Here is a 49,993-nt window from a genome sequence, read left to right as displayed (position 1 = left end):
ATATGCTATTTTGTATTTAGTTACTTGTTTCTCAATTCTACCGTCTGAATAACTATCAGATATTTCAGAAACGAGAGCCATTATAGCCAGGTTATGTTTTGCAGGATTATTACTACAATTACTAAAAAGGCTGCTTAACAATAAAAAAGTAAAATAATTTAAGTAATTCATAATTAATGTCCAAATCGAGATAAAGGCCAAGCTCTGCTCCTTGCGGTAACTGGGCCAGAAGTTTTGACATTTGTCTTATTATTTTGAATTATTGTCCTCCGTTCTTTAACAGATAATTCCATTTGAGCATACTCAGTAGTACTCACGTCGGTTGCAGAATTCAATAAAAGTTCAGCACTTTGCCCAGTACCAAGGTCTCCAGCCGGAGTAATATTTTGATGTTGAACACCTGAAATCCAATAATAGTTAGAATACCCATACCTCCCAATAGATACTTTTTCATAACTCTGAAACAATAACTGATTGCCGTTAATCTTATAACAAGTCCAATTTATGTTATGCACCTCATTACCTGCAGTATCTATCGAAAGCAATGTATTAGAGCCATCAGAATCGTCTACCTCTCCCCAAGCAAATGTTGGTTCTGGCTCATTTACACCCCCACCACCACTGCCGCCATCATCACTACAGGTTGTATAAGATATATCTCAGAAAGAATTTCTATTACATTACCCCATGAATCGTATGTATAGGTAGTCAAATACCAATCAATGCAAACAGGCTCACTAGGGACAAGCATTGTTTTGCCTTTTGGAACTTTAGAGACTACGTCCTTACTTTTTGATAATGATTTCAATTCTCTGTTTTTCAACCCTACAATAAATGCAGCTTCCACGTCAGAAGTAGATGGTGTATTATTAAGATATCCGTTTTTCTCATTAAAAATAATAAGCGAGTTATAAATGTTATTGGTTTTATATACCAATAGCATATAACTCCCTGGTGCATCGTACTTATTACTCATTACTACATTGGTTGGTATACCAACTACTTCTTTACCATCACTAAATATATAAACTTTCGCCTTGTTCCATATATATTCAGTAGTTACATTTTCTGTTTTTTCCTTACTGGATTTAAATGAAGTTTTAGAATTTGCAGTTAATTTAAGATACCAATCCTTCGCATCTTCTAAAGGGTTTTCCTTTGTTGATTCCTTCTTGCAAGATAATGCAAAAAGCGAAATAAAGGATACTATTATGAGCATCCTAAATAAATGTAGTCTTTTCATAGTTTGATGGTTTAAGTTAAATAAAGAGTTATTAATGGCTCTTTATTTAATTGGTTAATTATCTTATACTAAGATTGAAAAATAGTTATGAAAAACCTAGCACCAAATGAGATATTTTTCTAAAAAATTTTTTTAGAAAAATAAAGCTATGTATGGAACAAAAATCATAATGGTAAGAGAATCAGGAGCTATTTTGTTTATTGGCTGGTGTATTCACCTGCCGAAATACGCTAAATGTTTCGGTTGGTATCTTCCCGACGGATAGTACAAAATCACCTGCTACGGCATTACGATAACTTATATTAGTATAACAATGGTGTTAGTTATTTCTTCGTATCGGCATAACCAAATACTTTTTGCAATAAGCTAGTGCTACGAGCACTAATGTTATCTCTAATTTTTAATTCTTCTTGTGCAACTTGTATAAACATACCATCAATTGCTTTTTGTGCAACGTAAGCAGATAAATCTGTGTTCACTGGTTTTACTAATGGTAATTTATTGTAGGCTAATGCTGCATCACTCCAATATCTGGTAGCGCCAACTTTACTTAAACTTGAAGTAATTACAGGTCTAAATTTTTCCATGAGCTGTGCTGTAGTTACGCGTTTAAAATATTGAGTTGCGGCGTCTTTATTCCCTAATAAAATGTTGGTTGCATCAGCAATCGTCATTTGTTTAATGGCAGATAAAAAAATCGATTTTGCTTCTTTCGCGGCATCTTCTGCGGCACGGTTAATACTTAGAATTACATTATCTGCCAGCGAATTTAAACCTACACTTCTTAGCGTTTTTTCTACTTTTTGCGCCTCTGGCGGAAACAGAATTTTAACTGCCAAATTCCCTAAGAAACCGTCTTTAGCAGAAAGTTGATCTGCACCTTGTGAAGTTCCAATCTCTAAAGCTTGCTTAATGCCTTGTCCAATTTCTAAGGTTGTTGGTGTACCACCTGTTGGTATCTGCTTTAAAATGTTGCCAATTTTATTCTGACTTTGTACATCGCAACTGCTCAAACAAATTACCACTAGTGCACAAATGTATAGGCTGATTTTTTTCATCTTTTCTATAAGTTAATTTCTATAGAGACGGATTACCTAAATCAGCGTTTATTTGATGATTTGTTCGCTACCGTTTTCTACTTCAACAATACTAAGCAAATCCTTTGCCATTAATTGGGCAGATTTTGCCAATCGTAAAAATTCCGAACGATAGCCTTCTTTGTCTTTGCCCATAGCGCCTTCTGCTAATGTAATTACTTGTGCAAAGCTGCTATTTTGTTTATACTCAGATTGACGGAGTAACATACCGAACTCGGCAATCGCAGCGGCAAATCTAAAGTTCACACTTGTGTTTGCACTCGGATTATCGTTAATGGCTTTTTGCATGCTTTTACTGGTATTTTGGTCTGGCAATTTATAGCGCAGTTTAATGGTTAACATTTCATCGCCAGTGTAAGTACTTGCAGATTTAGCCGTTTTTTGATACTTCAAGTCATCAACTTTGTTTGCAAAAGAACTTTTTACACCAACTGGGATAATTTCATATAATGCAGTTACGGTATGTCCGGAACCCATTTCGCCAGCATCTTTTTTGTCATCATTAAAATCTTCATCCTTTAACATTCTGTTTTCGTAACCAATTAATCGGTAGGCTTGTACTTTTGCAGGATTAAATTCTATTTGCAACTTCACATCTTTGGCTACTGTAAATAACGTTCCACCAAATTCGTTGACCAATACTTTTCTGGCTTCATTAATATTATCGATATAAGCGTAGTTTCCATTGCCTTTATTGGCTAGAATTTCCATTTTACTGTCTTTGTAATTACCCATTCCGTAGCCTAAAACGGTTAAAAATATTCCACTTTTACGTTTTTCTTCTATTAAGCGTTCCATTTCATTATCGCTACTTATACCCACATTAAAATCGCCGTCAGTAGCTAAAATTATTCTGTTGTTTCCGCCTTTTATAAAGTTTTCGCCTGCAACTTTGTAGGCTAGTTGCAAACCAGCTCCACCAGCGGTAGAACCACCAGCACTTAATTTGTTTAATGCATCTTTTATACTTGCTTTTGCATCACCACTGGTAGAAGGCAATACTAAGCCAGATTGACCAGCGTACACTACAATAGCAACTTTGTCTTTATCTCGCAGTTGATCTGTTAATAATTTTAGAGATGAAATTAATAACGGTAATTTATTGGCGCTACTCATTGACCCTGAAACGTCTATTAAAAATACAAGGTTAGATGCTGGAAGATTATCTGTAGCAATGGTTTTTGCTTTTAGTCCAATTTGTACTAATCTATGCTGAGGATTCCATGGAGCTGGCGCTAATTCTGTTTGAATATTTACAGGATCATTGCCAGTTGGTTGCGCATAGTTGTAATCGAAATAATTAATCATTTCTTCAATACGAACGGCATCTTTTGGTGGCAAAGTTCCGTTATTGATAAACCGACGAACATTGCTGTATGATGCAGCATCTACATCGATAGAAAAAGTAGAGAGCGCTTCTTTTAAAGGGTTTTTGAAACCGTTTTCGGTTATTCCAGCATAGCTCTCGGTATCATAATTAGGCGCACTCATTACTTGCATCCCTGCCACTTTTCCTTGTAGACCGTATGCTTTTTGTTTAGCGGCAGAGGCGTTATTGTATGCCACTTCTTTTTGCTGAGCTTGTCCTGCACTAACTACAATAACTTCACTTAATGTTTGGGCATCAGCTTTAAGTGTAATTGTTAAATTATTGCTTTTTCCTAATTTGAAGGTTTGTGTTTCGAAGCCGATATAAGAAACCACTAATTTGATATCAGTTTCTGGTATGCTGATAGAAAATTTACCATTTTTATCTGTGCTTGCTGTTGTGTTGCTGGGCAAGCTTTTTAGGTATACACCAGGAATTGGAAGGTTATCATCGTTGCTAATTACAACACCTGTAATAGTTCTAGTAGTGGTAGCTTTAAATCCGACTAGGATAAGAAGTGCTAAAATGGGTACTATAAATTTTTTCATGAGTTTTGGTTTTAATAGGAGATGTAAGGTTTATCAGATTTCCATATTCTTATCGGAAAATATTTTTTATACTTGAACAACATTTAGCCGAATACCCAATTTGAAGTTTATAAAAAACACAGCTAAGATTAATGAACAAGATGATTCTGCGCTTATTTCCGCTTATAAAAAAAGTGGTGATTTAGCGGTATTGGGTACGCTTTACAACAAATACATGCATTTGGTTTTTGGGGTTTGCTTTAATTATTTTAAGGATGAAGAGCAAAGTAAGGATGCGGTAATGCAAATTTTTGAAGAGTTGGTAACAAAGTTGAAAATGCATGAAGTCCAAAACTTTAAGAGTTGGTTACATGTGTTGGCTCGTAATCATTGTTTAATGGCATTGCGTAAGTCTGCAAAAAATCCAACGGTTGCGATGGAAGATAATTTTGTGGAAAATGGTGATTTTGTGCATCTTGATATCGACGACGCAAAAGAAACGCAGTTAACTGTGATGGAAAAGTGCATGGAAACCTTACCTGAAGAGCAACGTAAAAGTGTAGATTTGTTTTATTTACAAGAGAAATGTTATAAGGAAGTTGCCGAGATAACGGGATATGATATGCTTAAAGTGAAGAGTTATATCCAAAATGGGAAGAGAAATTTGAAAATTTGTATAGAGAAAAACAGTGAGCTATAACGAGTGGTTAGATATTGATGTGTTGGAAGATTACCTTGATGGTAAACTTGATGCTAAAACTATGTATAAGGTAGAGCGACTTTCGCTTGAAGATCCTTTTGTGGCTGAGGCATTGGCGGGATTAAGTCAATCACCCAGACGAAGTCAATCTTTATCACTACTACAAAAACAATTACAAGAACGTATTGCACAAAAACCTATTGAGAAAAAACGTTGGACAATTACTTCACAACGTTTAAGTATAGGTGCTGCAGCTGCGGTATTATTTGTGACTGCAAGTGTTTTATTTTGGATGAAGGAAAGTTCTCAACCTAAAATAAATAGCAACTCACCAAAAAATGTGCAAATTAAAATTGAACCACAAGTTAAGCCTAATCCAGCAATTAAGCCTACTGCACCACTTAGTTTGGATGCCGATAAAGCCGTTGTTGTTGCAAAAGTAAATTCTAAATCGAAAAATAATATTCCAGCAGTTGCTGCAAAACCAACTGTTACCGTAGCAGCTGCTGCAGCAGAACAACCTATTTTAGGTGGAGAGGTTGCACAAGCAGAAGCTAGACAAGAGAGTATTGCTAAAGTTATGGCTGCCGAGAAAAAGGAACAGGAAAGTAAGATGGTTGTGGCTTCTGCTCTGGCTGGAAAAGTTGCGGGTGTGCAAGTAAATGCTACTACTAAATCAATTAATGGAAAGGTTGTTTCGCAAGAAGACGGATTACCTATACCTGGAGCTACTGTTAGATTAGCGAATGGTAAAGCAAGTACAACTACAAATGCTAAAGGAGAGTTTACACTTCCAATAGATAGTGCTAGTAAGAATAATCAAGTAGCTGTTGCTTATTTAGGTTTTGTTACTAAGAATGTTTCAGCTAATGCAAATCAAAATCTTAATGTGATATTAGAACCGGATTCTAAGGCTTTAAGTGAAGTGGTGGTTACCAGTTCTGGTGCTAGACAGGCGAAAAGATCATCTGTTGCTAACGTAAAATCAACGCCTTTACCAGAAGGTGGATGGGAAAATTTTGAGCAATACCTTAAAAATAATAATCGATTAGTTAAAGAAGGAGTATCGGATAAATCGGTAACCCTCAAATTCGAAATTTTAAATGGACGGCCTAATCGTATTAAAATAGTACAAGGTTTAACTAAGGCAGAAAATGCGGAAGCTATTCGTTTAGTTAATGATGGACCAAATTGGCTTGTGCCTGCACAAGTATCGGCAACCACACAGATAGTTGTTAAATTCTAAACTATTAATTTCAAATCTATAACATGTATAAAGTTCCTTATTTCGAAGAAAAGGATGCTGCTAAAATATTGACATTTATGCAAGCGCACTCCTTTATTACATTAATTGGTTACGATGGTGTTTTTCCAGTTGCGACACAAATTCCAGTTCATGTGTATCAAGATGAGAAAGGTACTCGACTAGTTGGGCATGTTATGAAAAAGACAGATCATTATGTAGCATATGCTAAAAATGAAAATGTATTGGCGCTTTTTACTGGTGCACATGCGTATGTAAGTGCTTCGGTTTATGAAAATCCGGCAGTTGCCTCAACTTGGAATTACAGTTCTGTACACGCCAAAGGGAGAATCCGATTAATGAATACGGATGAAACTAGAGAGGTTATAAAACACTTAACCAATAGTTACGAAGATCCAGCAGAAAGTCCAGCTGCTTTTCATAAAATGGATGAAGAATACATTGAGAAAAACCTAAAAGCAATTAGTGGTTTTGAAATACGTGTGGATGAAATTAATAGTGTATTTAAATTAAGCCAAAACCATTCAGCAGCAAATAAGGCAAAAATTATTGAGCATTTATCAGAAAGCAATGACCAAAATGCTACTATAGTTGCCCAACAAATGAAAGAGAATGGCTAATGTATAAAAGCACTTAACAGGTAATAAACAAGTGCAGCTAAAACTGCAGATACTGGAATAGTTAGTACCCAAGCCCAAATCAGTTTTACTGTTACTCCCCATTTAACTGCAGAAACACCTTTTGTTAAACCAGAACCGATAATGGAACCAGTAATAGTATGTGTTGTACTTACTGGGATTTTAAAGTGTTCGGTAAAATATAAGGTTAATGCGCCAGCAGTTTCGGCTGTTACACCTTCAAATGGAGTTACTTTAGTGATTTTGGAACCCATTGTTTTTACAATTTTCCAACCACCGCTTAAAGTACCAGCAGCAATTGCACCATAACATGCCAATGGTATCCAAGTTGGCATTTGACCTGCTATTTCTTCTCCATTAGGGCCTTTTGATGGTAATGCAACATGTAGCCAAGTAGGCAAACTTTCCATAGCAACTCCACTCGTATGAATATAAACGACAACTGCTGCTGCGATAATACCCATTACTTTTTGTGAATCGTTACCACCGTGTCCTAAACTAAAGGATGCAGACGATAACAATTGCATTTTTCTTAACCACGCGGTAGATTGAGTTTGATTAAGGCTGCTAAAAATTAAACAAAAGAAACTAACAGATAAAATGATAAACGCAACCAATAACCACTTGATATTATGCGGCTCAAGTGCGACACTTAAAAAATGGGATTCAAATCTAGGCGCTTTAATCTCATGATAAAACAACATTTGACTATAGATAAACCATGAAGTTGCTATCATTAAGCATATTGTAAATAATTTTGGCCAAATACTTTTTTTAGAAGAGTATAAAAGCCAAATAGAGATGAAATAAGATAATACGGCTCCAATTACTGGGGCTAAAACGATGAAGCCAATTACGACTAAAATTCCTGATGGTACCTCTCCTGGTTTACCTGCATTATACCAATTTACAACATTGATACCTGCATGTGCAATGGCAGCACCAGCAAAGCCGCCAATTAAAGTATGAGACGAACTTGAAGGTATCCCAAACCACCAAGTAAATAAATTCCAAATGATAGCGGCAATAACCCCTGCTAAAATCACCACAAGATTAATATCCATGGTATGTGCAGTTTTTGCAACTGAGTCTGCTACGCCAAACCCAAATACCCAATAGGCTAAAAAGTTGAAAAATGCAGCCCAAAGTACTGCTTGAAAAGGTGATAATACTTTTGTTGCAACAATGGTAGCAATTGCATTTGCTGCATCATGAAAACCACCAATGTAGTCGAATATTAAAGCTAAACCAATAATTACAAAAAGGAGGGTCAAAGTCATGTTTCTTAGGCGTTTTTAACCAAAATAGATTCCAACACATTCGCTGCGTCTTCGCATTTATCGGTAGCGATTTCTAATGTTTGTAAAATCTCTTTTTGTTTAATCAATTCTATTGCATTAGTTTCAAATTCGAATAAACGGGCAATTGCTAAATTACATACATAATCTGCCTGATTTTCGGCACTGTTAATTCTAACACAAGCATCAGCAATAACGCGGATATTTTTAAAGCTTCTTAATTCTTTAATTGCTTTTTCAAGGTCACTACACATTTCTACTAAAAGCTCAGCTAGTTTTACCATTGCATCTCCAATGTTGGTCACATTATAAAGTTCAATATTTCCTGCAGATGCATGGATATAATCAGCAATATCGTCAATGGCACTGGCCAAGGTATGTATATCTTCTCTGTCGAAAGGAGTAATAAAGTTCTTGCTTAGCTCAATAAAGATAGTGTGTGTAATGTCGTCTCCAACATGTTCAAGACGCTCTACCTCTTTAATCGCTTCTTTTCTTTTCTCTAGATCATTAGTTGTAACTACTACTAATAACGCTTCAGCGATTTTTAAAACATTTGACCCTGCTTGTTCAAACAGTGGCTGAAATTTTTTGTCTTTAGGTGTAAAGAAGCTAAAAATACTATTCATTTTAAATTAAATATGGTGCAAAGCTAAAGGTACAATGTTAAGTTAATGTTAAGTCCATGAACTATTTTAATTAAACTAATTGCTTTTTTGTAGAGTGAAGGCAAAGGTTGTACCTATATTTGGTGTGCTACGAACTGAAATAGTTTGCTCGTGTGCTTCTAAAATATGCTTTACAATTGCTAGGCCTAAACCTGTTCCACCTTCCTGACGAGAGCGATGGGAATCAATTCTATAAAAACGTTCAAATAAACGAGTTAAATGTTTCTCTTCAATTCCAATACCGTCATCAGTTACTTCAATTAAAAACTGATCATGCAATTCGAAGATTTTAATCGCTGTCGAACCGTTTTCGTTGCCATATTTAATAGAGTTCTGAATTAAATTAATCATCACTTGCCTTATTTTCTCTTTGTCGGCATAAACCAAAGTTGGCGCAGCATACTTATCTTTAAAGGAAAGTTTAATTTTATGAGTTAATGCTCGGTCTTCTAAACTATCCATTACTTCTTTGGCTAAAGCAACAAAATCAAATTTTTCATAATTGATAGGAATTTCACCAGTTTCTAGTTTAGATATGGAATCTAAATCATTAATTAAATAACTTAATCGTTCTACATTCTTTTCTGCTTTTTTAAGAAACTTAACCGCCATTTCTGGATCATCAGCCATGCAATCTTGTAAAGTCTCAATATATCCTTGAATGGCAAAAAGTGGTGTCTTAAACTCGTGAGAAACATTTGATAAAAATTCCCTTCTAAATTGTTCCTGTTTTTTTAGGAGATCAATTTCACGTTTTTTTGCGCCAGCCCATTCTTTTACCTCTTGTTCGACATCATTAATCGGATCAGAACTTTTATACTCGCCAATGGCTTCTTTTAAATCTTTACCTAGTTTTAAGTTGTGAATGAGTTTGTAAATGAGTTTAATTTTAGTGTAGATGTATTTTTCTAAAAGATAATAGAACACTAAAAAGCTAGTAACAAATGAAATTCCGAAAGAAATTAAAAGATAATACCAACTGCCTTGAAAGTGGAAATTTACCAAACCAATAGAAAGTCCAACGGCAAGAGCAGTAATTAAAACAAGTACGCTTAGCTTCATAAGGCTAATTTACAGTTTTAATGTTAAGTAATTGTTAGCTAATGAAATCGATTTACATTCGAAATTAGTTTGTCTCGAACTTACTCTATTTGCTTTTCAGTTAAATATTTCCAATATCTTTTTGGTACGTGTTGCACATGTAGTTTTGTGTTTTTCCTAGATTCGATATTGGTGCTTTTAAAATAATCCTTCCATAGATTCGCATACAATTCTTCTTTCTCATCTAATTGATTAGATTTTGGATTTTTTAAAGCATGCTCATTTATCTCTACAGTAATTTCTTCTACTCTATGCAAATCATAAAACAAACCATAATGTCTTTTTAAGTCGTAAATTATCCATTTTTGATCTGCGTAGCGATTTTTAAAGTGGTTAACAATTAATGGTAAAACATTAAAATCTGGATCTATTCGGCAATAAAAAATCCCATCCGCTGTGTGTTGAAATCTAATAAAAGCTTCCATTCTATGCTTTTCTCTTTCTACGCTTCTAGCTGTTTTGGAAACTGCCAAAACGTGTTCATTTCCATAATTTTTTTCAGCACCTGCTGGATGAAGAAAAACATAACACGCAAAATGAAATAAAGAATTAAAAACTTCTGGCAGTTCCGACAGATAAGCACAATAAAATTTTCGTACCCATTCTCTAGCGAGTTTTTTCTGTAGCCCATCCCACACCCGATCTGCCTTTGCTCTATTCGTATGAACAAATAATGTTTCAATAAAAGCATCTGGCTGATGAGTTTTTTCAGTTCTTAAATTCACTTTTCCTGGTTTGCGTTCAAACCATTCAAAAACGGCAGTAAACAATCCTTCTAAACTTCCATCAAAAATGTAAATCATTTAAAAAAGAATAAGTTGATTCGTATCCGTTTTTAGATATTTACTTTGGCTTTCGGCCAGTATAAAAGCTTTAATTTGCGTAGCCTGAAAATCTTTCAACTGAAAAGGAGTGTCGGCGCATTTAATGAAATGTTTCGCTCTACTATAGGCTACTCCAATATTTTTTAATTGATAAATGTGAAGTTTTCCAAATTTCCGAGCTTGAACAATCTTGTTTGCAGAGGTTACGCCAATTCCAGGAATGCGCAATATCATTCGATAGTCGGCAGTATTAATATCTACAGGAAAATGTTGTAAATTTCTTAATGCCCAACTTAATTTTGGATCAATATCAATATCTAAATGCGGGTTAGCATCGTTTAAAATCTCATGAACTTTAAATCCGTAAAAGCGCATTAACCAATCCGTTTGATATAATCTGTTCTCTCTGAGTAAAGGGGGTTGTGTGCCTAATATGGGCATTCTAGTATCATTACTAATTGGAATATAACCAGAGTAATAAACTCGTTTCAATGCAAAATTTTTATAAAATGAATCAGCAGTGTACATAATTTCCTTATCTGTTTCTGCTGTTGCGCCAACTACCATTTGTGTACTTTGCCCTGCAGGAACAAATTTCGGAACACTTTTAATTAGCTTTTTTTCATCCTTAAATTGAACAATTTGCTTTTGAACAAAATCTAAGGGCTTAATAACATCTTTATGGCTTTTTTCTGGAGCGAGTAATTTTAGGCCACTTTCAGTTGGCATTTCCAAATTAATACTCATTCTATCGGCATATAGGCCAGCTTCTTTAATTAATTCGTCGCTTGCACCAGGTATAGTTTTGAGGTGGATATAACCATTGTAATTTTGCTCTAAACGGAGTTTTTTAACTACTCTTAATAGTCGTTCCATAGTGAAATCCGCGTTTTTAAAAATCCCAGAACTTAAAAACAAACCTTCAATGAAATTGCGACGATAAAAATTCATTGTCAGCTCAACCACTTCATCAACTGTAAAAGCAGCTCTTTCAATGTCGTTACTTTTTCTGGATACGCAATAAGCGCAATCGAAAATACAATGATTGGTAAGTAGAATTTTTAAAAGAGAAACGCATCGACCATCTTCTGTATAGGTATGGCAGATACCAGATTGATGACCGTTACCAAGGCCTTTATTGGTGTTCTTTCTATCGCTACCACTAGATGAGCAAGAAACATCATATTTAGCGGCATCGGCAAGAATATTTAATTTTTCTCTTAATCGTTCTGACATTAGGCTTGTGTTTACTAACAAAAATAGTAAATACAGCTAAAAATATTAGTGTTTTATGAATTAAAACACAGCACTTTTAAGAGTAAAGATTTTATTTTCTACCTTCCCATTCGGCATAAAATTGCTCCAAATAGGTAAGCATAAACTGATGACGTTCTTCGGCCATAGTTTTTCCTGTGTCTGTTTTCATTAAATCTTTAAGCAACAATAATTTTTCGTAAAAATGATTTAATGTTGGTGCAGTCGTATTTTTGTATTCTTCTTTATTCATAGCAAGGTTTGGCTTAATTTCTGGGTCATACAAAACTCTGTTTTTATAGCCGCCATACGTAAACGCCCTAGCAATGCCAATAGCGCCAATCGCATCCAGCCGATCTGCATCTTGCACAATGTCTAACTCCTTAGATTTAAACGAGATTTCGCCTAAACTTGCTTTATAAGATAAGTTTCTAATAATTTCTTGCACATGGTGGATGATTTCACTTTCTAAACCAATGCTTTTTAGGAAATCACCTGCCTTTCGTGGCCCAATTTCTTCATCACCATTGTTAAATTTGCTATCTGCGATATCATGCAATAAGGCAGCTAAAGCAACAATTAATTCATCGCCTTTTTCTGTAGCATTAATAGTTTGTGCAGTTTTGTAAACTCGCTCGATGTGGAACCAGTCGTGCCCAGTTTCTGCGTTAGCCAATGAAATTTTAACAAAGTTGATGGTTTGCTCAATGATATGCTGCATAAAGAAAAATTATGACGCAAGGTATTCTGAATTTTATTGAAAACCGCTCGATGTTGAAAAATTGCTAAGCAAACGGACCTAATTTTTCAAATTTATCCTGATTGAAATATAAGAGCTGTGTTACTTCTACCTCTAAGATTAAGGCGATATGAAAAAGCCTATCTAAGGTGATTTTAGTATAACCCAATTCAATTTTGCTATACGCATTTTGTGATATTTCTAGCTTTGCGGCTAAATAATCTTGCGTATAATTTCGAAATTCTCTTACTTTTCTAATGTTACCCGCCACAGCTTGCATTTCTGCTTTTACCTTGTCTTTCATCTAATTAGTATAGGTTGATACCTACATAAACGAAAAAGTGGTAGTAACAGTTTTAATAAAATTTATTGGAATTAAATCTAGTCTAATTTTGCTTTTGGTCTTTCGTCTTCTGGTCGTCTAGTTCCATCGTATAATTCATACTCAAGCATACGACAATCTAGTTTTCCATTGTAGAATTCTATTTTTTTATCTGCTTTAAGTCCAATTTTCTTTGCCAAATCTGGATTTCCTGTAAAGATATACCCAAAATATCCTTTACAGTTCTTCTTCATGAAGTCTCCGATACGCTTATAGGTTAACTCCAGTTTACTGTGTACACCCAAACGCTCACCATATTCTGGATTGAAAACTACCACGCCTTTACCGCCTTCTGGAACAGGAGTTTCTTCGAAATCACAAACTTCGAAAGTAATTAAGGTATCTACGCCAGCTGTTTTAGCATTTCTTCGGCTTACATCAACTGCATCTTCAGAAATATCAGTGGCAATAATTTGTACATCTGTATTTTTAATGACCTGATCTTTCAAAATTCTTCGCTCTGCGAAAAATACTTCTTCATCATAGCCTAAAATGTGCATAAAACCATAATTCATCCTATATAATCCTGGTCGGCGATTGGTTGCTAGTAACGCAGCTTCAATTGCTAAAGTTCCCGAACCACACATTGGATTTACAAATGGAGATTTTTGATCCCATTGAGTTGCCATAATTGTGCTAGCTGCCAAAGCCTCTAACATTGGCGCTTTACCCGGTATTTTACGGTAACCATGTTTGGCTAAAGTTTCGCCACTAGTATCTATAAAAACATCAGCTTCGTCATCTTTCCAATACAAATGAATAACGGTTTTATTAGCATCAGAACCTGAGTTTGGACGGATATTTTTCTTTTCTCTGAAGCGATCTACAATTGCATCTTTCACTTTTAAATTTGCAAAAAGAGGCGTAGTTATCGTTGGATTATCTACGTTGGACGTTACAGAGAAATAACCAGCAAAATCAATTAATTCTTCCCATTCCATTGCCACTAAAGCGGTATACAATTCTTCGGGTGTATTAGCCTTAAAACTGTTTATGCAATATAAAATTTGACTTGCACATCTTAAGTTTAAGTTCAGTTTTATACATTCCGTTAACGTAATATTTAACTCAACACCTGTTGGAAAAGCCCTTACAATTTCATAGCCTAAAGCAGTAACTTCATCTTGTAAATAAGGCGAGAGCCTTTTATTGCAGGTAATAATTACCTTGCTTTTGGTTTGGAAAACTTGCATCATATTGTGGGCAAAGTTACCAATAAAAACAGATAATTAATTTTTGGATTGGATTTGTATATTATCTACGCTAAATTATCGTTATTCTATAATTAATTAACTAATAGTCTGTGTGGAAAACTTGATGTTTTTGAATGCAGATTTATCAATAAAATTTTAGAGATTTGGTTTGATAGTATAATTATAAGTTTTGATATGGAAATTAAAGGCAAGGTACACGAAATAGGTGCATTACAACAGGTAAGTGAAACGTTTAAAAAACGTGATTTAATTATAGAATACGCAGAAAATCCAACATATCCAGAGTATATTAGGTTTGAAGCTTTACAAGATAAGACGGCTTTATTCGATACGCTAAAAGCTGGTGATGAAGTAGAAGTTTCTTTCAATTTACGCGGTCGCCCGTGGACAAATAAAGAGGGAGTAACTTCATATTTTAACAGTTTGGTGGTTTGGCGCTTAACAACTTTAACTAATACTGCAGGTGCTGCAGCAGCTCCACAATATGCTGCTCCAGTAGATATTAATACTCCAGCGGGAGAAGAAGATGATCTTCCGTTCTAAAAATCTTTTTTAAGAAAACAGTTTGTTATTAAACCGTCCTTCCATAAAGGACGGTTTTTTTGTGTTTAAGCCATTGGTTGTTACTGTGTTAAAAAGTGTTAAAACACGGTTTTTTGGCAATTAATCATTTATTTTTGAATAGTTTAAATGAAGAAGAGAAGTCTTTGGTTAATAACCGCCTTAATGACCCTAGCATTGCTGGGTGTATTTGTAATGCAATTGTATTACATCAAGGAATCGTATACGCTAAAATCTCAGCTATTTGAACAAGATGTAAACCAAGCATTAAATGCTGTGGTTAATAAGGTGCAAAAGCAAAATGCAATTTCCCATATCACTAAAAAAGATCTTGATTTAAAAATACAAAAAGAGCAAAATGATTTAGATAGAGCTCAAAAATACGTTGATTTAAAAGAGAAATTTAATAAAGAGGAAGAAAAAAGAAAACAAGAAAAGTATCGTCAAATTTTAGCAGCACTAAATTATCAAGATACATTAATTAGAATGAACTTTGGAGATGCGGTAGTTATTTCTGAAGAAGAGTATGCTAATTTATCGGATTTAACGCATTCGGGTGTATTAATGGTTACTAAAGATTTGATGGATGCGAATGGGAATATTCTTCGCCGAATAGCTGCACTAAGATATGATCCTAATAGAGCCAGGACGTTTAATTTATCGCCCAACACTATGCCAGATACCATTAGATATTTGGTGCAAGATCCTAGAGATTTAAAACCATTGGGGGTTTCTGTTGCTACTATTGATGGCGCAATGGCTAAGAAGTTCAAAATAGAGGACGCTATTGCTAAAAGAAGATACCAGCAGGCCCTATTGCAATTAAGGGCAGATACTGTTAATTTATTAGATGATGGAAGTGTAAATGTTTACCAGGAGGCAGCTAAAGAGATGGCTGATAAAGATGTCCCGTTGGTAAAAAGAATTCCTAAAAGAGATAACTTAGACACGTTGATTAAAAAGGAATTACTCATTAGGAATATAAATATTGACTATGATTTTTGGGTAAAACTGGCAACAAAGGATTCAGTAATTTATCAAAATGCAGCTCATAACGAGGAGTATATTACTCCTTCGGGTTTATATAAGTTGCCTTTGTTTAGTAAAGATATTATAAGAGATCCAGGAATGTTGTATATCTATTTTCCAAGAAAGAACTCCTTAATATTTAGCAATCTGTCTGCTACTATGGCTTCATCAGCTGGATTGCTTTTAGTGCTCATCTTTATTTTTACCTATACTATTTATGCCATTATCAGACAGAAAAAGCTATCTGAAATGAAAACAGATTTCATTAATAATATGACTCATGAATTTAAAACTCCTGTTGCTACCATTATGATAGCCAGCGAAGCTCTAAAAGATCCAGAGGTTGTAGAAGATAAAAGCAGAATTAACCGACTGGCGAATATTATTTATGATGAAAATGTACGCTTAGGTAATCATATAGAACGTGTATTAAGTGTTGCGAGATTAGAGAAAAAGGAAATAAAACTAGAATTTAATCCTGTTAAGATAAATGATTTAATAACTGCCGTAGTGGATAGCATGAACCTGCAGTTGCAAAAAAGGAATGCGACTGTTACACTTAATTTAAATGCAACAATGGATGTAATTATGGGTGATGAATTACATTTATCTAACGTGATTTACAATTTAATTGATAATGCAAATAAGTATAGTGTAAGCGAACCGCAGATTGTAATAACTACTAAAAACGATGTCAAAAACTTGTATATTGAAGTAAGTGATAAAGGAATTGGAATGACGAAAGACCAAGCCAAGCGCATTTTCGATCAGTTTTACAGAGTGCCAACTGGCAATTTACATGATGTAAAAGGATTTGGACTGGGCTTGAATTATGTACAAGACATTGTAAACGAAATGAACGGAACAATAAAAGTACATAGTGAAAAAGATAAGGGAACTACATTTGAAGTGTGCTTGCCATTTAAACAAAGCAATTAAATAGATATGAAGAAGATCTTATTAGTAGAGGATGATCCTAATTTGGGTATGTTATTACAAGATTACCTACAGTTGAAAGGCAAGTTTGAGGTTGTTTTATGTACGGATGGTGAAGAGGGAATAAAGGCCTTTACTAAACAAAACTTTGATTTATGCATTTTAGATGTAATGATGCCCAAAAAAGATGGCTTCACATTAGGCAAGGAAATTAGAAAGACGAACCAACATGTACCTATTATTTTTGCAACTGCTAAAGCTATGATGGAAGATAAAGCTTCTGCTTACGATTTAGGTGGTGATGATTATATTACTAAACCTTTCCGGATTGAGGAATTGTTATTGCGAATTAATGCACTGTTAAAAAGAGCATCAGCGAAAGAAAATACTTCAAATGAACCAGTGCAAACTCATTTTGAAATAGGTCAATATACCTTTGATTATACCACACAGTTGATACATTTTAATGGTCAACAGCAGAAATTATCTACTAAAGAAGCTGAACTTTTGCAATTGCTTTGTTTAAAGAAAAATACTGTTTTAACTAGGGAAGAAGCATTATTAAGTATTTGGCATGATGACAATTACTTTAATGGTAGGAGCATGGATGTTTTTTTAAGTAAGCTTCGTAAATATTTAAAAGAAGATCCTAAAGTTGAGATCTTAAATGTACATGGTAAAGGATACAAATTGCTTGTAAACTAGATCGTTTATAGCAAAACTGCTGAAGATTGAATTTATACTTCAGATTTCTTTTATACAAAAATGGCAAGCATCATAAGATTGAGCTTGCCATTTATATTTGGTTTATTTCTTTTGTTTGGTTATAACAGAAAAGCTTTAAATGCATCTTTTGCATAATCTCCCCAATCTTTTAATGCCGATTGTAATGTAGCTATTAACCCAGCATTAGTTGTTGCTTTTCCTTTTACAGGTGCTTTCAATTTATCTTCTGTTATGGATTGGTCTGTTACACTCGTCGCAAACCAAGTGGTGTGCTCGTAAGGCAGCGCTACTCCTAAAATCATCCCAGGTAAACCTGAAAACGATTCGGGGCCACCAGAAACTGGTATTTCATCTGTATAAAAAGCAACTACATAAATAGAATCCATAATTAATGCGTTTGCTCTACGACAATCATAGCCAGCAATGTTTTTAATTTCATTGGTAATTTTCCAATTAATTTTTCTTGTACTGTCTTTTACTAAATAAGTTTCTTCATATACTTTTTTCTGACTTATACTCGTACCAGCTACAGTATTTGTGTAAATGGTGTTGTTTTGTTGTGCAGCAAAATCACCCCACATATTATTAGCAGGAACAGTTTCTTCTACTGGTTTAAACAAAGTTTGATCTTTTGAGAAAGTTAATGTGCTCTTTAAAACTTTGAACTGAGGCTGTGTTTTCTGATAGTTTTCGAACATCGGTTTCATGTAACTTTCGTTACGTGAAGTAATTTGTTTTTTAAGAAGGGCAAACATATTTACTCTTTTTTCGAACTCTATGGTGCCATGCTCAGCAAAACGAGCATTTTGAGCGAACGCTGATTGCATAGCAACTACTAACAAACAGGCGATTGTAATTTGATTAATTTTCATGCTATAATTATTTGGTTACCCCCATTTTGCTAAAATCCCAACTTACTGAATACATAAAATATCGTTTTATTGTAGTGTAACTATTTTGGGTTATCATGTTTCCACTTACGCGTCTGCTAAATCCAGTATTTTGATTTAATAAATCATTTCCAGAAAGAGTCATTTTTAAGTTATCTCCTTTAAAAAACGCTTTGCTAATAGATCCATTCCATATTACTCGAGTAAAATCTTCAGCAAATGATTGTGTTTTAGCAGTATATTCATAATTAGCATCAGATTTTAACTGTATTTTTCCGGGCAAGTATAAACTAAATTGTGCGCCACCATCAGCTCCCCATCCGTTGTTGTTGACATTTTTTTGTAAAGAAGTTTGTTGTGTATTGTAATTTGGGCCAAAGTAAAAGTAAAAGTCATATTTTTTCTCTTTGTATTTACTTAAAGAGATGTTCGCTGAATAATTATTTGAGGTCGATTTATTAAGCTCTTTGTTTACATAATTATATGAAGTACTACCAGAGGTATTTAAACTAATACCGCCATTAATTCCTAAGAACTTAATTTTTCTGTTTAAATCAAGATATGCACTATAATTAAAAGGAGTCTTACCAGTTAAATTGATAGATTGATATTCTGTTTTACCTGTTGATTTATCTATAGTTGTATTGTTTACAATTTGATTTCCAACAAAACTATATCTACCGCTTAAATAAATAGATTGATTACTTAATACTTTGTACGAATTGTAATTTACATTGAAACTGTTATTGTAAGATGGCTTTAAATTAGGATTACCTAATGGAATATTTAAAGGATCTGTATTCACTTTTACAGGTTGTAATTGCTCTACCGATGGTTGATTTGTGTAACCGCTATAACCTATTCTGAATGAACTCTGTTGCGAGAATTTATATTGATAACTTGCTTGTGGCATCCAATTGGTAAAACTTCTTTTATAACTGGTATTTGAATAAGCCTCGTGCTGATTAAAGTTAACAGCACTTATTTTAGTGCCCCAACTTACTACTGTTTTCAGCTTTTTATAATTGAATATTGCACCAGCTTGATTAATTAATTGATCTGCCTTAAAATCATTGCTATAATCGGCGTCTAACATATCGTAATTGCCTAGTGTAGATTTGTTGAAAGATTTTCTATCAGATCTACTATTGTTAATGCTTAATCCATAATTTAAGACTAAAGCTAAAGTCTTACTAAGAGGTTCGTTATAGGTAAGGTTTGAATTAAACACATTGCTTTTGCTATTTACAGTTTTAAATTGATCCGTAATTTCTGTTTTATAATTTATACCCTCTGGATTAAAAAATTGGTTTTTAGCATTTAAAAAACCTTCACTATCTTTTTCGCTAATCGATTCACTTAATCTTACAGAATAATTTCTACCTACTTTTTTAAGTTTTTTAGTGTAAAAAGCAGAGAAATTAAATGCCTTTTCATCTCCATTATTATCTACAGTGCGTTTGGTTGTGTTAAGTAAACTATTATCGCCACGATTACTCACAGAAGTATAATCGTTTGTAGTTTCGTTGTTTTTCAAACTTCCATCTGCCATTATTTTTAAGTTAGAAGTGGTGTCTAATTTAATTTGATATGTAGCATCTAACTTTTGTCTGAACATATAATTGTCAGTTAGTTTGGTAGAGTTACTATTGATAATACTATCAACTAAATTGTTTTGAGTGATGGTATTGTTGGAGCCAGTAACGCGTAAAGAACCAATTTTATAGTTTGTATTTAACGATTGTTTATCTGAATTCCACTTAGTATCATAATGTGCACCGCCATTGTGTGACACTGGTATACCTTCGCCATAATATCTTCCACCCCAAGAATCCAAATCATCTCCACTTCCTCCACTGATCATCATTCCACCATCTATAAATTCAACATTATCGCTTCCACCGCCAAATTTACCATTGTCTTCCCATCCTAAACCAGTTTTCCCGGTATTACTAGATGTACCATATAATGAAAATTTTTGCTTGGCTTTAAATTTATTGAACATTACCTGTCCTTGGTATAAATCATTAGTTGCAATTCCTGCATCAACTTTTCCGAAATAACCACTCTTTTTATCTTCTTTAAGTTTGATGTTAAGTGTTGTTGTTTTTTGCCCGTCATCAACACCAGTAAAAGCAGCTTGATCACTTGACTTTTCGAAAAGCTGAACTTTATCTACCATATCAGCTCTTAAATTTTTAGTCACTAATGTTGGATCATCACCAAAAAACTCTTCACCATCTACCAAAACTTTAGATACTGTTTTTCCTTGTGCTGTGATTTTTCCATCCTTGTCTACCTGCATACCAGGAAATTTCTTTAGCAAATCTTCTACTTTATCGTTAGGCTGGATGGTATAACTCCCTGCATTAAATTCGGTGGTATCGCCTTTAATTTTAATCGCTGCTGCTTGACCTTTAATAATTACCTCATTAAGTAATCTGGCCTTAGTTTTCATGTTGATTTGCTTAAAATCTATTATAGTTTTAACGGAATCAAGAGTGAAATTTGAAACGAAATCCGCATAATCTGGATAGGTGAGCAAAAGGATAAAATTTCCTTTTTTCATGGAGTTTATTGCAAATGAACCAGTCGTAGAAGCACGGGTATATTTAAACAATGTAGAATCTTTAGCATTTAATATACTAATTGTTGCGTTGTGAAGTTTGCTATTGTTAGCAGTATCTGCAACAATTCCTTTAACTGAGTAAGAATTTTGCGCAAAAATTGCCGTACAAAAGCTTAAGGAAAGCAAGACGGCTAGGCTTATAAATTTCATTTGTGAGGTTTTGTTTGGTTGGACTAAGGTATAACTAAATCTTTAATACTAAAAATTTAGTTAAATAAATTTAACATTAAATAACAATATTTAACATTTACCAAAACTTAATATCTATCGTATCTTTAAAGCACAGATTAGGATTATGAAACTACCATCTTTACAAATGCTCTGGCAAGGAACTAATCGAGTTTCTATGCGCTTCCCTCTACAATTTTTAATTGCTATTATTTCTACTGGAATATGGTGGTATTTAACTGACTTAGATTATAAAGAGCAAGAGCATACACATAATTTAGTAACAGCTTTAGCAGTTTGTAATTTAGCGCTAACACTTTTATTGGCTACAGATCTATTTTGTGAAGTTCATCATTATTCAAAATCCAAAAAGTGGATATTAAGAATTATTGTACTTGGAATTTCAATAGGTTTATACTTTTTGCTTAATCCATGGAGATATTTAATAGATGTTTATAGAATATTTCTTTTAGCTTTTGCTTTTCATTTGCTAGTTGCCTTTGCACCTTTTATCGGCAAATCAAATCTTAATGGTTTTTGGCAGTATAATAAAACACTTTTCCTTCGATTTTTAACATCTGCATTTTATGCTGCTGTTTTATATGCAGGTTTAGCGGTTGCCTTATTAGCAATAGATGGTTTGTTTGATGTAGATATTACATATAAAACTTACATGAAACTCTTTGCGGTGGTAAGTGCAGGATTTACTACTATTTTCTTTTTAGCTGGAATGCCAGATAATTTTGAAGCGCAAAATGAAGAACAATCTTACCCAAAGGGATTAAAAATTTTCACACAATACGTGCTTATTCCTTTAATGACAATCTATTTAGGCATTCTCTTGGTTTATGAAGTAAAAATTATTTTTCAGTGGACTTTACCCAAAGGCCTAGTTTCTACTTTAATTTTAGGCTATGCGGTATTCGGAATTTTATCGTTGCTTTTAATTTATCCAATAAAGGATAAAGAAGGCAATGGTTGGATGCGACTATTCTCTAGGTTCTTTTACTTAATGATGATTCCGTTAATTGTACTTTTGTTGCTTGCAATTGGAAAAAGAGTTTTTAGTTATGGAGTTACAGAATCCAGATATATTTTAATTGTTTTAGGAGTATGGCTCACTGCAATTACTGCTTATTTCCTAATCAGTAAAAAACAAAATATTAAAATCATTCCGATAAGCCTTTGTATTTTAGCATTGCTGGCAACTTATGGCCCACAAAGCGCATTTTCAGTTTCAAAATATTCACAAATTTCGAGACTAAAAATGTTAATGAAAAGCACAAATAAAAAGGAAATCGCAGAACAATCTGAAGTGGTAAGGTATTTAGTAGATAGACACGGGCTAACTTCCTTACAAAGTTTTACAACTGCAGATTTAGAAAATATAGAGACAAAAATCAATGCTAAAGTAAAATCTAAAGGAGTTTACAATTACGAGATAAAAAATCAAAAAATTGATACTGCTTTCAGCTTATTAAAAGTTAAAGATTCTAGATATGAAGACGATAATGAGAATGTTAACTTTGCTAATAAAGATAAAGGAGTAATCTCAGTAACTGGTTATGATGCAATTTTCTCATTTGACGAATATTCAGATTCCACAAAAGTATTCGATGGAACTATCTTCAAATTACATCAAAACCCAGAAAAGAAAGGAAGTAAAAAAAATAACAGATTAACAATAACTGTTGGTAAAGAAAATCCTTTTGATTTTAATTTAAATGCTTTGGCAAAAGAGGCTTACAATCTGTACAAAACAGATAAACTTATAAAAGCGGATTATAGTCATTATGAATATCCTTCAGAAAAAATGCAATTCATTCATCAAACAAAGCGCTATGATATTAAACTTGTAGTAACTACTATGAACGGTTATTATGACAACGATAAAAAAGATTTCGACTGGTTTGATTTTCAAGGTTTCCTATTGATTAGGAAGAATTAGAAAAAGCAGCTAACACAGTTTTGTACAAACCATAAAATTTGCAAAACGAAAAATGTATATTGTACAACCTGTGATTTAAAGAATAAAATGTTACAACCTATAGAAGAACTACAACCTGCCCAGCTTGCTGCAAAATTTATTAATTTAACGTCGAGACATATTTTTTTAACCGGTAAAGCTGGTACAGGTAAAACTACATTTCTTAGAAATCTAATTTCCTTAACCCATAAAAAAGCAGTAATTGTTGCGCCAACTGGCATTGCGGCAATTAATGCAGCTGGTGTAACTATTCATTCACTTTTCCAGTTGCCATTTGGAACCTTTTTACCAAGAGTTGCGCCAACTACTACTGTTACAGCATATCAACATTACCATACTCCAAAATCTATTGTAAAGCACTTGAATATGAACGCAACTAAGCGTCGTATTTTGCTTGATTTAGAATTATTAATTATTGACGAAGTAAGTATGTTGCGGGCAGATTTATTGGATGCAATTGATATGGTTTTACGTTATATCCGTAAAAATAATTCAGCAAGTTTTGGCGGAGTGCAAGTGTTGTTTATTGGCGATTTACATCAGCTACCACCAGTAGTTAAAAATGACGAATGGAACTTATTAAGTTCGTTTTATAAAAGTGCTTTTTTCTTTGATGCATTGGCTTTGGAAAAGGATAAACCAGTTTATATTGAATTGGAGAAAATTTATCGCCAAGCGGATGAAACTTTTATTCATTTACTAAATAATCTGCGGAATAACCAGGTTAATGAACAAGATATCGCTCTGCTTAAAACATATTATAAAGAAAATTATCAACCTGAACTTACGGATAATTATATTACCCTAACTACCCACAATAGCAAAGCAGATACACTAAATAAAAATAGCTTGAATAAGTTAGAAAACAAATCGTTTTTATATCATGCTACTATTGAAAAAGAGTTTAGTGAAAGTGCTTATCCAGCAGAAAAAACTTTAGAACTAAAAGTTGGTGCACAAGTGATGTTTATTAAAAACGATCCAACTGGCGAACAACGATTTTTTAACGGAAAAATAGCTGTGGTTACTAAATTAAGTAATGATTCTATTGAAGTACAAACCGATGGTTCGAGGCAAAATTTAATCATAGAAAAATATACTTGGAAAAATATTAAATACACAGCCAACAAAGTAAACAATGAAATAGAAGAAGAAATTGCTGGAACATTTACGCAGTTTCCATTAAAATTAGCGTGGGCAATTACGGTTCATAAAAGTCAGGGTTTAACTTTTGATAAAGCAATTATAGATATTGGAGATGCATTTGCACCTGGACAAATCTATGTGGCACTTTCACGTTTACGCTCGTTAAATGGTTTAGTGCTTACTTCATTAATTTCTGGCAAGGGAATTAGACAAGATCAAAATGTAACTTATTTTGCAAGAACAAAAGAGCAGCAAGAGGATTTGGTTGTTCAGATTAAAAAGGAAAGTGACGCGTTTTTAAAACATTCACTTTTGCAAAGCTTCAATTTTACGGTCATTGATAATTATGTTTTTGAACATGTTTTTAGTTATACCAAAGATGAAAAACGATCTACAAAGCAAACTCATTTAGCTTGGGCGGTAAAATTGCAACAAGATTTAATAGCACTAAAAGTAAATGCTGATAAATTTTTAAAACAGATAGAACGCTTGTTTATTATCGGTAATGCCGAAAGTTTAAACTTACTTTTAGAACGAACGGAAGCGGCGGTTAACTACTTCAATCCACAATTGAAACAAATGAGCGATTCTATTTTCGAATTAATAGAAATAGTTAAAACCGAAAAACAAACAAAAGAATATTTGGCTGAACTATTAGCTATGGAAGCCATGTTTTACGAGCAATTTAAAAAAATCCGTAAAGCAAAAGCAATGTTGGCTGCAGCAAATAACGGTGTAGAATTAACTAAAGAAGAAGTGCTGGCTTTGTATACATGTGCGAAAAGAGAAGAGCAGATTAAAACAGCTTACACCTTGCCAAATAAAAAAGAATTTAATCCGACAGAAGAAGATGATTTTAGTAAGCCAAGGTCGATAAGAAAACCCAAAACACCAGCTACGCCTAAAGAAGATACAAAGGAAGTTACGTTAGCTTTATTTAAAGAAGGCAAAACATTAGCTGAAATAGCAAAGGAACGTAAAGTAACGCAAAGTACAATTGAAGGTCATTTAGCACATTTTGTAGCAAAACAAGAAGTAAAAGCGAGTGATCTGATTTCTACAAAGAAATTGGATGAAATTACAGCTGCTATCGTTAAATTAAAATCTATTAGAATGAATGATATTCGCGAGCATTTGGGTAAGTCTTATGCTTTTGGAGAAATTAAAATCGCAATTGCAGCATATTTAGCGGAAGGGAATTAGAAATTAAGCTCTCCTTCAAAAACCTGTTCAGCTGGACCGCATAAAAATACATTAGTAAATCTCGAGCCGTCATAATCAAAGTTGATTTGCAGTTTACCGCCTAAAACTTCAACAGGAATTTCAATATGTCCGGGTTGTTTTTGTTGCGCCAATGCCATTGCTACGGCAGTAACGCCCGTGCCACACGCATAAGTTTCATCTTCTACGCCACGCTCAAATGTGCGCACAAACAAATAATCGCCTTTATCCTCAACAAAATTTACATTAATGCCATTCAATTTATAAGTATCGTTATTGCGAATATTTTTGCCAGCTGTAAATACATCCAGCTCTGCTAAATTTTTAACTTCTTGTATATAATGAGGAGAGCCAGTATTCAATACAAAAGCACTTCCATCGGTTTTAATCGTGTCAACATCAATCATTTGCAACTCTACCCAGTTGCCTTCTGCTGTAATTTTGGCATAATGAGGGCCATCAACTGCCAAAAAATTAGTTTCATTATCAATAACTCCTAAAAATTTGGCAAATGCCACAATGCAGCGACCACCATTTCCACACATACTTCCTATATTGCCATCAGAGTTGTAATACACCATTTCAAAATCATAGTCTTTATGATTTGTTAAGAACATCAAACCATCAGCTCCAATGCCAAAACGACGATCACAAAGTTTAGCTATGAGCTTATTATCAATGTTTTTTAATTCACTAACGCGATGATCAATTAAAATAAAATCATTACCTGCACCTTGATATTTATAGAATTTTATGTTCATTATTTCTTCATTTAAGCATCTAATATTTGCTTGCATTTAATGTTAAATCAATAGTTAAATTTGATTTAACATTTTTTAACACAAAATTAGATGTATTTGCTATACAAATATCGTTTATATGGTATTAAATTTGAGTAAATCATTCGTAAAAAGAATAAATTAATAAATAACAAATGAAAACCATCATGGGCATCCACTCTTTTAAATAAGATAGAAAGCTCATGATAGCTTCATTACCATTAAAAAAAACAATATAATAACAAATGAAAAAAATAGGATTAATAGTGTTAGCTGCATTTTTAGGAGGTGCAGTTGCAATTGGCGCTTATAAACTATTAGAGCGCAACAACGATAACTTTTCATTAACAGAGAAGCAAAATATGATGTTTGCCAATAATCCAATTAAAGTTGGATCATCGGGTGCGGTAGATTTTGTACAAGCTGCTGCAGCAGTTTCTCCAGCAGTTGTCCATATTAAAACAACATACGGAAATAGTTCATCTGATGACAATGGTGGTGGAATGGATGATATGTTAGAACAATTTTTTGGTAATGGTGGAAGGAGATTACGCGTACCTAGAGCTGCTTCAGGTTCAGGTGTAATTCTAACAGCCGACGGATATATTGTAACAAACAATCATGTAGTAGAAAATGCAGATAAAATTGAAGTTGTTTTATCAAATAGACGCAAAGTAACAGCAAAAGTAATTGGCAGAGATCCGAATACAGATTTAGCATTAATTAAAGTTGATGTGAATGGTTTACCTTTTGTTAAAATGGGAAATTCAGATAATGTCCAAGTTGGTGAATGGGTTTTAGCGGTAGGTTTCCCACTAGATTTACAAACTACTGTAACTGCTGGTATTGTGAGTGCAAAAGCACGTAATATTGGTATTTTAAACAGAACTCAACAACAACCAACTCGCGAAGAGTACGAAGAATATCAAAGAACTGGTAAAATGCCTGAACGTCCAGCAAATAATTCTATCGAATCTTATATTCAAACGGATGCGGCAATTAACCCAGGAAATAGTGGTGGTGCATTAGTTAATGCAAATGGAGAGTTAGTAGGTATCAATTCGGCAATTGCCTCAGAAACTGGAAGAAATGAAGGTTACGGGTTTGCAATTCCTGTAAATTTGGCAAAAAAAATATTAGAAGATTTTAAAGAATATGGTGTTGTAAAACGTGGTTACATCGGTGTGACTTTTCAAGCTTTAGATGCTGATGCTGCCGAAAAATTAAACGTGAAAGATATCAATGGTTTATATGTAAGCAGTGTACTTCCGGGTGGTGGTGCGGCATCTGCCGGAATAAAAGAAGGTGATATCATTAAAAAAGTAGAGGGTGTAGAAATTTATGACTCACCAGATTTACAAGAAAAAGTAGGCCGTATGCGCCCAGGCGATAAAATTGCTTTAACAGTTTTGAAAGCGGATGGTTCTACTAAAAATGTAAGTGTAACTTTAAAACCAGAAAGCAATATTACGTTAGCAGCAAAAAATGTAGAAAGCAAAACAACTGGAGCAACAATTAGCAAATTGGGAGCAAGTTTTGCACCAGCATCAGCAGCATTAAAAGCTAAATTTGGTGTTAAGGATGGTGTGGTAGTGACTAATGTAGAGCAAGGAAAATTGTTCGATTATTGGGATGTGAGCAAAGGATTGTTAATTACGAAAGTAAATGGTAAACCAGTAAATAGTGCTGCTGATATTGAAAAAGCATTGCCTACATCTCCAAATGGTAAAACAACTATTTCTGGATTTAACGAAAACGGTGGTTCATATACCATTTCATTTAATTAAAAATTAATATACATGTTATAATAATGGGGAGTGGTGGATGCCGCTCCCTTTTTTTTATGCTTTAATAATTAAATGAATATATTATATTCAGATTAATTATTTTGTGCACTACTATTATTCTCTTTTTGGGGGGATTTTAAAGTATTTACAACATCATTTAAGTTTGTAATATATGCAGGTTCTATTCCTAGTACATTCGCTATTTGAGCTAACCTCTCCTGGCTTATCAGAACTTCATTGCGTTCTATTTTACCGTAACTATTTACAGAAATGCCAATTAGCTTTGCCATTGCATCCTGCTTAAAATCAAACAGTATCCTTAATTTTCTAATGTTATCCCCTATGTTATTCATCCTATAGCGTTTATTCCTATAACAACTAATAATACTAGGGATGAATTATCTTTTGAGATTTACTAAAATAACATTTTTATTATTAATTTAATTTTTTTCAGGTTGATATTTTATCAACCCCAAAAATTTGGAAATACTCACAATGCCTAATACTTTAGTTTTCCCTAACCCAAAGAGATGGTTAGACTTTATAAATCTAAAATGAAAACTAAGATGAAAAAATTAGAATTACAGAGCTTTGGCGTTGTAGAATTGAACAACGATGAAATGAGAAAAACTGATGGGGGTGGCTGCCCAGGAATTGAATGGTTAATGGGTTATAACGACATTATGGCTATTGAAGATACATACGAAAGAGAATCTGCACTTTCGGCGTGGATGAGTGTATGGGCTAATCCATAGTTAAATCATAATACCTAGCTATGATATAGCTAGGTATTAATTAATTATTAAATATATTAAAGTCTTATGTTTAAATTCCTGTTTTTAATTCTATTAATTCCACAGTTGCTTTATGCCCAAAAATTGTCTTACATTATTAAAGGAAACTTTGATAAAGAACAAGAAAACAAATTTGTTTATTTATATACACAGAAAGTTGATGATAAACCAGAAGAATTATTAGTTCTTCCCATAATAGATAATCAGTTTTTGATAAAAGGAGATATAGATCGAAAGGGCCGTTCATTTAGTTCTGGTATTATTTTTTTAGGGAAAAACGACAAAATATCTCTCAAAGATTTCGATGATATGAAAATGGATTCTGAATTTTATATTAATGAGAAGATACTGTTTATATTAGAAGACAGTTTGCACATAGATTTCAAATCTCCATTAAATCAATCCATTGTACATGGTGGCAAGTTAAATGCAGAAAATGTTATTTTACAAAAGGAACTTAGAGAAGGTTCATATCTAACTTTTATAAATAACCATCTCGATTCTCTTTTCTCCATACTTTGCTTAAAGGCTATAGATTACGTTGCTAAATATTCAAATAAGCTATATGATATTGATATTGTAGCGTTATTTAATGGTTTATCTGATAGAGTCAAGCAATCTTTTGAGGGTAAAGAATTTGCAAAAAAGTACATAAAATAGTACTCCTTTTTAAATAATCGATTCGTGTACCTCAAGTATTACTCATCAACCTTGATTTATGTCATTTTTAGCAGAAACTAATTTACAAAATACTTCATTAGTTCACTTGCATCAAATCCGAATTCATAGCCAACTAATTTACACTGCAACTTTACTTGCTGTAGTTTTTAGCATAGCTAGCTTACCATTTTTATATACAACAGTTAGTGTAAAAGGGCAAGGTTTAATGCAAAGTAATGTAGAAAAAACAGAGTTATTAGCACCCGCCAATGGGCGTTTATTTAGTGTAAATTTAAAAGACAACCAAAAGGTAAAAAAGGGAGCTACCTTGTTAGTTATAGATGCAGCTTTACCAAACCAACAAAATGGTTTATTAAATGATCATGTTAAACAGTTACAACAACAATTGCAAGATGCAGAGAAACTGATAAGCGTAATTGATCAAGAACTGCGAACTGAAAATTTTCAATTGAAAACTGGTTTATACCAAGCAAGCTTACAACAATATCAAGAACAATTGAAAAATGCTACAAATACTACTCAGCAAGCAGAACGTATTTACAAACGTTACCAAATTTTATACAACAAAAAAGTAGTTACACAAGCAGAATACGAACAGTATAAGTTTAATTATGATCAAGCCCTTAGCGACGAGCAAATGGTGGGCAAGAAATATAAAAACCAATGGCAAACAGATGCCAACCAATACCGTAACGATTTAAGAGATTTGAAGAATCAAAAAGCACAATTAAACGAGCAAGAAAAACAATATATATTGAGAGCTACCATAACTGGCTCATTGCAAAACTTAACTGGTGTAGAAGCGGGCACCTATGTTTATGCCAACCAAAAATTAGGCGAAATTAGTCCAGATAGTGCGCTGTTGGCATTCTGCTATGTTAAACCTGCAGATATTGGTCTAATTAAAAATGGGCAAGAAGTTAGATGTCAATTAGAAGCTTTTAATTACAATCAATGGGGCATGCTTTTAGGCAAGGTAATAGATATAAGCAATGACATTGTTATGCTAGAACAAACCCCTTATTTTAGAGTGAAGTGTAAACTCGATAAAAATTTTCTTCAGCTTAAAAATGGATATAAAGGCTACGTTAAAAAAGGAATGACATTTAATGCGAATTTTACAATAGCTAAGCGCTCTTTTTATCAACTACTTTATGATAAGGTTGATGATTGGTTAAATCCAAGTGTATCTTAAAAACATCAATATAGGCCATCTCGCTTATCAATTAAATTTCAATTCATGTTAATAAAACAACGCGATATAACAGATTGCGGAGCAGCCTGTTTGGCCTCTATTGCAGCAAACTATAAGCTAAATCTTCCCGTTGCCAAAATTAGGCAATTAGCCAATACAGATAAAAAAGGAACAAATGTTTTAGGTTTAATAGAAGCAGCAAATAAACTGGGCTTTGAGGCAAAAGGTGTTAAAGGAACATTAGATAGTTTAAACAAAATTCCATTACCTGCTATTACTCATTTAGTTATTAAACAGCAATTACATCATTATGTTGTTATTTATAAAGTTACTAATACCTATATCCAATTAATGGATCCTGCAGATGGAAAAATGCACAAAAAAAATCTTACAGAATTTACTGCAGAGTGGACAGGCGTATTGGTGTTGCTACTACCAGGTGTTACATTTACCAAAGGGAATGAGAAAGTAAATGTAGAGCAACGTTTTTGGCAATTGTTAAAACCACATAAAAGCGTTGCAATACAAGCATTATTTGGTGCATTTGTTTATACCTTACTGGGTTTAAGCACTTCTATTTTTGTGCAAAAAATTACAGATTATGTTTTGGTAAATGGTAACAGAAGCCTACTCAATCTATTGAGTATAATCATGATTGGAATTTTGTTGCTACAACTTTTTATAGGAACCACCAAAACCATTTTCACTATGCGAACAGGGCAACAAATTGATGCTCGCTTGATATTGGGTTATTATAAACACCTTTTAAAACTACCCCAACACTTTTTTGATACCATGCGTGTTGGCGAAATTATTTCCAGAGTAAATGATGCGGTAAAAATAAGGGCTTTTATTAATGATGTTTCCATCAGCCTTGCTGTAAATGTGTTTATAGTAATTTTTGCATTTGCACTAATGTTCACCTATTACTGGAAACTGGCTTTGTTAATGCTAACCGTTATTCCATTATACCTTATTATTTTTTTTATTACCAATAAGCTGAACAAAAAAATACAACGCAAGTTGATGGAAGAAAGCGCCGAACTTGAAGCACAATTGGTAGAAAGTTTAAATGCTGTAAGTACAATAAAAAGATTCGGGTTAGAGGAATATACGAATACCAAAACTGAAACACGATTTATCCAGCTCTTAAAAACGATTTATAAATCTGGCTTAAATTCAGTTTTTTCTGGAACATCAACAGAGTTGATAGCACAGATGTTAACAATTGTGTTGTTGTGGGTTGGCGCAGGTTATGTGTTGGACAATCAAATTACACCAGGAGAACTTTTCTCTTTTTATACATTAATTGGATATTTTACTGGCCCGGCAGCTTCATTAATAGGAGCAAATAAAATAATACAAGATGCTGTAATTTCGGCAGATAGGCTTTTTGAGATTATGGATTTGGAAATTGAAAATGATACCAATAATATTGAACTAACGAAAGAGATTATTGGAGATATCAGATTCGAAAATGTAGGTTTTAGATATGGTACGAGAGTTAATGTTTTTGATGATTTGAACTTGAATGTTGAAGCGGGAAAATTTACTGCAATAGTTGGTGAAAGTGGTTCGGGCAAAAGCACCTTAATGGCACTTTTGCAAAATATTTATCCCGTACAGAATGGCAATATTTTTATTGGTAAAAATGCTATCAAATATTTAAATAATGCCTCTTTAAGAACTTTGTTAAGTGTTGTGCCACAACAAATAGACCTTTTTGCTGGGAATGTAATAGACAATATTGCTATTGGCGATTACGAGCCAGATTTACAGCACATTATTCAAATTTGTACCCAGTTAGGTATTATAGAATTCATAGAGAGTTTGCCAGAAGGTTTTAAGACTTATTTAGGCGAAAATGGGACCTCGCTTTCGGGCGGTCAGCGGCAACGTATTGCTATAGCTAGAGCTTTATATCGCAATCCAGAAATTCTAATATTGGATGAAGCCACTTCTTCATTAGATTCTGCTTCTGAGCTCTATGTACAAGGTACTATTAAACTTTTATTGACTCAGCAAAAAACTATCATCATTATTGCCCACCGCTTAAGTACAATAACAAAAGCTGATAAGATAATTGTACTACACAAAGGTAAAGTTGTGGAAGAAGGAAACCACAATGCATTGATTAATTCAAATGGCTATTATACTAAATTATGAAAGCAACAATTTGGATAATTTGTTTTAAACTTATAAGTCATTTTCAATCAAATGTCACTCCTTTTTTGTGCTTTAATAATTATAAATGAGAAGATTAGATCTGTTATAAACATCGAATTTTCGCCTAATTTTTTTAGAACGTTTCTAAATAGCTTCTTTATTGGTTTTTTATGCCGAGCATTCCTATTTTAATTCATATTTTAAATACTTTTGCACTAACTGAATAAAAAATAAAAGCTAATGGGTAGTATCGCAAATGCTTTTTCCTCATCTATAGGAAAAAAACTAATAATGGGCATCACAGGCCTTTTTCTAATCTCTTTTTTAGTAGTACACTGTTTTCTAAATTCTTTTGTATTTTTTGATAAAACAGGAGTTTTATTTAATGAAGGTGCTCATTTTATGGCAACCAATTGGATCATTAGAGCTATGGAAGTTGTTTTAATGTTGGGTTTATTGCTTCACATTATTCAAGGTGCTCGTTTAACTTTTGAAAATCAAGCTGCAAGACCAGTAAAATATGCTTACAATGATGGTAATGCTAACAGTAAATGGTATTCTCGTTCAATGGGCCTTCTTGGTACATTATTGTTAGTGTTTTTAATTGTGCATTTATCTGATTTTTGGATTGTTTCACGTTTTACAGGTATTGAGCAATTTAATGGCGGGACTCCGCTAGATGCAGCTGGACATGAAGACTTATACGCGGTAATGCATGCTAAATTTAGTGAGCCTTCGCGAGTTGTTTTATATGTGCTTGCCATGGTGTCTTTAGGTTATCACTTATTACATGGTTTTGCATCAACATTTCAAACTATGGGTTGGAACCACAAAAAATACACTCCGATTATTAAAGTAATCGGCGTTTGGTTTTCGATCCTTATTCCTTTACTTTTTGCCTTAATGCCAATCGCAATTTATTTCGGTTGGAGTTTATAAAATAATTTTGAACGAATAAAGCTATATATAATGTCAGCAATAAATTCAAATATACCAGAAGGAGATGTAACCACTAAATGGACGAAATTTAAATCGTCTGTGGCTTTGGTTAATCCTTCGAACAAAAGAACTTTAGAAGTGATTATAGTAGGTTCTGGTTTAGCTGGGGCATCTGCTGCAGCAACTTTGGCCGAAATGGGTTACAAAGTGAAATGCTTCTGTTTTCAAGATTCACCACGTAGGGCGCACTCTATTGCTGCTCAAGGTGGTATCAATGCCGCAAAAAATTATCAAAATGATGGCGATAGCACCTATCGTTTATTTTATGATACCATTAAAGGTGGAGATTACCGTTCTCGTGAAGCAAACGTTTACCGCTTAGCAGAAGTAAGTGCAAATATTATCGATCAATGTGTAGCTCAAGGGGTTCCTTTAGCCCGTGAATATGGTGGTTTGTTAGATAACCGTTCATTCGGTGGTACACAAGTTCAACGTACTTTTTATGCAGCTGGTCAAACTGGTCAACAGTTATTGTTAGGTGCGTATTCGGCATTGGAGCGTCAAATTGGAAGGGGAAAAGTAGAAATGTTTACCCGCCATGAAATGCTTGAAGTAGTTAAAATTGATGGTAAAGCTCGTGGTATTATCGCTCGTAACTTAATTACTGGTGAGTTAGAACGTCACTTTGGTCATGCAGTGGTTTTAGGGACTGGTGGTTACGGAAACGTATTCTATTTGTCTACTAATGCAATGGGAAGTAACGTAACTGCGGCTTGGAAAGCGAATAAACAAGGTGCATTTTTTGCAAATCCTTGCTATACTCAAATACACCCAACGTGTATCCCAGTTTCTGGAGATCATCAATCTAAATTAACCTTAATGTCTGAGTCGTTACGTAATGATGGACGTATTTGGGTGCCAAAAATGAAAGATGACACACGTAAACCTCAAGATATTCCTGAAGAGGAAAGAGATTACTATTTAGAGCGTCGTTATCCTGCTTTTGGTAACTTGGTTCCACGTGATGTGGCTTCTCGTGCTGCAAAAGAAAGATGTGATGCAGGTTACGGAGTTGGTGCTTCAAAATTGGCTGTTTATTTAGATTTTAAAGCAAATACTGAACGCTACGGTAGAATTGAAGCTTCAAAAGCTGGTAATCATCATCCTGATAAGGAAACCTGTATGCGTTTAGGTTTAGAGGTGATTAAGGAAAAATACGGTAACCTGTTCGATATGTATGCGCAGATCACTGGTGAAAATCCTTATGAAACACCAATGCGTATTTACCCTGCGGTTCACTATACTATGGGTGGTTTATGGGTTGATTATAACTTGATGACAACTGTTCCAGGTTTGTATTGTACAGGTGAAGCAAAGTTCTCAGATCATGGTGCGAATCGTTTAGGTGCATCGGCGTTAATGCAAGGTTTGGCCGATGGGTATTTTGTTCTTCCTTATACAATCGGAGCTTACTTATCAAAAGAGATTTCAGTTAAAGCAATTCCAACAGATCATCCAGCATTTGCTGAAGCAGAAGCCAAAGCAAAAGGAATTTTAGATACTTTGATTGGTGTTAAAGGAACTAAATCTGTAGATTATTTCCACAAAAAATTAGGTTTAATTATGTGGGATAAATGTGGAATGGCTCGTAATGCTGAAGGTTTAAGATCAGCGATAGCTGAAATACAACAATTGAAAAAGGACTTTTGGAGTGATGTTCGTGTGCCAGGATCAGCAGATGAATATAACCCAGAATTAGAAAAAGCAGGCCGTGTTGCAGATTTTATCGAATTAGGAGAATTGATGTGCATGGATGCATTAAATCGTAATGAAAGCTGCGGTGGTCACTTCCGTGAAGAATATCAAACCGAAGAGGGAGAAGCGTTACGTGATGATGAAAACTATGCATACGTAGCGGCTTGGGAAAATAAAGGTGATGGAACTTTTGAACTTCATAAAGAAGAATTGAAGTTTGAAAATATTAAAATAGCACAAAGAAGTTATAAATAGTTAAAAGTACATAGTGCTTTTAACTTAAATCTCTATACAATGAGTACAGGAAATATGAACTTAACGCTAAAAGTTTGGCGTCAGAAAAACACAAAAGACAAAGGGAAAATGGTAGACTATAAAGTGTCTAATATTTCTCCTGATATGTCTTTTTTAGAGATGTTTGATGTTTTAAACGAAGATTTAATTACTAAAGGTGATGAGCCAATTGTATTTGATCACGATTGTCGCGAAGGGATTTGCGGAATGTGTTCAATGTTTATCAATGGTCGCCCTCACGGACCGAAAGACGCAGTAACAACTTGTCAGTTACACATGCGTTCTTTTAAAGATGGAGATACGATTGTAGTCGAACCTTGGAGAGCAAAGGCCTTTCCAGTAATTAAAGATTTAACAGTAGATAGATCTGCATTTGACCGTGTAATTGCAGCAGGTGGATTTATTTCTGTAAATACAGGAAATGCACAAGACGCTAACAATTTACCAATTCCGAAAGCTCAAGCAGATGCAGCGTTTGAAGCTGCGGCTTGTATTGGTTGTGGTGCTTGCGTGGCTACGTGTAAAAATGCATCAGCTATGCTTTTTGTTTCTGCTAAAATTTCTCAATTGGCGTTATTGCCTCAAGGACAACCAGAAAGATATAAACGCGTACAAAACATGGTGGCACAAATGGATGCTGAGGGTTTTGGTAACTGTACTAATACTGGTGCTTGTGAAGCAGAATGTCCTAAAGGAATTTCTTTAGAGAACATTGCTCGTATGAACAGAGATTATTATTCAGCTAAATTTATCAGCGAAGAAGAAGGGTAATTAGCTAACAGCTAGCAACTATCAATTGACAACTTAAAACTGTTGACTGAAAACTAATTTGTTTTTATCCTATAAAATTACTAGATTTAAATGTCCGAGACACAGGAGATTTAATAAACGAAAAACCCCGACCATTAGGTTGGGGTTTTTTGTGGAGTATTATCAAATGGTATTTATTATTTAGGTAATTTAAATTGAACTGGGATGTTATACTTAACTTTTACAGGCTGACCATTTAATAGACCTGGATTCCATTTTTTAGATAATTTCAAAACTCTTATGGCTTCCTCGTCAGTTCCCGAGCCAAGTTTGCGTTCGGCTTTAATATCGCTTATGGAACCATCTTTTTCAACCACAAAAGATAGAGACACAATTCCTTCTGTTTTATTATCAATTGCAGCTTTAGGATACTTCACGTTTTCTCCCATAAACTTGTAAAAATTTGCAATTCCACCTGGGTATGAAGGAGGATTTTCCATAGATACAAAACTGTAAACTGTATTTTCGTTAACTGGTTGAGTAGAACCATCAAATGGCTTAGCTACTTTAGGATTAGGTTTTTTGCCGGGAATAGAGAATTTAATCGGAATGTTGTATTTAACTCTAACCACTTTACCGTTTTGCATACCAGGATTCCATCTTTTAGAGAGTTTTAAAACTCTAACTGCTTCTTCATCTGTTCCACCGCCTAGTTTACGATTAACTTTAATGTCATTTAAAGAACCATCTTTTTCAACAGTAAAGGAAACATAAACATTTCCTTGCACATTGTCATCTTTAGCTTGTTGAGGGTACTTTATATTATCTCCTAGAAACTTATAGAAACTTGCTATTCCACCGGGATATGAAGGAGGATTTTCCATCGAAACAAAGTTGTAAACTGTATTGTCTTCTACTTGAGCCATAGCTTTGTTTTGGCAAAAGCTTAGCACTAACACCGCTATCAGCGATGAGAAAATTAACTTTTTCATATAATTTTAGTTTTTAGTTATGAGATTTATTTGATTGCTTTCTTGGGTACGTAATCTTTAGTAGAGATAATAATTACTCCATTTTTTGCTGGTTGTCCGTATAGTGCAGTAGCAGATACATCTTTTAAAATACTGACAGATCGAATTTTATTTGGGTCAATTCCTTTTATACCATCATATCCAATAATTTCATCATTTACAATAACTAAGGGGCGATTAGCTTCATTAGCCAAAGCAAATTTATCACGGATGATGAAAGTTGGATTAGAGCCATAACCAATTATTTTGACATCATTGTTTGGCACATAATCTTTAGTAGAAATAATAATTGCTCCATTTTTTGCTGACTCTCCATATTGAGCTATAGCGGAAGCATCTTTTAAAATATTTATAACTGCAATTTTATTTGGATCTATTGCATTCATCGAATTATATTCGATAATCTTACCATCCAATACAACTAATGGTGTTCTATCTGTTTTAGAGTTGCCTGTTATATTAATAGTAGAACTATAGCCTATGACTTTTAGTGAATCAATTTTTCCTTTAACTGTACTAGTTTCTTGTGCATTAACTGACTGAAATGAGCATGCCAAGCCCAGTACTACTACATAAATTAACTTTTTCATATGTGATTTAATTTAATTCTTATTGATAAGTGTTGCTGTTATAGTGCGAGGCTTTAGCTTTTTGGATGTAATAAGTATGGCGCCATTTTCTCCACTTTTACCGTATAAAGCGGTAGCACTTGCCCCTTTTAAAACGCTAATTTCTGCTATTGTTTTAGGATCTAAATCTTTTATAGTACTTGATTCTTTTATTTCTCCATCCAAAATTACTAAAGGAGGTGCTTTATCACTGTTATAGCTTTTAATGATAATGTTTGAGTTTGTTCTTTGTTTTTCTGCAGCAAATGAAAACTTAATAGGAATATTATATTTTACCCTAACTACTCGTCCATTTTGCATTCCTGGATTCCATCTTTTAGAAAGTTTTAAAACCCTTACCGCTTCTTCATCTGTACCGTAACCTAATTTTCGGTCTACTTTAATATCATTTAATGATCCATCTTTTTCTACTGTAAAAGAAACATATACAGTCCCTTGTATCTCATTATCGCTAGCTAATAGCGGATATTTTATAGTGTTGCTTAAAAATTTATAAAAGGCACCAACTCCACCTGGATAACTTGGAGGGGTTTCCATCGCAACAAAACTGTATATATTATTATCAGTAGTTTCTTCATTAGGGGCATAACCCGTTATAACTAAGTTTTGCAAAATAGTATAGCCTTCTGTACTAGTCGCATTTTCATTTTTAAATTGAGTATCTGCTCCCTCTAATTTAAAAGTAACCTTTAAGCAGTAATTACCATCTTTTTGAAAAAAGTCATCATAATTTGATATTTGCTGTATAACTTCTTCATCACAACCACCACCCAATTCATTTTGGACTACTAAATCATTTACTTTACCACGACTAACAGTGAAATTGACTACTAAATTTCCTTGTATTTTTTTCTTAGCAGCTTCAGCAGGATATTTTATGCCATCACCTAAAAATTTGTAAAAACTATTCCATGAATTTGCTTCTTCTTTTTCTAAGTCATCACCGCTAGTTGGAGGATAAACCAACGTGCTTTTGGTCACTAAATCTTGAACTTGAACTTGATCTAACTTCTGTGCGGGTGCTAAATTTACAACGCTTAATGGTGCTTTTATCACCTGATTTACTACAGAACTAGCATCATTTAAAGGGATTTGATCAGCTACTGCTAAAATCTGATTGTTTTTACGAATTGTGGCAGACGATAAAACAAGTGTTAATGCAAACAAGGGCACAAATAAACCATATTTTAAAATAGCAGTTTTTTTAGAGCGCTGTTTATGCAGCATGAAAATCCTCTTTTTTATTAATGATTTAGTGAAAAAACCATTTGTTAATGTATTGGGCTGCACGCCAAAAGCTTGACTCAATAACAAAAGCGCATAGGTTTCTTTATCTCCCTGAAATTTAGCCGCAGCCTCATCAGCTAAATATTCGTGAATATTTTTAATTGATTTTTTGTAGAAATAGATAACAGGATTAAACCAAGTAATTATTCCTAAAATCTCAAAGAAGAGGACATCAAGGGTGTGTAATTGCTTCACATGAATATCTTCGTGTAAATCAACTGTAGCTCTTTCAGGTAAATTTTCAGCAACTGATTTTCGTTGAAAAAAAGAAAAAGCATCGTTTGCATTAGCTCTACTAAATAACGTGCTAATCGCAAATAATTGATACACGAAATATAACAAATAACTAAATACACCGATAATGTAAATAATCACAATTAATCGTCCCCAATCGTATTGATCTTGCGTTTGAGGCAAAATGGCGTAATTATTTACAACGGTATTTATCTCGCTTACGCTGATATATAATTTATCGCTTACTACTTTTTCGCTAAATAGCTCGAACCTTAAAAAAGGTATAGCTAAAGAGAATAGTCCTGATGAAACAAGGTATATCCGATTTAATACAAAATAGGTTTCCTTGTCTAAAAGTAACTTATAGAAGCAATAAAATATAATCAAGTAAATATTTACTTGTAAGAGATAATGCGCCCAACTCATTTTGGTTTGTTTTTAAATTTGTTGATCATTTTTAAAATTTCATCTACATCACTTAAATCCAATTTTTCTTCTTTCACAAAAAAGGAGAACATACTTTCAACAGAGTTCTCGAAATAGTTGCCAAGTAGTTTTTCTGTTGCATGGCGCTTATATTCTTCTCTACTTATTAAAGGGTAATATTTATGAGCTTTTCCAAAAGCTTCATGTCCAATAAACCCTTTAACTTCTAAAATTCTAATAATAGTTGAAACCGTGTTGTAAGCAGGTTTAGGTTCTGGCAAATAATCCATTACTTCCTTTACAAAGGAATTCTCTAGTTGCCACACAATTTGCATGATTTGCTCCTCTGCTTTTGTTAAATCTTTTATTTCCATGATAATTGTTGTTTTTATAGTGTTTGAGCGCTATTTTAATGATGTTAGTGTTTATTTAAGCCCTAACATATAAATAATATTACATAAACTTAAAACTAATATCTTAGTTTTCAAAATATTTCGTTAATTATTTTCTATATTATTAAAAAATAATTTCATCTATATGAAAATAGCCTTTCATGGTGCAGCTCGTAACGTTACTGGTAGCAAACATTTAATTACGTTAAACAACGGGAAAAAAATTTTATTGGATTGTGGCATGTTTCAAGGTATGGGATATGAAACTGATGAACTGAATAAAAACTTCGGATTTAATGCTGATGAGGTTGACATTCTAGTACTTTCTCATGCCCACATAGATCATAGCGGATTAATTCCACGTTTAATAGCGCAGGGATTTAAAGGAGTGATTTTTGGCACATCGGCCACTAAAGATTTAAGTAAAATATTGTTATTAGATTCTGCTAAAATTCAAGCTGGTGATTTAAAATACAAAAATAAGAAGCTAAAACAACGTGGTTTGCCTTTGGAGGAAGCTCTGTATGAGGAAGAAGATGTGTTAAAAGCGATGGACTACTTTGTTGCTGTTAATTACCACACAGAAACAAGACTAATGGATGGCGTTACAGTACAGTTTATTGATGCTGGGCATATAATTGGTAGTGCATCTGTACATTTAACTATTGTGGAAGATGGAGAAACGACAAAATTAAGTTTTAGTGGCGATGTTGGTCAATATGGTGATTTGCTGTTAAAATCTCCTCAAGAGTTTCCACAAGCCGACTATATTTTATTAGAATCCACCTATGGTGATAAATTACACAAGGATGCGCAACCAACAAAGGAAGCTTTGTTAGCTGTTATTTTAAAAACTTGTGTACAGAAAAAAGGCAAATTAATTATTCCGGCTTTTAGCGTAGGCAGAACGCAAGAGATTTTATACGTTTTAAATAATCTAGGTTTAGAAGGAAAATTGCCAGATGTAAAAATATATGTAGATAGCCCATTATCAGCAAAAGCTACACAAATAATTGAAAATCATGCCGAAGGATATAATCAAGATGTTTTAGCTACTTTAAAAGTTGATAATGAGCCATTTGATTTTAAAAACCTACATTATGTAGAAGATGCAGAAGAATCTAAATCGTTAAACTCCAATCCAGATCCATGTATAATTATTTCAGCATCTGGCATGGCCGAAGCAGGAAGAGTGAAACATCACATTAAAAACAATATTAGCGACAGTAAGAATACAATTTTGATGGTTGGATATTGTGAACCAAAATCTTTAGGTGGGCAATTAAAAAATGGCGCAAAAGAAGTGAGTATTTACGGTGAGGAATTTCAAGTTATTGCAGAAGTGCAAAGCATACAATCTATGAGTGCGCATGGCGATTACGAAGATTTACTTCGATTTATGTCTTGCCAAGACCCTGCAAAAGTTAAAAAAGTATTTTTAGTACATGGAGAGTATGATGTGCAACAAATATTTGCACAAAAATTAATTGCAAAAGGATTTTTGAATGTAGAAATTCCAGATAGGCACCAAGAGTTTGATTTAAATTAACCAATATCAGATTGTAATTAAATTATTTTTTATGCCATAAACCACTAAACCAGTTCTTGATTTGATATTCAATTTTGCAAAAAGAGATTCCCGATAATTATCTACCGTTCGTGGACTAATATTCATTTCTGATGCGATTTCTTTGTATGTTAATTCGGTACTGCAATATTGAAGAAATATTAGTTCTTTTTCAGTAAATATGGGTTTTGTATTTTCATTTTTTAATGAAATTAATAATCTGCCTGATACTAAATCGTTAATGTAAAATCCCTTTTCTGCAATTGTTTTAATCGCAGTTAACAATTCAGATGGCTTTGATTCTTTTAGCATGTAGCCACCCGCTCCAGCTTTCAACATTCCAATAATTGCTTTTTCATCCTCAAACATACTTAATGCTAAAACATGAGCCTGCGAATAATTTTCTTTTACCCATTTGGTAGTTGCATATCCATCCATAATTGGCATATTAATATCCATTAAAACTACTTGAACTTCTTTAAAGGCTTTAATTTTCTCTTGTAGATCTAAGCCATTTTGGGCCTCAATAACCACATTGATTTCCTCAAATTCTGATAATAAATTTGCAAGTCCAGAACGGAATAATGTATGATCATCGACAACAGCTATATTGATAGTCTCTAGCATAATTTTATGGATATGGAATTTCAATTGTAGTTAAAGTTCCATAATTAGGATTTGAATTTATAGTGATTTTGCCTTCAATCATTTTTATTCTATTATGGATTGAAGATAAACCAATTCCTTTATTTTGTGTTTTTGCTGTTTCATAATTAAAGCCAATGCCGTTGTCTTTTACCGTTAGATAAAGTAAATCGTTATGAATATAAACTTCTATTTCTATATGCGATGCTTGCGCATGTTTAATGATGTTATTAATAATCTCTTGAAGCAATCGTAAAACAATAAGATCTTTGTTTGGCGATGAAATTTCATTATCGAGTAATTCGTTCTTTACTTTTATTTTATAACTACCTATCTTTTTTAACCGATCGATTTCTTGTTTAATCGCCTTTCCTAAGCCCGTTTGAACGATAAGCTCACCATTCATCAGCTTCGCTAAACCTCTTAATTCTTTAATAGAACTATTTACCAAGCCTATAGATTCAGCTACTTTTTTCTCTATTTTTTGTGGCTCTTTTAAATTGATTGAACTTAAAGTAAGTGCTGTTAAACTTAGTAATTGACCAATATTATCGTGCAAATCTGATGCTATGGTTTGCATTGTTTGTTCTTGTACTTCTATTTGTGTTTTGAGAAGTTCAGCTTCAAATTCTAATTGCATATTGCGCTTTTCTTCCAAATCCTTTTTCTTGCGCCCATTATATGCTCCTATATAAATTAACAGAAATAATGGAGCCAACAAGAAAATAAAAGTTGCTAATATGATGATGACAATAACTTCCGTTGGCGTGAATTGCATATAAAAGAATAAATCCAAATGCTATATAATAGCAAATTTAAAATAAGCATGACGTAAATTAAAATAACATAAGATTTTGGAAAATCTTGATATAAAAAGTAAATAAATAAATTATAAATAGTACTGCCAAAATAATAGAACAACACAGCAGAAACCCACCAAAATTGAGCATTGGTTTTTAAGTCTATTGGATCTTTGCATTTAATAAGTAAATAAAAATAAATTAGACTTACAATTACAAAAAGAACGGATTCCACATTTATAGTTAAGCTATTAAATTTCAGAAAGCCATGATTATTAACCTCAAATATATAAGTGATTATAAATGTAATTATAGGGATAGAGCAAATAACTAAGGCTTTATCGGTAAGCTTTTTTAAAGCCACATATAGCCCGTAGGAGATATATGCAGCTTCAAAAACTATAAAAATATTATATAACCATGCATTATTAAGATGAAAACCTTTAGACATTGAGAACCCAATTGTTTCGATAATTACCACAATAGCTAAATAACCCTTTGTTAATTTTGAGAATAATAAATCATCCTTTTTTAATAAGATTATAGCCATTGTCAAACAAAATAGCTCAATAATAATGTTGATTATTGAAATCATGGGCAGTTAGTGTCAGGATCATTAGGGTCTATAATATCGCTGGTACAATCACAACCAGTATCGGGCGGGCAAAGCGCACCTCTATTCTGAGGCTCTGATAAAAGTGCGTTTTCAACATAATCTTGCCTTGGTCTACCATTAGTAGTTTTTGTTGAAACAAAAATTACAGTATTACGATCAACATATGTGCTAGGTATTTTTGGTTCACCTAGAGGTAAATTCGAATTGACATTATCAATTACCGCTTTCGTATACTTCCCAAAATAAATTCTTATACCATCTGCATCAGGCTCGTTTGCAATTCTTGTTGTTAAATTTTGCATTTGTTGAATAGAAAACCAGACTGAGCGTGTATAACCAGCTTTACCTCTTTCTGCTTTTTTAAAGGCACTAACCATTTGTTGTGCCCATTCAATATCGGCAGATTTAGATTGTTTGTCATTTTGTTTTTGATTACTCATTGTAATTAGTTTTTAAATGAATGTTTGATTTATTAGCTATAAAATTCACTAATTATCAGCGCATTAACAACCGTAAAATAGCTTTATTGTATTACCGTAAAAATACCTTATTAATTAGGGTATTACTTGTCAAAACCTTATAAACTTATGATGGTAGTTTTGATTATTAAAACAAGCCTACTGTTAAAAATGATCAATTAAGAATCAATTTAAATCATTAATAAATAAGTCATGGAAAAAAAAAATTCAAAAAAGGGCATACATAAAATGCCGATTGAATCATTCGCTTTTGTAGCAAATGATAAAGGAATTGGTGGTAGAAATACTTGCTCTAATGGACCTGATGATGGCACTTTAAACAAATTGTCTGCAACGCTTTGGAAAGGAAAAAGACATGGCAGCACTGCTCAAGCAGTTGATAATTTACTTATTCCTGTAAAATTGAAAACAACACCAGCAGATTTAGCAATATTTAACTCAACAGGTGCTTGCATTATTGCTGGCCATGGTAATGCAGGTCAAGTTGAGACAGGTTGTGGGCAAACAGGTGCTTACGATGCTAAAAAATATCTTTTAACATGGACCGAATCTTATTGGGGGCCTGAGATAGATCGTCTTATATCTTCTCCAATTACTACAATTGCACTTTATGCATGCCATGCTGGCGAAGGTAGTCAAGGAAGTGACCTGCTTTATGCAATCGCTCGACGAGTTGGAAGAGCCGTACAAGGTGGCACGGGATTTCTATACACAAATGGACAAAGGACATGGTGGGAAAACGGCTCTGTAATGCAAACTGCTACACCGACCCATAGACCAGATCCAATCGCAGCACCTACACCACATTCATTCATAATGGCAAATATTAAATTTGAAGTACAAGGAAAAGAGTTTGAAATATCAGATGTTATAGAACTATCATTTACACCAAAAGACTTTCGCTCTATGGATTTGCCTAGTAAAACAATGAAAGGGAAAGATGCGCAAATTGCTGTAGAAAAACTTTTTTTAAGTCAAGCAATGGAAATGAAAGCCTCGGTTATGGGTTTTATCACTTTACAACTACAATTAAAATTCAAAACAGGAGAATCAATACAATTCTATATTTATAACGACAGATTGGCTGTTGATAAACAATCTGAAACAGCTTATTATATAAATGTGGCTTTTAAAAACTTGTTACAAGTAATTTAGTTAGCAAGAACGTTAAAAAATTAAATGCACAAGATTTTTAAAATTAAGATCATGACGATTAATATTTTATTTGAAGAACATCCTTCAATTACCCAAAGAGAATTAGAAATATTACGCTTAGTATGTATGGGATATAACAGTAGACAGATTGCGAGCCAATTGTTTATTAGCGAACTCACAGTACAAACGCATCGCCGCAATATGGTGAAGAGATTAGGCGTAAAGAACTCGCACCAGTTGATAGTTTGGGCATTTAAGGAAAGAATGCTCTCTGTTTAAAGAAATACCTCCAACCTTTGAGATATTTCTATTAGTAATAAATACTCATTTTTAGGTATTGTTTGCTGGTATTATATCTTCTTCTTTTGATATAGAATTGACAGTCAATTCATTTAATAAGTTAACATTTTAATTTTTTATTAAATAATCCTAAAACGTAACCATCAAATTAAAAAAATAATGAAAAATTTCTCTCTCAAAATCGCAATTCTATTCTGTACAGTAATCATGTTTACTAAGTGTAAACCCGAAGAAGATGTAACATCTTCTGCCTGTACTTTTAGTGATGCAGAATCAAAAGCTTATTATAATAAAGCAGTAACTTTTGGCAATAGCCCTACAAAGAGTAATTGCAACATTTTAAAAACAGCTTCGCTGGATTTAATTAAAAAGTTTGAAAAATGTGATGCTGCTACAAAATCACAAATTACTCAGTTAACACAACAATGGAAAAGTATTGATTGTAATGCTTTCTAAACATCCATTTTAAGTATTATTAATTTTTTAATAGTAAATCATAATGAAAAAAATTGCCCTCACTTTATTAGCCTTCATACTTTCTTTAGGCTTTGCTTTTGCTCAAAATGATGTCATATCAATTGATTTAAAAGGCACAAAATATACAGTTAGTAAGAAAATCCCGAAGGAAATTATTGGAGAATATCTATATGAAAAGAAAGGAGAACCGAAAGTTGTATTAAACGCAGATGGAACAGGATCTTTTCAACCACATATGGTTCCTCCAATCTCCATAAAATATTGGATTGATTGTGACGCAAAAGGCGTGATAAGAAAAACGGAAGGAATTAATGGAAGATATCAATATACCTTACTCATTCAATACTTAGATGGGAAAAATGGTAATTATCCAGTAAATAGCTACGATTTAATGGGAGTAACTGTGCTCACAGATCAAGGACAAGCTGTAATATATGGCGAACGATATAAGGCGTTAAACAAATAGTTAGTAGTTAAAAAAGCCTCCAAAATTTGGAGGCTTTTTTAATATAGCTAGAGATTGCTATTATTTTCGTGGTAATTTTTCTGCTCTTTCAGAAGTATGGTAAACGAAAGAAGCTACAATTGTTGCAGATTTTTTCAAATCATCTTCCACTAAACGATCATAGGTATCCATATTAGAGTGGTGAGTACGTGTGTTGTAATCCATAGGATCTTGAATAAACTGAAAGCCTGGTAAACCAATAGCATCATAAGCTAAGTGATCTGTACCACCTGTATTACCAATCGTAATTGTTTTTGCACCTAAATCTTCAAAAGGAGTTAACCAGCTTTTGAAAATGTCTTTTACAGCAGCATTACCTTGCAAATAAACGCCACGAATAGTTCCAGTACCATTGTCTAAATTGTAATAAGCACTTAATTTTTCATGTCCTGGTTTTAGTGCCAATTCTTTTGCAGCAATTTCTGGAGTAGTTGCAGTTGCTGGTCTTGCCGGAGATGCTGGCGTACCAAAATGTTCAGCAACATATCCTCTTGAACCAAATAAACCTTGCTCTTCAGAACTCCACAATGCAATGCGAATAGTACGTTTTGGTTTAAAATCAATTGCTTTTAAAATACGCATTGCTTCAATCATTACAGTAGAACCTGCAGCATTATCCGTAGCGCCAGTTCCAGCATGCCATGAGTCATAATGACCACCAAGCATTACAATTTCATCTTTTAATTTAGGATCTGTTCCGGGAATTTCGCCGATTACGTTATATCCTTTTGGATCTTTATCGTAAAATGAAGTTTTGATGTCAGCTTCCATTTCTACTTTTTCTCCACCACGTAATAAACGTAAAATGTGTAAATAATCTTCGCCAGCAACTTCTAATTCAGGAGAAACAGGTTTAGCGTCTAACTTATATGAAGCGCCATTGCTGGTAAAGAAAGTTCCATAACTACCTCTAGCTTGTGTTAATTTTAATCCGATTTTTTCGGCTAATAACATACTATCTAACGCTGCACGTATAGCGAATTGTCTCATCATTGCAGCTCTTTGGTTATTACCAGCTCCAGGTGCACCACCACGTTGTGGTCTACCACCAGCACCAGCAGCTTGTGGTTGTGCAGCAGCCATTTCTGCTAATTGTTCATCAGTTGATCTTAATAACTCAGGTTTGTCATTGCTACGAATTGGTGCTCCTTGATCTAGAATTACAATTTTACCAGCTAATTTGCCTTTGTATTTTGCTAAATCAGTAATCGTATCGGCTTTAATTAAAACAACATCAGATTTAATTAAACCATTTGTTCCAGGCGTCCATGCTTTTGGTGAAGCAATAATGGCATGATAATAAGGTAGTGTGGTGGCTGCATAAAATTTATCTACTTGCCAACCCTTACCAAAATCTCCCCAAGCCTCTAAATGAACATTTTTTAAGCCCATTTCTTTCATGTACTTAACTGCCCAATCTTGTGCTCTTTTTAAGCCAGGCGAGTTAGATAAACGTGGTCCAGAAACATCTGTAATATGGAAGGCAATATCCATCGCTTTAGATTTCTCTAAGCCTTCGGTTCTAATTTTTTGAACAATAGCTGTATTAACAGGCTCTTGCGCAAATGCAGAAAAGCATAAGCCTATGGCTAATGCACTAAAAGTAAATTTTTTCATCATAATAGTTAGTTAAGTATCATTATTATGGTGAATTTACAGTTAATGATAAATAATTGTACCTTTCTATTCACATTTTTACATGCTGTATTATGATTAGAATGAAATACTTAGCTCTTTTATCCTTATTCGTTATCCTTTTATCAGAAAAGTCGGTTGCACAAAAAACTATAACTAGAGATGCAAATATTACCACTATGGTAAATGAAGTTTCATCATCTAATTTAGAGCAAATCATTAAAAAATTAGTTTCGTTTCAAACCAGACATACTTTAAGTGATACCTTAAGTAAAACCACAGGTATTGGAGCTGCTAGAAAATGGATTAAAAGTGAGTTTGAAAAATATGGAGCGGCGGGCGGTGGCAGATTGCAGGTTTCTTATGACACTTTTACTCAAGCTGCGGATGGCAGAAGAATTACAGCGCCAGTTGTATTGAAGAATGTTATAGCTGTTTTACCAGGAACAGATACAAACGATAAAAGAATGCTGCTAGTTTCTGGTCATTATGATTCGAGAGTTACTGATGTAATGAATATTAAAGATTTTGCTCCTGGCGCAAATGATGATGCATCCGGCGTAGCCGCTGTACTAGAAATGTGCCGAGTAATGAGCAAGCAAAAGTTTAATTGCACATTGGTTTTTATCGCAATGGTAGGTGAGGAACAAGGTTTATATGGCGCAACAAATTTGGCTAAACGAGCTAAAGAAGAAGGTTGGAATGTTCATTTATTAATGAATAATGATATTGTTGGCAATTCATACGGTATGGAAACCGATTTGAAAGACAATAAAAGTGTACGTGTTTTCAGCGAAGGAGTTTCTGCTTTAGAAACACCAGCTCAGGCTGCGGCTAGAATAGCTGCTGGAACTGAAAATGATGGAAAAGCTCGTCAAGCAGCTAGATATATTAAAGAAGTTGCAGAACGATATGTAGACCAATTAGAAGTAAAACTGATTTACAGAAGAGATCGTTATTTACGCGGTGGCGATCACACTCCGTTTTCTCAACAAGGTTTTGCAGCAGTTCGGATAACTGAAATGAATGAAGATTTTAATCGCCAACATCAAGATGTAAAGATC

The 49,993-nt window shown here is 33.6% G+C and carries 47 protein-coding genes; 22 read left to right on the top strand and 25 right to left on the bottom strand.

Annotation, left to right across the window (positions count from 1 at the left end; genetic code table 11):
- Positions 1-173: 173 nt before the first annotated feature.
- From WC622_RS09380 to WC622_RS09365, 4 genes are all read right to left on the bottom strand, one after another.
- Complete coding sequence (locus tag WC622_RS09380) at positions 174-545, bottom strand: hypothetical protein (protein WP_372819432.1); 372 nt, start codon at positions 543-545, stop codon at positions 174-176.
- A gap of 59 nt (positions 546-604) precedes the next feature.
- On the bottom strand, positions 605-1,243 hold the full coding sequence (locus WC622_RS09375; RefSeq protein ID WP_372819431.1) for a hypothetical protein: 639 nt from the start codon (positions 1,241-1,243) through the stop codon (positions 605-607).
- A gap of 323 nt (positions 1,244-1,566) precedes the next feature.
- A complete protein-coding gene (locus WC622_RS09370; RefSeq protein WP_372819430.1) occupies positions 1,567-2,301 on the bottom strand; it encodes a DUF4197 domain-containing protein in 735 nt (244 codons plus the stop codon).
- A 48-nt stretch (positions 2,302-2,349) separates the two neighbouring features.
- Positions 2,350-4,257 (bottom strand): von Willebrand factor type A domain-containing protein, encoded by a 1,908-nt coding sequence (locus tag WC622_RS09365; RefSeq protein WP_372819429.1) that lies wholly within the window; start codon positions 4,255-4,257, stop codon positions 2,350-2,352.
- A gap of 100 nt (positions 4,258-4,357) precedes the next feature.
- Between WC622_RS09365 and WC622_RS09360 the strand changes: the two genes are divergently transcribed.
- The 3 genes from WC622_RS09360 to WC622_RS09350 are packed head-to-tail and all read left to right on the top strand — an operon-like array spanning position 4,358 to position 6,820.
- Entirely contained in the window at positions 4,358-4,936 is a 579-nt protein-coding gene (locus WC622_RS09360) for an RNA polymerase sigma factor (RefSeq protein ID WP_372819428.1), read from the top strand.
- On the top strand, positions 4,926-6,182 hold the full coding sequence (locus WC622_RS09355; protein ID WP_372819427.1) for a carboxypeptidase-like regulatory domain-containing protein: 1,257 nt from the start codon (positions 4,926-4,928) through the stop codon (positions 6,180-6,182). Before WC622_RS09360 ends, WC622_RS09355 begins: the two co-directional genes overlap by 11 nt.
- 23 nt (positions 6,183-6,205) lie before the next feature.
- Positions 6,206-6,820, top strand: a complete 615-nt coding sequence (locus WC622_RS09350) for an FMN-binding negative transcriptional regulator (RefSeq protein WP_372819426.1) — start codon at positions 6,206-6,208, stop codon at positions 6,818-6,820.
- Here WC622_RS09350 and WC622_RS09345 read toward each other — a convergent pair.
- The 8 genes from WC622_RS09345 to WC622_RS09310 form a co-directional block, all read right to left on the bottom strand.
- The gene (locus WC622_RS09345) at positions 6,817-8,118 is read right to left on the bottom strand and encodes an anion permease (protein ID WP_372819425.1); all 1,302 of its coding nucleotides are present in this window, start codon (positions 8,116-8,118) and stop codon (positions 6,817-6,819) included. The two genes, WC622_RS09350 and WC622_RS09345, sit on opposite strands and share 4 nt — an antisense overlap.
- Positions 8,119-8,123: 5 nt before the next feature.
- Positions 8,124-8,765 carry a DUF47 domain-containing protein gene (locus WC622_RS09340; RefSeq protein ID WP_372819424.1) on the bottom strand — a complete coding sequence of 214 codons (642 nt, stop codon included), beginning with the start codon at positions 8,763-8,765 and terminating at the stop codon, positions 8,124-8,126.
- A 75-nt stretch (positions 8,766-8,840) separates the two neighbouring features.
- Positions 8,841-9,866: a sensor histidine kinase gene (locus WC622_RS09335; RefSeq protein WP_372819423.1), complete on the bottom strand. Its 1,026-nt coding sequence runs from the start codon at positions 9,864-9,866 to the stop codon at positions 8,841-8,843.
- An 80-nt stretch (positions 9,867-9,946) separates the two neighbouring features.
- Positions 9,947-10,708 (bottom strand): TIGR03915 family putative DNA repair protein, encoded by a 762-nt coding sequence (locus WC622_RS09330; RefSeq protein ID WP_372819422.1) that lies wholly within the window; start codon positions 10,706-10,708, stop codon positions 9,947-9,949.
- Complete coding sequence (locus WC622_RS09325) at positions 10,709-11,965, bottom strand: putative DNA modification/repair radical SAM protein (protein ID WP_372819421.1); 1,257 nt, start codon at positions 11,963-11,965, stop codon at positions 10,709-10,711. It abuts the gene before it with no gap.
- Between the two features lie 91 nt (positions 11,966-12,056).
- On the bottom strand, positions 12,057-12,704 hold the full coding sequence (locus tag WC622_RS09320) for an HD domain-containing protein (RefSeq protein ID WP_372819420.1): 648 nt from the start codon (positions 12,702-12,704) through the stop codon (positions 12,057-12,059).
- A 64-nt stretch (positions 12,705-12,768) separates the two neighbouring features.
- On the bottom strand, positions 12,769-13,026 hold the full coding sequence (locus WC622_RS09315; RefSeq protein ID WP_372819419.1) for a helix-turn-helix domain-containing protein: 258 nt from the start codon (positions 13,024-13,026) through the stop codon (positions 12,769-12,771).
- Between the two features lie 77 nt (positions 13,027-13,103).
- The gene (locus WC622_RS09310; RefSeq protein ID WP_372819433.1) at positions 13,104-14,297 is read right to left on the bottom strand and encodes a class I SAM-dependent RNA methyltransferase; all 1,194 of its coding nucleotides are present in this window, start codon (positions 14,295-14,297) and stop codon (positions 13,104-13,106) included.
- Positions 14,298-14,492: 195 nt separating this feature from the next.
- Here WC622_RS09310 and WC622_RS09305 point away from each other — a divergent pair, with 195 nt between their 5' ends.
- From WC622_RS09305 to WC622_RS09295, 3 genes are all read left to right on the top strand, one after another.
- On the top strand, positions 14,493-14,861 hold the full coding sequence (locus WC622_RS09305) for a DUF3127 domain-containing protein (protein WP_372819418.1): 369 nt from the start codon (positions 14,493-14,495) through the stop codon (positions 14,859-14,861).
- Between the two features lie 147 nt (positions 14,862-15,008).
- Complete coding sequence (locus WC622_RS09300; protein ID WP_372819417.1) at positions 15,009-16,847, top strand: sensor histidine kinase; 1,839 nt, start codon at positions 15,009-15,011, stop codon at positions 16,845-16,847.
- 6 nt (positions 16,848-16,853) lie between these two features.
- Positions 16,854-17,549 (top strand): response regulator transcription factor, encoded by a 696-nt coding sequence (locus WC622_RS09295; RefSeq protein WP_372819416.1) that lies wholly within the window; start codon positions 16,854-16,856, stop codon positions 17,547-17,549.
- 119 nt (positions 17,550-17,668) lie between these two features.
- Here WC622_RS09295 and WC622_RS09290 read toward each other — a convergent pair whose 3' ends face one another.
- Complete coding sequence (locus WC622_RS09290) at positions 17,669-18,442, bottom strand: GLPGLI family protein (RefSeq protein WP_372819415.1); 774 nt, start codon at positions 18,440-18,442, stop codon at positions 17,669-17,671.
- Positions 18,443-18,449: 7 nt separating this feature from the next.
- Positions 18,450-21,239, bottom strand: a complete 2,790-nt coding sequence (locus tag WC622_RS09285; protein ID WP_372819414.1) for an outer membrane beta-barrel protein — start codon at positions 21,237-21,239, stop codon at positions 18,450-18,452.
- A gap of 145 nt (positions 21,240-21,384) precedes the next feature.
- Here WC622_RS09285 and WC622_RS09280 point away from each other — a divergent pair, with 145 nt between their 5' ends.
- The gene (locus tag WC622_RS09280) at positions 21,385-23,205 is read left to right on the top strand and encodes a DUF4153 domain-containing protein (protein ID WP_372819413.1); all 1,821 of its coding nucleotides are present in this window, start codon (positions 21,385-21,387) and stop codon (positions 23,203-23,205) included.
- A gap of 87 nt (positions 23,206-23,292) precedes the next feature.
- The gene (locus WC622_RS09275) at positions 23,293-25,593 is read left to right on the top strand and encodes a helix-turn-helix domain-containing protein (protein WP_372819412.1); all 2,301 of its coding nucleotides are present in this window, start codon (positions 23,293-23,295) and stop codon (positions 25,591-25,593) included.
- Here WC622_RS09275 and dapF read toward each other — a convergent pair.
- The gene (dapF, locus tag WC622_RS09270; RefSeq protein WP_372819411.1) at positions 25,590-26,372 is read right to left on the bottom strand and encodes a diaminopimelate epimerase; all 783 of its coding nucleotides are present in this window, start codon (positions 26,370-26,372) and stop codon (positions 25,590-25,592) included. The genes WC622_RS09275 and dapF overlap by 4 nt on opposite strands.
- A 263-nt stretch (positions 26,373-26,635) precedes the next feature.
- Here dapF and WC622_RS09265 point away from each other — a divergent pair, with 263 nt between their 5' ends.
- Positions 26,636-28,177: a trypsin-like peptidase domain-containing protein gene (locus WC622_RS09265; RefSeq protein ID WP_372819410.1), complete on the top strand. Its 1,542-nt coding sequence runs from the start codon at positions 26,636-26,638 to the stop codon at positions 28,175-28,177.
- Between the two features lie 92 nt (positions 28,178-28,269).
- Here WC622_RS09265 and WC622_RS09260 read toward each other — a convergent pair whose 3' ends face one another.
- On the bottom strand, positions 28,270-28,530 hold the full coding sequence (locus WC622_RS09260; protein WP_372819409.1) for a helix-turn-helix domain-containing protein: 261 nt from the start codon (positions 28,528-28,530) through the stop codon (positions 28,270-28,272).
- Between the two features lie 213 nt (positions 28,531-28,743).
- Between WC622_RS09260 and WC622_RS09255 the strand changes: the two genes are divergently transcribed.
- The 7 genes from WC622_RS09255 to WC622_RS09225 all read left to right on the top strand — a co-directional run bounded on the left by WC622_RS09255 (position 28,744) and on the right by WC622_RS09225 (position 36,772).
- Complete coding sequence (locus tag WC622_RS09255; RefSeq protein WP_372819408.1) at positions 28,744-28,932, top strand: hypothetical protein; 189 nt, start codon at positions 28,744-28,746, stop codon at positions 28,930-28,932.
- Between the two features lie 66 nt (positions 28,933-28,998).
- Positions 28,999-29,631: a hypothetical protein gene (locus WC622_RS09250; RefSeq protein ID WP_372819407.1), complete on the top strand. Its 633-nt coding sequence runs from the start codon at positions 28,999-29,001 to the stop codon at positions 29,629-29,631.
- A 58-nt stretch (positions 29,632-29,689) separates the two neighbouring features.
- Positions 29,690-30,847 (top strand): HlyD family secretion protein, encoded by a 1,158-nt coding sequence (locus tag WC622_RS09245; RefSeq protein WP_372819406.1) that lies wholly within the window; start codon positions 29,690-29,692, stop codon positions 30,845-30,847.
- 45 nt (positions 30,848-30,892) lie between these two features.
- Positions 30,893-33,013 carry a peptidase domain-containing ABC transporter gene (locus tag WC622_RS09240; RefSeq protein ID WP_372819405.1) on the top strand — a complete coding sequence of 707 codons (2,121 nt, stop codon included), beginning with the start codon at positions 30,893-30,895 and terminating at the stop codon, positions 33,011-33,013.
- A gap of 240 nt (positions 33,014-33,253) precedes the next feature.
- A complete protein-coding gene (locus WC622_RS09235; protein WP_372819404.1) occupies positions 33,254-33,952 on the top strand; it encodes a succinate dehydrogenase cytochrome b subunit in 699 nt (232 codons plus the stop codon).
- A 30-nt stretch (positions 33,953-33,982) separates the two neighbouring features.
- The gene (locus tag WC622_RS09230; RefSeq protein WP_372819403.1) at positions 33,983-35,962 is read left to right on the top strand and encodes a fumarate reductase/succinate dehydrogenase flavoprotein subunit; all 1,980 of its coding nucleotides are present in this window, start codon (positions 33,983-33,985) and stop codon (positions 35,960-35,962) included.
- Between the two features lie 39 nt (positions 35,963-36,001).
- Positions 36,002-36,772 (top strand): succinate dehydrogenase/fumarate reductase iron-sulfur subunit, encoded by a 771-nt coding sequence (locus WC622_RS09225; RefSeq protein WP_372819402.1) that lies wholly within the window; start codon positions 36,002-36,004, stop codon positions 36,770-36,772.
- Between the two features lie 176 nt (positions 36,773-36,948).
- On the opposite strand, the gene WC622_RS09220 is transcribed toward WC622_RS09225, so the two are convergent.
- The 4 genes from WC622_RS09220 to WC622_RS09205 are packed head-to-tail and all read right to left on the bottom strand — an operon-like array spanning position 36,949 to position 40,732.
- Positions 36,949-37,743, bottom strand: coding sequence for an energy transducer TonB (locus WC622_RS09220; RefSeq protein ID WP_372819401.1), 795 nt, complete (start codon positions 37,741-37,743; stop codon positions 36,949-36,951).
- A 26-nt stretch (positions 37,744-37,769) separates the two neighbouring features.
- Positions 37,770-38,372: a TonB-dependent receptor plug domain-containing protein gene (locus WC622_RS09215; RefSeq protein ID WP_372819400.1), complete on the bottom strand. Its 603-nt coding sequence runs from the start codon at positions 38,370-38,372 to the stop codon at positions 37,770-37,772.
- Positions 38,373-38,384: 12 nt separating this feature from the next.
- Positions 38,385-40,358 (bottom strand): TonB family protein, encoded by a 1,974-nt coding sequence (locus WC622_RS09210; protein ID WP_372819399.1) that lies wholly within the window; start codon positions 40,356-40,358, stop codon positions 38,385-38,387.
- Complete coding sequence (locus WC622_RS09205) at positions 40,355-40,732, bottom strand: BlaI/MecI/CopY family transcriptional regulator (protein WP_372819398.1); 378 nt, start codon at positions 40,730-40,732, stop codon at positions 40,355-40,357. The genes WC622_RS09210 and WC622_RS09205 overlap by 4 nt, the downstream gene beginning before the upstream one ends.
- A gap of 163 nt (positions 40,733-40,895) precedes the next feature.
- On the opposite strand from WC622_RS09205, the gene WC622_RS09200 reads away from it, so the two are divergent.
- Positions 40,896-42,299, top strand: coding sequence for an MBL fold metallo-hydrolase RNA specificity domain-containing protein (locus WC622_RS09200; RefSeq protein WP_372819397.1), 1,404 nt, complete (start codon positions 40,896-40,898; stop codon positions 42,297-42,299).
- 6 nt (positions 42,300-42,305) lie between these two features.
- Here the strand turns inward: WC622_RS09200 and WC622_RS09195 are convergent, their stop codons facing one another.
- The 4 genes from WC622_RS09195 to WC622_RS09180 are packed head-to-tail and all read right to left on the bottom strand — an operon-like array spanning position 42,306 to position 44,818.
- A complete protein-coding gene (locus tag WC622_RS09195; protein ID WP_372819396.1) occupies positions 42,306-42,944 on the bottom strand; it encodes a response regulator in 639 nt (212 codons plus the stop codon).
- Between the two features lie 4 nt (positions 42,945-42,948).
- Positions 42,949-43,740, bottom strand: coding sequence for a sensor histidine kinase (locus WC622_RS09190; RefSeq protein ID WP_372819395.1), 792 nt, complete (start codon positions 43,738-43,740; stop codon positions 42,949-42,951).
- Complete coding sequence (locus WC622_RS09185; protein WP_372819394.1) at positions 43,698-44,312, bottom strand: hypothetical protein; 615 nt, start codon at positions 44,310-44,312, stop codon at positions 43,698-43,700. Before WC622_RS09185 ends, WC622_RS09190 begins: the two co-directional genes overlap by 43 nt.
- 41 nt (positions 44,313-44,353) lie before the next feature.
- Positions 44,354-44,818: a hypothetical protein gene (locus WC622_RS09180; RefSeq protein WP_372819393.1), complete on the bottom strand. Its 465-nt coding sequence runs from the start codon at positions 44,816-44,818 to the stop codon at positions 44,354-44,356.
- A 231-nt stretch (positions 44,819-45,049) separates the two neighbouring features.
- Here WC622_RS09180 and WC622_RS09175 point away from each other — a divergent pair, with 231 nt between their 5' ends.
- From WC622_RS09175 to WC622_RS09160, 4 genes are all read left to right on the top strand, one after another.
- Positions 45,050-46,012, top strand: a complete 963-nt coding sequence (locus WC622_RS09175) for a hypothetical protein (protein WP_372819392.1) — start codon at positions 45,050-45,052, stop codon at positions 46,010-46,012.
- A gap of 24 nt (positions 46,013-46,036) precedes the next feature.
- Entirely contained in the window at positions 46,037-46,291 is a 255-nt protein-coding gene (locus tag WC622_RS09170) for a response regulator transcription factor (RefSeq protein WP_372819391.1), read from the top strand.
- A gap of 180 nt (positions 46,292-46,471) precedes the next feature.
- Positions 46,472-46,768, top strand: a complete 297-nt coding sequence (locus WC622_RS09165) for a hypothetical protein (RefSeq protein ID WP_372819390.1) — start codon at positions 46,472-46,474, stop codon at positions 46,766-46,768.
- Positions 46,769-46,811: 43 nt separating this feature from the next.
- A complete protein-coding gene (locus WC622_RS09160; RefSeq protein ID WP_372819389.1) occupies positions 46,812-47,255 on the top strand; it encodes a hypothetical protein in 444 nt (147 codons plus the stop codon).
- Between the two features lie 60 nt (positions 47,256-47,315).
- Here the strand turns inward: WC622_RS09160 and WC622_RS09155 are convergent, their stop codons facing one another.
- Positions 47,316-48,914, bottom strand: coding sequence for a M20/M25/M40 family metallo-hydrolase (locus WC622_RS09155; RefSeq protein ID WP_372819388.1), 1,599 nt, complete (start codon positions 48,912-48,914; stop codon positions 47,316-47,318).
- Between the two features lie 98 nt (positions 48,915-49,012).
- On the opposite strand from WC622_RS09155, the gene WC622_RS09150 reads away from it, so the two are divergent.
- Positions 49,013-49,993: M20/M25/M40 family metallo-hydrolase (locus WC622_RS09150; protein WP_372819386.1), on the top strand; the 981-nt coding region annotated here is incomplete at its 3' end.

This window comes from Pedobacter sp. (assembly GCF_041662865.1).
In the GTDB taxonomy this organism is placed as follows: Bacteria; Bacteroidota; Bacteroidia; order Sphingobacteriales; family Sphingobacteriaceae; genus Pedobacter.
The sequence above is the reverse complement of the archived record's forward strand: the minus strand, read 5'-3'. Positions and strand labels throughout refer to the sequence as shown.

What these genes read in the sequence shown, in the direction of transcription:
- WC622_RS09375 (WP_372819431.1), bottom strand. Translation starts at nt 1,243, where the DNA reads ATGAAAAGACTACATTTATTTAGGATGCTCATAATAGTATCCTTTATT.
- WC622_RS09370 (WP_372819430.1), bottom strand. Translation starts at nt 2,301, where the DNA reads ATGAAAAAAATCAGCCTATACATTTGTGCACTAGTGGTAATTTGTTTG.
- WC622_RS09365 (WP_372819429.1), bottom strand. Translation starts at nt 4,257, where the DNA reads ATGAAAAAATTTATAGTACCCATTTTAGCACTTCTTATCCTAGTCGGA.
- WC622_RS09350 (WP_372819426.1), top strand. Translation starts at nt 6,206, where the DNA reads ATGTATAAAGTTCCTTATTTCGAAGAAAAGGATGCTGCTAAAATATTG.
- WC622_RS09345 (WP_372819425.1), bottom strand. Translation starts at nt 8,118, where the DNA reads ATGACTTTGACCCTCCTTTTTGTAATTATTGGTTTAGCTTTAATATTC.
- WC622_RS09340 (WP_372819424.1), bottom strand. Translation starts at nt 8,765, where the DNA reads ATGAATAGTATTTTTAGCTTCTTTACACCTAAAGACAAAAAATTTCAG.
- WC622_RS09335 (WP_372819423.1), bottom strand. Translation starts at nt 9,866, where the DNA reads ATGAAGCTAAGCGTACTTGTTTTAATTACTGCTCTTGCCGTTGGACTT.
- WC622_RS09330 (WP_372819422.1), bottom strand. Translation starts at nt 10,708, where the DNA reads ATGATTTACATTTTTGATGGAAGTTTAGAAGGATTGTTTACTGCCGTT.
- WC622_RS09325 (WP_372819421.1), bottom strand. Translation starts at nt 11,965, where the DNA reads ATGTCAGAACGATTAAGAGAAAAATTAAATATTCTTGCCGATGCCGCT.
- WC622_RS09320 (WP_372819420.1), bottom strand. Translation starts at nt 12,704, where the DNA reads ATGCAGCATATCATTGAGCAAACCATCAACTTTGTTAAAATTTCATTG.
- WC622_RS09315 (WP_372819419.1), bottom strand. Translation starts at nt 13,026, where the DNA reads ATGAAAGACAAGGTAAAAGCAGAAATGCAAGCTGTGGCGGGTAACATT.
- WC622_RS09310 (WP_372819433.1), bottom strand. Translation starts at nt 14,297, where the DNA reads ATGCAAGTTTTCCAAACCAAAAGCAAGGTAATTATTACCTGCAATAAA.
- WC622_RS09305 (WP_372819418.1), top strand. Translation starts at nt 14,493, where the DNA reads ATGGAAATTAAAGGCAAGGTACACGAAATAGGTGCATTACAACAGGTA.
- WC622_RS09300 (WP_372819417.1), top strand. Translation starts at nt 15,009, where the DNA reads ATGAAGAAGAGAAGTCTTTGGTTAATAACCGCCTTAATGACCCTAGCA.
- WC622_RS09295 (WP_372819416.1), top strand. Translation starts at nt 16,854, where the DNA reads ATGAAGAAGATCTTATTAGTAGAGGATGATCCTAATTTGGGTATGTTA.
- WC622_RS09290 (WP_372819415.1), bottom strand. Translation starts at nt 18,442, where the DNA reads ATGAAAATTAATCAAATTACAATCGCCTGTTTGTTAGTAGTTGCTATG.
- WC622_RS09285 (WP_372819414.1), bottom strand. Translation starts at nt 21,239, where the DNA reads ATGAAATTTATAAGCCTAGCCGTCTTGCTTTCCTTAAGCTTTTGTACG.
- WC622_RS09280 (WP_372819413.1), top strand. Translation starts at nt 21,385, where the DNA reads ATGAAACTACCATCTTTACAAATGCTCTGGCAAGGAACTAATCGAGTT.
- WC622_RS09275 (WP_372819412.1), top strand. Translation starts at nt 23,293, where the DNA reads ATGTTACAACCTATAGAAGAACTACAACCTGCCCAGCTTGCTGCAAAA.
- dapF (WP_372819411.1), bottom strand. Translation starts at nt 26,372, where the DNA reads ATGAACATAAAATTCTATAAATATCAAGGTGCAGGTAATGATTTTATT.
- WC622_RS09265 (WP_372819410.1), top strand. Translation starts at nt 26,636, where the DNA reads ATGAAAAAAATAGGATTAATAGTGTTAGCTGCATTTTTAGGAGGTGCA.
- WC622_RS09260 (WP_372819409.1), bottom strand. Translation starts at nt 28,530, where the DNA reads ATGAATAACATAGGGGATAACATTAGAAAATTAAGGATACTGTTTGAT.
- WC622_RS09255 (WP_372819408.1), top strand. Translation starts at nt 28,744, where the DNA reads ATGAAAAAATTAGAATTACAGAGCTTTGGCGTTGTAGAATTGAACAAC.
- WC622_RS09250 (WP_372819407.1), top strand. Translation starts at nt 28,999, where the DNA reads ATGTTTAAATTCCTGTTTTTAATTCTATTAATTCCACAGTTGCTTTAT.
- WC622_RS09245 (WP_372819406.1), top strand. Translation starts at nt 29,690, where the DNA reads ATGTCATTTTTAGCAGAAACTAATTTACAAAATACTTCATTAGTTCAC.
- WC622_RS09240 (WP_372819405.1), top strand. Translation starts at nt 30,893, where the DNA reads ATGTTAATAAAACAACGCGATATAACAGATTGCGGAGCAGCCTGTTTG.
- WC622_RS09235 (WP_372819404.1), top strand. Translation starts at nt 33,254, where the DNA reads ATGGGTAGTATCGCAAATGCTTTTTCCTCATCTATAGGAAAAAAACTA.
- WC622_RS09230 (WP_372819403.1), top strand. Translation starts at nt 33,983, where the DNA reads ATGTCAGCAATAAATTCAAATATACCAGAAGGAGATGTAACCACTAAA.
- WC622_RS09225 (WP_372819402.1), top strand. Translation starts at nt 36,002, where the DNA reads ATGAGTACAGGAAATATGAACTTAACGCTAAAAGTTTGGCGTCAGAAA.
- WC622_RS09220 (WP_372819401.1), bottom strand. Translation starts at nt 37,743, where the DNA reads ATGAAAAAGTTAATTTTCTCATCGCTGATAGCGGTGTTAGTGCTAAGC.
- WC622_RS09215 (WP_372819400.1), bottom strand. Translation starts at nt 38,372, where the DNA reads ATGAAAAAGTTAATTTATGTAGTAGTACTGGGCTTGGCATGCTCATTT.
- WC622_RS09210 (WP_372819399.1), bottom strand. Translation starts at nt 40,358, where the DNA reads ATGAGTTGGGCGCATTATCTCTTACAAGTAAATATTTACTTGATTATA.
- WC622_RS09205 (WP_372819398.1), bottom strand. Translation starts at nt 40,732, where the DNA reads ATGGAAATAAAAGATTTAACAAAAGCAGAGGAGCAAATCATGCAAATT.
- WC622_RS09200 (WP_372819397.1), top strand. Translation starts at nt 40,896, where the DNA reads ATGAAAATAGCCTTTCATGGTGCAGCTCGTAACGTTACTGGTAGCAAA.
- WC622_RS09195 (WP_372819396.1), bottom strand. Translation starts at nt 42,944, where the DNA reads ATGCTAGAGACTATCAATATAGCTGTTGTCGATGATCATACATTATTC.
- WC622_RS09190 (WP_372819395.1), bottom strand. Translation starts at nt 43,740, where the DNA reads ATGCAATTCACGCCAACGGAAGTTATTGTCATCATCATATTAGCAACT.
- WC622_RS09185 (WP_372819394.1), bottom strand. Translation starts at nt 44,312, where the DNA reads ATGGCTATAATCTTATTAAAAAAGGATGATTTATTATTCTCAAAATTA.
- WC622_RS09180 (WP_372819393.1), bottom strand. Translation starts at nt 44,818, where the DNA reads ATGAGTAATCAAAAACAAAATGACAAACAATCTAAATCTGCCGATATT.
- WC622_RS09175 (WP_372819392.1), top strand. Translation starts at nt 45,050, where the DNA reads ATGGAAAAAAAAAATTCAAAAAAGGGCATACATAAAATGCCGATTGAA.
- WC622_RS09170 (WP_372819391.1), top strand. Translation starts at nt 46,037, where the DNA reads ATGCACAAGATTTTTAAAATTAAGATCATGACGATTAATATTTTATTT.
- WC622_RS09165 (WP_372819390.1), top strand. Translation starts at nt 46,472, where the DNA reads ATGAAAAATTTCTCTCTCAAAATCGCAATTCTATTCTGTACAGTAATC.
- WC622_RS09160 (WP_372819389.1), top strand. Translation starts at nt 46,812, where the DNA reads ATGAAAAAAATTGCCCTCACTTTATTAGCCTTCATACTTTCTTTAGGC.
- WC622_RS09155 (WP_372819388.1), bottom strand. Translation starts at nt 48,914, where the DNA reads ATGATGAAAAAATTTACTTTTAGTGCATTAGCCATAGGCTTATGCTTT.